Below are 56,707 nucleotides of genomic sequence, written 5' to 3'. Positions count from 1 at the left end.
AACCTCGAACGGGTGTTGTCGCAGGCGCTATCGACCGGACCGAACCCGGGCCTCGAACCGGGTCTCGCGAACACGCTGCTCACCGAAACGCAGAAAGCGATGACGCGTCAGCAGAACCTTGGCCTCGCTCCGGTGCTGCTGGTGCAGCACGCACTGCGGCCGATGCTCGCGCGCTTCCTGCGCCGCAGCCTGCCGCAGCTGAAGGTGCTCTCGTATGCGGAAGTGCCCGATACGCGCAACATCAAGGTGGTCAATCTGATCGGCGCGCACGGCTGACGAAGGTCGCTCCCTCGCGGCTGTCGATACAACGCAAACCGGCGCTCCAATGGGGCGCCGGTTTGCGTTGGCACGGCTCTCCCAGGCTCGTCGAACGATGCGTCTGCCGTGTGTCCATCGCGCGAATTACCCACCTTTAACGGTCTTTATCCATCGATCGTCGCCCGACGCCTTTCGCAATAATTGATCGCAATGGGAAGCGGTGTATTGCCGGTCCGTCAGTCCGTATACCTCATCGGGGGTCCAGCTTGAACATTCGTAAATTTGTCGGTGCTACCAGTCGCGATGCGTTGCGTCTCGTTCGCGAAGCACTTGGCCCCGATGCGGTCGTGCTGTCGAATCGCACGATGGACGACGGCAGCGTCGAAATCGTCGCGCTCGCCGATAGCGATCTCGCCGCGATCACGCCGAAAGCGCGCGAAGGCGCGCAGGCCGCGGCGCTCGGCACGGGCTCCGGTGCGGCATCGACGCTGGCCCCGCGCGGCTTGTTCGCGGCGCCGACGAATCCATACGCGAGCGCAATGCCGGACGTGTTTTCGTCGGTGTTCGGCGCGAGCCCGGAAGCGGGTGGTGAAGCGACGCCGGCGATCGAGCCGGCGAATGCGGCTGCGGATTTCATGGCCGGCTCGGTGAACAGGACGGCGCTCAATTCGGCGCTCAATTCGGCCGTCAGCCAGGCGCTCAGCATGTCCGCGAATCAAGCAGCGTCCGCCGCCGCGTGGCCCGGCAATTCGCCAATCGGCCCGGCGACGCTGGGCACGACCGGCGCGTCCGCGGCCATCGCGACAGGCCCCGCGCCCGCCGCAAGCCAGTCGGCGTCCAGCGCGGCCACATCGTTCAACGCACCGGCCACGCCCGCCGCTGCCGCCACGCCTTCAGGCGCGAGCGCCCGCGCCGCGGCCGCGCGCCTGTCGAAAGACATCCGCGCGGATTTGCTGAAAGCTGCCGGCGTGCCGGTACCGCCGGCAATCCCATCGAGCGAAGCCGCCGCGCCGCGCACGATGGCCGAGTCGAATCCGTGGCTCATCGATCACGCGCGCCGCCTCGCGGCCGAGCAGCAGCAACAGAGCGGCCAATACAGCGCGCGTCCCGCCGCGATGACGCCCGCCGTCGCGACCGCCAAAGGCCTCGGCAGCGCAGTCGACGCGCGGCCGGCCGCCATGCCGCCGGTGATCGACACGCCCGACTGGGCGCGCGAAGCCGCCGAAGCCGCTGCGCGCCGCGCCGCTCAGAAGATCGCGCCCGTGCCGTCCGCTACTGACGAAAGCCGCACGCCGTCCGCCGTCGCCGAAGCGATCAAGGGGCGCATGGAGCAGGTCGTCAAGGACACCGTGATGAACGAGCTGTCGTCGATGCGCGACATGATGGAAGAGCACTTCGCGGGTCTGCTGTGGGGCGATCGACAGCGCCGCAGTCCCGCACGCGCCGCGCTCACCAAGCACCTGTTCGCCGCCGGCTTTTCCGCGCAGCTCGTGCAGATGCTGGTCGACAACCTGCCCGAAGATGTCGACACGATGGATGGCGGCATGGACTGGGTGCGCTCGGTGCTCGAGTCGAACCTGCCGGTGATGGAGGACGAAGACGCGCTGATGGAGCGCGGCGGCGTGTTCGCGCTGATGGGGCCGACCGGCGTCGGCAAGACGACGACCACCGCGAAGCTCGCAGCGCGCTGCGTGATGCGCTTCGGCGCGAGCAAGGTGGCGCTGCTGACGACCGACAGCTACCGCATCGGCGGTCATGAACAGCTGCGCATCTTCGGCAAGATTCTCGGCGTTTCGGTGCATGCGGTGAAGGACAGCGCCGATCTGCAGCTCGCGCTCTCGGAGTTGCGCAACAAGCACATCGTGCTGATCGACACGATCGGTATGAGCCAGCGCGACCGGCTCGTGTCCGACCAGATCGCGATGCTAAGCCGCGCCGGCCAGCCGGTGCAGCGTCTGTTGCTGCTCAACGCGACGAGCCACGGCGACACGTTGAACGAAGTCGTGCAGGCGTATCAGCGCGCGCCGGACCAGCAGCCGCTCGCCGGCTGCATTCTGACCAAGCTCGACGAAGCGACCAACCTCGGCGGCGTGCTCGATACGGTGATCCGCTACAAGCTGCCGGTGCATTACGTATCGACCGGACAGAAGGTGCCGGAGAACCTTTACGTCGCGACGAAGAAATTCCTGATCAAGAGCACCTTCTGCATTCCGCGCGACAGCTCGCCGTTCGTGCCGCACGACGACGACATCCCCGCTTTGCTGTCCTCGCTGTCCGCACGTTCGACGGCCGAGCTGCACGAGGTTCGCTTTGGATAAATTCGTTTCGGATCAGGCCGAAGGGTTGCGGCGGCTGCTCGCGCGCGGCGGCGCGCGCGTGATCGCGTTGGCGGGTGCGTCGTCGGGCATCGGTAATACGACCGTGGCGGTCAACCTCGCCGCGGCGCTCGCACAGCAGGGCAAGGACGTGCTGGTGATCGACGAATGCGTCGGTGAGAAATCGGTGAGCGCGATGCTTGGCGGCTTGCGCGGCGCGGGCAACTTCGCGGCGGTGATGCGCGGCGAGAGCCCGGTCGATTTCGCCGCCGCGCGTCACGCGCTCGGCTTTTCGGTGCTGTCCGCCTCGCGCAACAACCGCGAGGGGCATACGGAGGCCGAACTCGGTGTGCTGCTCGGCGGCTCGGCCGATATCGTGCTGATCGACGCGCAGCTCGACGACGAAGGGCATCTGTCGCCGCTCGCCAGGCAGGCGCATGACGTGATGATCGTCGCGCGCATGTCGGGCGAGGCGATCACCGAGGCCTATGCGTGCATCAAGCGTTTGCATTACGCGCACGCGATCGCGCAGTTGCGCGTGCTCGCGAATCACGTGCAAAGCGCCAACGACGCGCAGGCCGCGTTCGCGAATCTCGCCGGCGTGGCCGGCCGTTACCTGACCGTCGCGTTGGAAAACGCCGGCTGCATTGCGGCCGACGTGCGCATCGCACGGGCACTCGAGCTGTCGCGCTGCGTGGTCGACGCGTTTCCGTCGACACCGGCCGCGCGCGACTTCCGCCATCTCGCCGCCGAATTGCAGTACTGGCCGATGCGGCCAGCGATGTCGTCGCAAACGCCCTGGCGGGCGCCTGCGACAGTTACAGCGGCGCACCACGCCGACCAACCGTCCGCGCATCACGCTTGAAAGGCGTGCACGAAGGACAAGGGGAGCACGATGTACAACGCTCAGGGAAAGATTTCTCAGGCCGAAGTTTTGACGAAGTACGCACCGCTCGTGCGTCGACTCGGCTTGCAGCTTGTCGCGAAAATGCCGGCGAGCGTCGATCTCGACGACCTGATCCAGGCCGGCATGATCGGTTTGCTGGATGCCGCCGGCCGCTACAAGGAAGACCAGGGCGCGCAGTTCGAGACCTATGCCAGCCAGCGGATTCGCGGCGCGATGCTCGACGAGTTGCGCAGCAACGACTGGCTGCCGCGCAGCCTGCGCCGCACCTCGCGCGAAGTGGAATCCGCGGTGCACAAGGTGGAGCAGAACCTCGGCCGCTCGGCGAGCGAGGCGGAGGTCGCCGAGCACCTGCAAATGCCGCTCGACGAATATCAGTCGATGCTGCAGGACCTGCATGGCAGCCAGCTGATCTACTACGAAGACTTCGACCGCTCCGCCGACGACGAACCTTTTCTGGACCGCTACTGCGTCGACCATTCCGATCCGCTCTCGGCGCTGCTCGACGACAGCCTACGCTCGGCGCTCATCGAAGCGATCGACCGCTTGCCGGAGCGCGAGAAGCTGCTGATGTCGCTGTACTACGAGCGCGGCATGAATCTGCGCGAGATCGGGGCGGTGATGGAAGTCAGCGAATCGCGCGTGTGCCAGTTGCATAGCCAGGCCGTGGCACGCCTGCGCGCCCGACTGCGCGAAATGGCCTGGGCGAACGCCGAAGCGAACTGACGCCACCGCGGCGCCGCACGCCGTTTTTCAAACGCCGCCTTCAGATGCGGCGGTGCGCCGATGCCAATGCGCGCCTGTGCCGCCTGCCGTTGCTCAGGCGTTCGCCATCTCATGCTCGGCGGCGAGCGCGAGAAACGCCGAGCGCGACATACCGCGCGCCTGCGCATACGCGTCGATCTCCTGCACCAGCACCTCGGGCAGCGAGATGTTGATGCGAACCGCCTTCTTCAACGCCGGAATATTGCGCGTCGTCACGAAACCCCATGTGAACCCCGCGAACTCGGGATTGCGCCGATGCTCACCTAGCGTGAGAGGCTCGGGCAGCGGCAGCCCTTCGTCGAGCAAGGTTTCGAGATGCGATTCGATTGCCTCTTTCGCGTTCACATACGCTTGTTCGAGCGTGTCGCCCGCGGAGTAGCAGCCTGGAATATCGGGCACCACGACGCCGAACGCGTGCGTGTTGTCTCCGGGTTCGATGGCGATCGGAAAGATCAGATGCTTCATTTGAGCCCCGCCTGTTTCAGAATGCTGTTCAGGGTGCCGGCCGGCAAATCTTTTTTCGGATGCGGGACGGTCACGAGCCCCCGTTTTCCCGCGTGCCTGAAATGATGGTGACTGCCCGCTATGCGGACGAGCTGCCAGCCATTCGCTTGAATCAATTTGACGACCTCGGCACTGTTCATACATCATATCCTCCATTATACACACGCCTACACAAACTAACGAGCAAGCAAGACTCCGCCCGTCGAATTGCGGCCGCGTCGAAGCCGCGGCGTTGGCGAAAGCTCGAACGAAGTCACCATTTCAACGTGACGAGGTGGACTAGCGCCAGCTAGCCGAACGGCTAACGCAGCGCGGAAGGACAGGGAAGTGGGTGGAAAAGCGGCGGCGGAAAACGAAAAAGCCCGTCGATGACGGGCTTTTTCATTCATTTCGTAGATTGCTCGATTGCAGGCCGGGCAGGCGGGCCGATCAAAGTCCCGAATAAGCCGGAACGCGTCCATCCGGCCCGTACAGATTCGTCTTGCGCGGCACGTTGACTTGCAGCACCTTTAGCGCGCGCTCGTTGTAGTCCATCCGCACGCGGATCAGCTCGCCGTTGTTGGTGTTGACGCGCCGCGCGCGATCCGCGGCTTTCTGCAGCAGTTTCCATTGCGTCGCGACGCGCGCGTCGGTGCTGGCCGCGAGCTCCATGCCGGACCAGCCGGTCGGAAAGCCGAGTTCGGCCAGATGCGAGTCGCGCGCGGCTTCGAGCCTCGCGAGCACGCCGATCAGCTCGGTTTTTTTCTCGACGATCGCCGGCAACTGCTCCAGCGGCGAGATCGCCGTCAGCGCTTTGGTTTCGAGAGTGAGGATCGAGGCGAATGCCTCGACGGTCGAATATTCTTCGATCAGGGTAGCAACGAGGGCGTCTTTCATATCAACAACTCGCTACGCACACTGGCTCGCGAACGGCGCGCGAACCGGGTTGGTCGGACGCCGCCCGGCAGATCACCGCGCGGCGAAATGCCGATCAGTTGCCGGTCGACGAGGTTTTGTTCTGCAACAGGTCGCGCGCCGTCTGCAGCACGCCGTCGGCGATCTTGCCGGAGTCGATCTGCAGCTTGCCGTCCTTGATCGCCTGTTTGATCGACTCGACGTGCGCGGTGTCGATGTCGGCCGAGCCGGAGGCCGCGAGGCTGTGCAGATGCTGCGACAGACCCGACAGGCTCACGCTTGTGTCGCCCGACGCGCTGCTCGCGGCCGGCGCGGCCGTGCTCGTCGCGCCCTGCGTGGTGCTGGCTGCCGGCGTGGCTTCGTCGCTCTGCTGCGAACGGGACAAAGCGTCTTTCAACGACGGCAGATTTGAAGAGGTGGTGGGATCGACTTTCACGATTGGCTTCCCTAACGATTTGATCCTGATAACGGCAACCGCTGATCAAAACTTTAGCGCAATCGCTCGACACCCGGCTCGCCGCCAGGTGGCCATCTACCCCTTTCAATCCCCGTCCGTCTGCCCTGGCCACCGGGGCGCCGGCCGTTTCGACGGTGCTCGTTGCCGCCAGTCCGCTCACATCGGGATCTCCACCGTGCCGCCGTCCTTGACGATGCCGGAGATGATCTGGCCGTTGGCGGTCTTCACGCGCACCTGCTGGCCCGGCGACGCGTTGTTCATCGCGCTGCCCTCGGACGAGATCGAGAAACCGTCGCCGGCCGCGATGACCCGCACGGTCTGGCCGAACACCACCGCCGACGCGCTCTTCAGCATGTCGCGGCGCAGCGGCATGCCGCCCGCGATCCGCACGAGCGAGACCGAGCCGACCGCCTGCGACGGGTCGGTGACGATCGCCTGCGGCAGGCCGGTCAGGTCGCCTTCGCGCGCGACGAGGTCGGCGGCCGTGAGCACTTCGCCCGGCGCCATCGCGCGGGCGGCGAGGTAGTAGGTCGCATGCAGCGAGATGCGCGCCTGCAGATAGATGGTCCACGGCCGCTCGCCCGCGCAGCGCACGCCGACCGTCAGCCGGCCCCACAGGCGCGCGCCGGTCGGCATGAACGGTTCGAGCGACGTGCACGCGGCGAGGCCGCGCGGAAACGCGGGCGCGACAGTGATGTCGGCCTTGCCGGGCAAGCCGACGGCCTGCTGTTGCAGGAACGCGAGCGCGCTCGCGTGAATCGCTTCCGGGTCCTGCTGGCCAGGCAGCGGCCCGGCTTGCGCAGCCGTCGCGGCGGTAGCGGTCTGCGGCGTTCTCTGTGCAATGACGGCCGCCGGCTGGCGCGAGCCAGGCGACGTCGCGGGTGTTCTCGCGATCCCGGGATGCGCCGGCTGCGCCGCAGCGGCCGCGATCGGCTTGCCATTCGCGCCGAACTCGGGTGGCTCGCCGCGCGCGGCGAGACTGTCGAAACCGTCGCCTTGCGGCGCACTGGCCGCGACCACGCGCTGATTCGCGACGCTGGCGGCCGGGCCCGCTTCGACATTGACGCGCGCGACGCCGGACGCCCCAGTGCTGGCCGCCGGCGGAATCGTCACGACGCCGTTGGCGTCCGGTTTGAAGTTGGTGCGGATGATGGCCGGCGCGGCGGCAGCGGGCTCGCCCGCGCCCGGAATGACGATCGCGCCGCTTGCGCGCGCGGCACGCCCGAACGTATCGGTGTCGCGCGACCCGCTCGCGTGGCCGAGCGACTGTGCGGTCGCCGCCGCGAGCGACGCTGCCGACGCGCTGCGCTGCGCCGGCGTCTGAATCCGTTGCGCGAGATCGTTTAGCGCGGCGGGATTTTTCTCGGCGGGCCCGGCAATCACGATCGGGCCGCCCGCATCCTGCGCCTGGGTCGTAGCCGGCAGCAACACGATGCCGCCCGCAACCCATACCGCGACGTTGACGGCCGCCCGCGTCAGGCAATGCGCAAGGCAACGCGAGAAAGAGCGCGGCACCGGCTGGGCGAGCGCGCCCTCCGAACCATCGCCCCGTTCATCGACCCGGCCACCCCCCACGCGACGCATCGTCGTGCCGCTCGCCGGCTGCGGCAAGGTGTTGGTGGGCTGGTCCATCGCGGGTCTCCATCGAATGCATCGGTACGCCTTGCATTCTAGTGAGCCCCGCTTTCGCGCAAACGTTGAATAGAAGCCCCCTTTCCCGGTTATTCGTCCGATTGCCGCTTGCGCGCGGCCCATAAGATGCATCACATGCAAAAAGGCCTTCGCACCCGCCGCGTGTCTCTCACGATGCGCACACGGGACGGCCTTGGAAACGTTCTCGGGAGATTCCGATGCTGGACAAGCTCGATGCCGAATTCGCATTCGGCCGGCAGGCGATGGATGTGCGCGCATACCGGCAGGAACTGCTGTCGTCGAATATCGCGAACGCCGACACGCCCGGCTACAAGGCGCGCGATATCGACTTCGCGTCGTCGCTCGCCGGCGCGCTGAAGAAGACGGGCGGCAGCACCGCCGGCCAAGGCGCATCGAACAGCTCGACGCTCGCGATGACGCAACCCGCGGGCGTGACGAGCGGCATGTCGATGAACACGACCGAGGCCGGCCACATGAGCGGCAAGGCCACGCTGACGGCGACGGGCGGCAGCCCCGACGATTACGGCAACCTGCAATACCGGATTCCGCTGCAGCCGGCGCTCGACGGCAACACGGTCGACGTCGACACCGAGCGCGTGCAGTTCGCCGACAACACGGTGCACTTCGAGTCGGGTATGACGGTCGTGTCGAACCAGATCAAGACGATGCTGTCGGCGATTACGTCGGGCTCGTCGTAAGCCCTGCACGCCGCACGGCACCCAGGCAGGGCGCATAGCAGCTGAATACAGGCAGCATGCACGCACGAACAGAAACGCTACGGGACTTAACGTAAAGCCGGTGCGAACCGGCAGGAGAGGTCAGGAAACATGCCATCCCTGATGAACATTTTTGGTGTCGCGGGTTCCGCGATGTCGGCGCAGTCGGAGCGGCTCAACGTGACGGCGTCGAACCTGGCCAACGCGGACAGCACGACGGGCCCCGACGGTCAGCCGTACAAGGCCAAGCAGGTCGTGTTCGCGGTGAGCCCGCTCGGCGGCGCGCGCACACGCTCCGGCCAGCAGGTCGGCGGCGTGCAGGTGACGGGCGTGGTCGACGATCCGTCGCCGATGAAGACCGCGTACGAGCCCGGCAATCCGGCCGCCGACGCGAACGGCTACGTGACGCTGCCCAACGTCGACCCGGTGCAGGAGATGGTCAACATGATCTCGGCCTCGCGCTCGTACCAGGCCAACGTCGAAACGCTGAACACGGCCAAAACCCTGATGCTGAAAACGCTCACGATCGGAACCTGAGGAGAGAGCCTTGACCACCAACACCACGATCGGCGGCAGCGGCACGACCGTTTCGCAGACGCTGCTCGACACGATGAACGGCACGAGCAGCAGCTCGAGCGCGACCAGCTCGACGAGCAGCACGTCGGGCACGTCGGCGGCGGACCTGCAGGACACCTTTCTGCAGCTGCTCGTCGCGCAAATGAAAAACCAGGACCCGACCAATCCGATGGACAGCTCGCAGATGACCTCGCAGCTCGCCCAGATCAGCACGGTGCAGGGCATCAGCCAGCTCAATACGTCGCTCACCTCGCTGTCGACGCAGCTGTCGGCGGGCCAGCAGTCGCAGGCCGCGCTGCTGATCGGTTCGACCGTGCTCGCACCGGGCAACTCGATCACCGTGTCGAGCGGCAAGACGAACGAGTTCGGCGTCACGCTCGCGAACTCCGTCAGCGACCTGCAGATCGTAGTGAAGAACTCGGCCGGCACGATCGTCAATACGCTCGATCTCGGCAAGCAGTCGGCCGGCACGATTCCGGTTGGCTGGACGCCGACCGATTCTGCGGGCAACACGCTCGCCGACGGCACCTACACGATCACCGCGACAGGCACGATCAACGGCCAGCAGGCAACGGCTACCACGCTCACCGGCGCGACGGTGGAAAGCGTCGTCCAGCAGAGCAGCGGCACGCCGGGCCTCGTGCTGTCGAACGGCTCGACGGTCGGCCTGACCAGCGTCGCAGCGATCCTGTAGTCCGGATCCATTCAGTTACGACTTTACAGATACGGAGTACGTCATGAGTTACCAAACAGGTTTGAGCGGTCTGTCGGCGTCGTCGAGTGATCTCGACGTGATCGGCAACAACATCGCCAACGCCAACACCGTCGGCTTCAAGAGCGGCACCGCGGAATTCGCCGACATGTACGCCAATTCGGTCGCGACCGCGACGAGCCAGCAGATCGGTATCGGTACGCAACTCTCCGAAGTGCAGCAGCAATTCTCGCAAGGCACGCTCACGACGACGAACCAGGCGCTGAACGTCGCGATCAACGGCAACGGCTTCTTCCAGATGTCGAACAACGGCACGCTGACCTATTCGCGCAACGGCGTGTTCCAGCTCGACAAGAACGGCTTTATCACGAACGCGCAGGGCCTCGATCTGATGGGCTACGCGGCCAATGGCTCGGGCATCATCAACACCGCGCAGACCGTGCCGCTGACGGTGCCGACCGCGAACATCGCGCCGCAGGCGACCACCTCGATCACCGCGGGCCTGAACCTGAACGCGCAGGACGACATCATGCTCGGCGCGCCGACCGCGACGCCGGGCGGCACCAACGCCGGCACGCTGAGTACGGCCGGCGCGACGATCACCAACGCGGCAGCGGGCACCAACACCGACCAGTACACGATCAACTTCACGAGCCCGACGACCTACACGGTCACGGACAACACGCTCGGCACGACCACGGCGTCGCAGCCCTACACGGCCGGCACCGCGATCACGCTCGGCAACGGCGAGAGCATCACGTTCAGCGGCACGCCGGTGGCCAGCGACAGCTACACGATCACGCAGAACCCGACCACCTTCAACCAGAGCAGCTCGTCGACCTACAACTACTCGACGAGCACGACCGTCTACGACACGCTCGGCGGCTCGCAGACCGTCAATATGTACTTCGCGAAGACGGGCTCGGGCACGTGGAACGTGTACGCGGGCCCGTCGACCGGCACCGCTTCCCTGATCGGCACGGCGAACTTCAATTCGTCGGGCACGCTGGTCAGCACGACCGACGCGACGACCGGCCTCGCGACCGCGACGCTCGGCGCGTTCACGATGTCGATCCCGACCACCGACGGTTCGGGCACGCCGCAGAACGTCACGCTGAACATGGCCGGCACCACGCAGTACGGCGGCAAGAACGGCGTCAACAGCCTGTCGACCGACGGCTATGCGGCGGGCACGCTGACGAGCTTCACGGTCGGCTCCGACGGCACGCTGACGGGCAACTACTCGAACGGCCAGACCGCGGCGCTCGGCCAGATCGTGCTCGCGAACTTCTCGAACCAGAACGGCCTCGTCGACCTCGGCAACAACGAGTACGGCCAGACGGCTGCCTCGGGCGTCGCGCAGATTTCGACGCCGGGCTCGACCAATCACGGCGTGCTGCAAGGCGGCGCGGTCGAGAACTCGAACGTCGATCTGACGAGCGAGCTGGTCAACCTGATCACCGCGCAACGCAACTATCAGGCGAACGCGCAGACGATCAAGACCCAGCAGGCCGTCGACCAGACCCTGATCAACCTGTAAGCGAACGGGACCTCTTCATGGATCGGCTGATCTACACCGCGATGTCGGGCAGCGCGCAGGCGCTCGAACAGCAGGCGATCGTCGCGAACAACCTCGCGAACGCGTCGACCACGGGCTTTCGCGCGCAGCTCGAAACCTACCGCGCCGTGCCGATGTCGTTCGGCGACGGCAGCACGATCAACGACGACACGACCCGCACCTTCGTGCTGTCGTCGACACCGGGCGCCGACTACACGCCGGGGCCGATCCAGCAGACGGGCAATCCGCTCGACGTCGCGATTCAGGGGCCGGGCTGGCTGTCGGTGCAGACCGCCGACGGCAACGAGGCCTACACGCGCGCGGGCAATCTGCACATCGACGAAAACGGCCAGCTCGTGAACGCGACCAATCAGGTCGTGCTCGGCAACGGCGGGCCGGTATCGGTGCCGCCGGGCGCGCAGATCACGATCGGCAAGGACGGCACAGTGTCGGCGCTGACGCCGGGCGATCCGCCCACCGCTGTGGTCACCGTCGATCAGCTGAAGCTGGTCAATCCCGATCCGCAGTCGCTCACGCGCGGCGATGACGGTCTGTTTCGCACCGCCGACGGCAATCCAGCCGACGCCGATCCGACCGTGACGCTCGCGCCGGCGTCGCTCGAAGGCAGCAACGTGAATCCGGTCAGCGCGATGGTCTCGATGATCACCAACGCGCGCCAGTTCCAGATGCAGACGCAGTTGCTGGAAAACGCCGACAAGAACGATCAGTCCGCCAACCAGCTGCTCAGCTTCAGCTAACGGATTGCCGCGGGGCGCCCTACGAGGCGCGCTCCGAGACAGCTTTGCATGGGTCCGGAGCAAGCGCTAAAGCGCCAACTCCGCCCGACATTGGAGAACCATAAGTGAACCGCTCACTGTATATCGCCGCCACCGGCATGAATGCGCAACAGGCGCAGATGGACGTGATCTCGAACAACCTCGCGAACGTCAGCACCAACGGCTTCAAGGGCTCGCGCGCGGTGTTCGAGGATCTGCTGTACCAGACCATCCGCCAGCCGGGCGCGAACTCGACGCAGCAAACCGAACTGCCGTCCGGCATCCAGCTCGGCACCGGCGTGCAACAGGTCGCGACCGAGCGTCTGTACACACAGGGCAACCTGCAGCAGACCGGCAACTCGAAGGACGTCGCGATCAACGGCGCGGGCTTCTTCCAGGTGCAGATGCCCGACGGCACGACCGCCTACACGCGCGACGGCTCGTTCCAGACCAACGCGCAGGGTCAGCTCGTCACGTCGAGCGGCTACCAGGTGATTCCGGCGATCACGATCCCGACCAATGCGACCTCGCTGACGATCGGCAGCGACGGCGCGGTGTCGATCACCGTGGCCGGCTCGAGCAATACGCAGCAGCTCGGCACGATGCAGCTCGCGACCTTCATCAACCCGGCCGGCCTCGACTCGAAGGGCGAGAATCTGTTCGCGGAGACCGCGTCGTCGGGTGCGCCGAACGTGTCGCAACCGGGTCTGAACGCCGCGGGCACGCTCAACCAGGGTTACGTGGAAGCGTCGAACGTGAACGTCGTGCAGGAACTGGTGAACATGATCCAGACGCAGCGCGCGTACGAAATCAACAGCAAGGCCGTGACGACCTCCGACCAGATGCTGCAGACCTTGAGCCAGATGCAGGTTTGAGGACTGGAAATTTAAGGCGGTAAACGATGATGTCGCACTCCACTCGCACTCCGGTTCATTCGCGCACGGCCGAGGCGCTCGTGCAGCTCACGCTGCTCGCCGCGCTCGGCGGCTGCGCCCAACTGCCGAGGGAACCGATCACCCAGCAGCCGATGAACGCGGTGCCGCCGCTGCCGCCGCAGGCGCAGGCGCCGGGCTCGATCTACAACCCGGGCTACGCGGGTCGGCCGCTGTTCGAAGACCAGCGGCCACGCAACGTAGGCGACATCATCACGATCGTGATCGCCGAGAACATCAACGCGACGAAGAACTCGGGCGCGAATGCGAGTCGCAACGGCAGCACGAACTTCAGCGTGCCGACCGCGGGCTTTCTCGGCGGCCTGTTCGCCAAGACCAACCTGAACGCGACCGGCGCCAACGGCTTTACCGGCACCGGCGGCGCGAACGCGTCGAATACGTTCAACGGCACGATCACCGTGACCGTGACCGGCGTGCAGGCGAACGGCAACCTGATCGTGAGCGGTGAGAAACAGATGCTGATCAATCAGGGCAATGAATTCGTGCGCTTTTCCGGTGTCGTGAATCCCAACACGATTTCGAGTCTGAACGCCGTGTATTCAACCCAGGTCGCCGACGCGAAAATCGAATACTCCGCGAAGGGTTACATCAACGAAGCGGAGACCATGGGCTGGCTGCAGCGGTTCTTCCTCAACGTGGCGCCGTGGTGATCATGGGTACCGTCTTCAACACGCTGTCGCGCGCGGGCCGCGCACTGATGTTCGTCGCGCTCGCCTGCGCGGCGCTGCCGGCCGTGACGCCGGCGCACGCGGAGCGCCTGAAGGACCTCGTGCAGATCCAGGGCGTGCGCGACAACCCGCTGATCGGCTACGGCCTCGTGGTCGGCCTCGACGGCACCGGCGACCAGACCACGCAGACACCGTTCACGACGCAGACGCTCGCGAACATGCTCGCGAACCTCGGCATCTCGATCAACAACCAGGCGGCGGGCTCCAGCAACTCGCAGTCGTCGCTGTCGAACATCCAGCTGAAGAACGTCGCCGCGGTGATGGTGACCGCGGTGCTGCCGCCGTTCGCGCGGCCGGGCGAAGCGATCGACATCACGGTGTCGTCGCTCGGCAATGCGAAAAGCCTGCGCGGCGGCACGCTGCTGCTCACGCCGCTCAAGGGCGCCGACGGCCAGGTGTATGCGCTCGGCCAGGGCAACGTCGCCGTGGGCGGCGCGGGCGCGAGCGCGAACGGCAGCAGGGTGCAGGTCAACCAGCTCGCCGCGGGGCGCATCACCAGCGGCGCGATCGTCGAGCGCTCGGTGCCGACGGCGGTGTCGCAGGCGGGCACCATGCAGCTCGACCTGAACGACATGGACTACGACACCACGCAGCGCGTCGTCGCGGCGATCGACAACGCGTTCGGCAGCGGCACCGCGACCGCGCTCGACGGCCGCACGATCCAGCTGCGCGCGCCGGCCGATCCGCAGCAGCAGGTCTCGTTCATGGCGCAATTGCAGAACCTCGAAGTGCGGCCCGGGCAGGCCGCCGCGAAGGTCATCCTGAACGCCCGCACCGGCTCGATCGTGATGAACCAGATGGTCACGCTGCAGAACTGCGCGGTCGCGCACGGCAATCTGTCGGTCGTGATCAATACGCAGCCGGTGGTGAGCCAGCCGGGCGCGTTCTCGAACGGCCGCACGGTGGTCGCGCAGCAGTCGCAGATCCAGATGAAGCAGGACAACGGCTCGCTGAAACTCGTGAACGCCGGTGCGAACCTCGCCGAAGTGGTGAAGGCGCTCAACGCGCTCGGCGCGACGCCTGCGGATCTGATGTCGATCCTGCAGGCCATGAAAGCAGCCGGTGCATTGCGCGCCGACCTTGAAATCATCTAAGGAGCACGCGAGATGAATTCCGATACGACCAATAGCGTCAACTCCGCCAACGATCTGACCAGCCGGTTCGCGCTCGACGTGCAAGGCTTCGGCGCACTCAGCGCGCAGGCGAAGGCCTCGCCGCAAGCCGGCATGAAGATGGCCGCGCAGCAGTTCGACGCCGTGTTCACGCAGATGATGTTGAAGAGCATGCGCGATGCAACGCCGCAGGACGGTCCGTTCGATTCGCACGACACGGCGACGTTCACGTCGATGATGGATCAGCAGATGGCGCAGCAGCTGTCGAAGAAGGGCATCGGCGTCGCCGACGCGATGCTCAAGCAGCTGATGCGCAACCAGGGCATGCAGGTGGGTGGCGCGAACGGCGCGGGCGCGGCGGGTGGTCTCGCCGGCATGGCCAACGCGCTCGGCGGCGGTAGCGGCGGCGACGAAGGCCAGAGCGCGGCGCTCAACGCGCTCGCGCGTGCCTACGGCAACGCCCAGGCCAACGGTCAGCTCGGGCTCGGCCGCGCCTACTCGGCCAATAGCGCGCTGACGCCGCCGGTGCGCGGCGACGGCAGCTCGTCGAAGGTCGACGCCTTCGTCGACAAGCTCGCCGCGCCGGCGCAGGCCGCGAGCGCAGCAACCGGCATTCCGGCGCGCTTCATCATCGGTCAGGCCGCGCTCGAATCGGGCTGGGGCAAGAGTGAGATCAAGAAGGCCGACGGCTCGACGAGCCACAACGTGTTCGGCATCAAGGCGGGCAACGACTGGACCGGCAAGACCGTGTCGACGGTCACGACCGAGTACGTGAACGGCAAGCCGCAGCGCACGGTCGAGAAATTCCGCGCGTACGACTCGTACCAGGAAGCGATGACCGATTACGCGAGCATGTTGAAGAACAATCCGCGTTACGCGCAGGTGATCAATTCGTCGCGCGACGTGAACGGTTTTGCGAACGGCATGCAGCGCGCCGGTTATGCAACCGATCCGCATTACGCGAAAAAGCTGCTGTCGATCATGCAGAAAATGGGCTGATTAAAAATAATGCACGCGACGGCATTAAAGCGGTTTTAAAGGTGTCGGTAAAAGCGGCGATAAAAGCAGCAAAAAAAGCGGCATCGGTAAAAAGCTCCGCGAGGTCCGGGGCGAGCAAGGTTGCGGAAAATAGGGCAGATACGCTTTTAACGTTTGCGCGAAATTTTCCGGCGAATATTTAAATTGAGCCCCTAAATTTTGGCTCGATGCTGCCGCTAACGAGTTAGACCCGATACCGGAATAGCGCTGTAAGGTCCGGTCGAACGCGTGTGTTGCGGCTTTGCATGAAGACCCTCAGAGTCCATGGCTAGGCCCTGGCACGTGCCCGCAAGAACATGCTTACCGGCAAGCCCATGGATATGAACCAGTCGAACGGCCTGACTGACACGAACGGTCAGCCGCACGTCCCGCAAAACGAGAGCGCTTCCGATTTCGGCCGCCGCAATCCGCTGGAAATCGGCGTGCAGCTGCGCAATATCGTCAATCGCGGCGATTTCCTCACCGTCGAATATGCGGGCGGGCAGATCGTCACGCGCCTGCTCGACGTCGACGTGCGCGAGCGCACCTTCACCTTCGATTGGGGCGCGCTTGCCGATCAGAACAAGGGGCTGCTCAACGCGCCGCGCTGCCAGTTCCACGCGTCGCCCGACGGCGTGCGCGTCGAGTTCACGACCCCGACGCCACGCGAGACGCGCTTCGAGGGAATGCCGGCGTTCGAGGCCGACTTCCCCGAGGTGCTGTTCTACGTGCAGCGCCGCGAGTACTTCCGCGTCGCCGCGCCGATTCTCGACCCGTTCATGTGTACGGGCCGCCTGCCCGAGGGCGACACGTTCCGCTTCGAGGTGCACGACCTGTCGCTCGGCGGCGTCGGGATGCGCACGACCGACCTGCGCGTCGCCGCGCTGCCGATGGGCGCGCGCCTGATGGACTGCGAGCTCACGCTCGGCGCGCTCGGCAGTCTGTCGCTCGATCTGCAGCTCGTGTCGCATCGCTCGCTCGCGCTGCCGAACGGCACGCAGCGCTATCAGCTCGGCTTCCGTTTCCTGTCGCTGCCGGGCAACGCGGAAAACACGCTGCAGCGGCTGATCACGCAGCTCGAAATGAAGCGCCGCTCGCTGGCGCGCTGAGCGGCGAGCCAACGCGCGGTGCCGTTCGCGCGACGCCCGGCACCGCGCGAACGCTTTGGCCGACGAAGCAAACGTTGCACTCGCGTCGGAGGCAACAGCGCGGCAACGTCGCGCAAACGAAGTGGAATGGCCCTCAATTTTTCGCAAGGTGGGCCGTTAAAGAGGATGTTCCACTAACGCGGTGGCATGTCTGCGATGCCGCCCTTCAGGATGACGCATGTCCAGCAATCTGTTGAATATCGGCCTTAGCGGACTCAACGCGGCCCAATGGGGTTTGACGACGACTGGTGAGAACATCAGCAACGCGTCGACACCCGGCTATACGATGGAAACCCCGGTGTATTCGGAGACGGGCGGCACGTATACCGGCTCCGGCTACCTGCCGATGGGCGTCTCCACCGACACCGTGACGCGCGCGTACAGCCAGTACCTGACGACCCAGCTGAACAACGCGCAGTCGTCGAGCAGCGCGCTCACCGCGTACAACACGATGATCACCCAGCTCAACAACCTCGTCGGCAGTCCGACCGCCGGGATTGCGAGCGCGATCAGCGGTTACTTCACGGGGCTGCAGAACGTCGCCAACAACGCGTCGAGCGTGTCGGCGCGGCAGACCGCGGTCAGCGACGCGCAGACGCTCGCGAACCAGATCAACGCGGCGGGCCAGCAGTACGACCAGTTGCGCTCGAGCGTCAACACGCAGCTGAGCAACTCTGTTACGCAGATCAACACCTACACCGCGCAGATCGCGTCGCTGAACACGCAGATCACGCAGGCGAGCAACCAGGGCCAGCCGCCGAACCAGCTGCTCGACGAACGCGACCAGGCGGTGTCGAACCTGTCCCAGCTGATCGGCGTGTCGGTCGTGCAGGACAACGGCAGCTATAGCCTGTTCATGTCGAGCGGACAGCCGCTCGTGCTGGCCGGCAACAGCTTCAATCTCGGCACGGCGACTTCGTCGGGTGATCCGAGCGAGCTGTCGGTCCAGTATCTCGGCCAGGCCGGGGCAAAGCCGACACCGACGCCGCAGACGCTGTCCGACACGAGCGTGTCCGGCGGCACGCTGGGCGGGCTGCTGCAATTCCGCTCGCAAACGCTCGATCCGGCCGAGGCGCAACTGGGCGCGATCGCGACCAGCTTCGCCGCGCAGGTCAATGCGCAGAACGAACTCGGCCTGACGCTGAACGGCACTGCGGGCGGCGCGCTGTTCACGGTCGGCTCGCCGACCGTGTACGCGAACTCGCAGAACACCGGCAACGCTACGCTCGGCGTCTCGTTCGCCGACGCGACCCAGCCGACCACGGGCGACTACACGCTGTCGTACGACGGCAGTAGCTACACGCTGACCGACAACCAGACCGGCAGCATCGTCGGTTCGGCGGCGAACCTGACCAACCCGATCGGCGGCCTGCAGTTCTCGGTCGCGAGCGGCACGATGAAGGCCGGCGACTCGTTCTCGGTCGAACCGACCCGCGGCGCGCTCGACGGCTTCGCGCTGACCACCACGTCGGCGTCGGCAATCGCGGCCGCGGCGCCGGTGCTCGCGTCGGCGTCGACGTCGAACACCGGCACCGGGACGATCACGCAAGGCACGGTATCTGCCGGCTACAGCGCGCCGACCAGCACCTCGACGATCACTTACACCGCGGGCACCGGCCTGACCGGCTTCCCGGTCGGCACGGTGGTGACAGTCGCCGGCTCGCCGTCCACGCAGTACACGATCAGCTCGGCGACGACCGCGGTGCCATACTCGCCGAGCTCGGGCGCGACGCTGACGATCACCAACCCGAGCAATTCGGCGAGCGCGGGCGTGATGAACAACGTGACGGTCACGATCAGCGGCACGCCCGCCAACGGCGACTCGTTCACGATCGGACCGAACACCGGCGCGACCAACGACGGCCGCAACGCGCAACTGCTGTCGAACCTGACTTCGGCGCAGGTGCTCGACGGCGGCACCTCGACGCTGACGGGCGCGTACGCGAGCTACGTCAACAACATCGGCAACCAGACCACGCAGATCCAGACCTCGGCGACCGCGCAAAGCACGCTCGTCACGCAGATCACGTCGGCGCAGCAGTCGGTGTCGGGCGTCAATATCAATGAGGAAGCGGCCAACCTGCTTCAGTACCAGCAGCTCTATCAGGCCAACAGCAAGGTCATCCAGACGGCGCAGACGCTGTTCCAGACTTTGCTTGGCATCTTCTCGTAAGGCGGAACCATGCGAATTTCGAGCCAGCAGTACTTCAGCATGAACGTCGCGAACATGAGCAATCAGCAGGCTCAGTTGTCGCAGATCTATCAGGAAATCTCGAGCGGCCAGAGCCTGACCACGCCCGCCGACAATCCGCTCGGCGCCGCGCAGGCCGTGCAGCTCAGCTCGACGGCGTCCGCGCTGTCGCAGTACACGACGAACCAGAACGCGGCGCTCACGTCGTTGCAGGCCGAGGACTCGACGCTCTCCAACGTCATCACGACGTTGCAAAGCGCGAACACGTTAGGCCTGCGCGCCGGCGACGGCAGTTTGAACGACGCCGACCGCACGGCGATCGCCGCGCAGCTGACCGCCCTGCGCGACCAGCTCGTCACCTACGCGAATGCGAACGACAGCTCGGGCAACGCGCTGTTCGCCGGTTTCCAGAATTCGACCCAGGCCTTCACGACCGATGCGGCCGGCAACGTCGCCTATACGGGCGACACGGGCACGCGCACCGTGCAGGTCACCGATAGCAACGCGGTCTCGACCGGTGACAATGGGCTGTCGGTGTTCATGAGCGTCGGCGCGACCAACGCGCAGCCGATCGCCTCGGGCGACCCGGCCAATACCGGCAGCGGCGTGATCGGCGCGGTGTCGGTCAAGGATCCGACCAACGCGGGGAACGCGGACTCGTACCAGATCCAGTTCAGCGGCAGCGGCAGCTCGCTCACCTACACGGTCACTGACACGACGACCAACGTCGCGGGTACGGCGCAGCCGTACACGGCGGGCTCGGACATCACGATCGCGGGCCAGACCGTCGAAATCACAGGCACGCCGGCGGCCAACGACAAATTCACGGTGCAGCCGGCCAACCAGGCGGGCACCAACGTGTTCGCGAACCTGAACGCGATGATCGCCGCGCTCCAGCAGCCGGTGAGCGGCGACCCCGCGGCCTCGGCGAAGCTGCAGAACGCGTTGAATACGGGCCTGTCGCAGCTTGGCAACACGCTGAACAACGTCACCGCGGTGCAGGCATCGGTCGGCGGCCGCGAGCAGGAAGTCAAGGCGCTGCAAACGGTTACGGAGACCAACTCACTGCAAACGCAAAGCGATCTCGCGGACCTGACCCAGACCGACATGGTCTCGACGATCAGCAAGTACACGATGCAGCAGGCGGCCTTGCAGGCTTCGCAGCAAGCGTTCGTGCAGATCCAGAACATGTCGCTGTTCCAGTACATCAACGGCTGATGCCGCTCCGGCGGCGCAATAAAGAAACCGGCGCGAGCCGGTTTTTTTATGTCCGCGATTTTCGGCGTTATCCCAGCGCCGCCGCGACCCGTCCCATCTCATCGATGCCGCTATCGAACAAGCGCACGAAGAACGGGATCATGTTCGGCAGCATCAGCTGCACGAGCAGCAGGCCGACCAGCATCGTCAGCGGAAAGCCGATCTGGAACACGCCGATCTGCGGCGCCGCGCGATTGAGAATGCCGAGCGCGAGGTTCGCGATCAGCAGTGCGACGACGACCGGCAACGCGAGCAGCAGCCCCGCCGAGAAGATCGAGCCGCCCCAGTTCGCGAGCGTCTGCCAACCGTGCGGCGCGAGCAGGTTCGCCGACACCGGCACCGACTGGAACGTCGTCACGAGCGCGGCGATCATCTGCAGATGACCGTCGACGGCGAGAAACACCAGCGTCGCGATCGTCGTCATGTAGCGTGAGATCACGACGCCCGAGCCGGTCGCCTGCTGGTCGAAGAAGGTCGCGAAGCCAAGGCCCATGCCGAGGCCGATGAAGTAGCCGGTCGCGTCGATCGCCTGGAACACGACCTGCATCGTCACGCCGAGCGCGATGCCGATCAGGAACTGGTTGACGAGAATCCACACGCCGGCCGCGGAAAACACGGTGACCTGCGGCAGCGCGCCGATCGTCGGGGCGACGATGATCGTCGCGAACGCGGCGAGACCGATTTTCACGCGCGAGGGCAGCGACATGTTGCCGAACACCGGCGCGGTCGCGATCAGCGCGGCGATGCGCGCGAACGGCCACAGGAACGCGGTCAGCCAGACGTTCAGTTGCGCGTAGGTGACCGTGAACATGGAGTGGGGAGGGCAGGCGTGCCAGCGGCGCTCAGTTGACGAGCGTCGGAATGCTGGTGATCGTGTGGCGCAGATAGTCGAGCATCGTGGTCAGCATCCATGGTCCGGCGATCACCAGCGTGAGCGCGATCGCGAGCAGCTTCGGGATGAACGACAGCGTGCTTTCGTTGATCTGCGTGGCAGCCTGGAACAGGCTCACGACCAGACCGACGACGAGCGCGACGAGCAGCAGCGGGGCGGCCAGCACGAGGCCGACGTACATGGCCTGGTGGGCCAGCGTCATGACTGCTTCGGGTGTCATCGTGAGTGCCTGAGGAACAAGGAGTCGAAAAAATATCAGACGAAGCTCTGCGCGAGCGAGCCGAGTAGCAACTGCCAGCCGTCGACGAGCACGAACAGCATCAGCTTGAACGGCAGCGAAATCGTCGCCGGCGACACCATCATCATGCCCATCGACATCAGCACGCTCGCGACCACCATGTCGATGATCAGGAACGGAATGAAGATCGTGAAGCCGATCGTGAAGCCGGTCTTCAACTCGCTCGTCACGAACGACGGCACCAGCAGCGACAGCGGCACGTCTTCGGGCCCCTGCATCGGCGCCGCGTGGGAGATGCGCGCGAACAGCGCAAGGTCGCTTTCGCGGGTCTGACGCAGCATGAAGGTCTTGAACGGCGCGACGCCGCGCGCCACCGCCTGATCCATCGGCATCGTGCCTTCGGAGAACGGCTTGTAACCTTCGTTATAGGCCTTATCGAGCACCGGCGACATCACGAACAGCGTCAGAAACAGCGCGAGACCGACGACCACCTGGTTCGGCGGCGTCGTGGTCGTGCCGAGCGCCTGGCGCAGCAGCGACAACACGATCACGATGCGCGTGAAGCTCGTCATCATCAGCACCATCGCGGGCAGGAACGACAGCATCGTGAGCAGCAGCATCGTCTGCACGCTCAGCGAGTAGGTCGTGCCGCCGTTGGGGCCGGGGCTCGTCGTGAACGCCGGCAGGCCGGCGGTTTGCGCGAAAGACAGCGTCGGCAGCGCGAACAGCAGTGCCGGCAGCGCGAGTTGAAGCGCTGCGGGGAGCGCCCGCCCCGCACGGCGCGTAAGCGTGAAGAACCAGGCTGACTGCCCGAAACTGACCTGCATTACCGATCCCCGCCGCGGTGCGCGTTGAAACGTTTGCCCACTTCGCCTTTCAGGGCGTCGCGAAAGCGTTGACCAAAAGTACCGGAAAGCGGTGCTGGCGAAGCGGCAACCGTATCGGCCGCTGCGGAACCCGCCGGCATCGTATGCAGCAGCCGCACGTTGCCGGGCGCGGCGCCGAGCACGAGCCACGTATCGCCGATCTCGACGACCGCGACGCGTTCCTTGCCACCGAGCGAAGCGCCGCCGACCGTCTTCACAAGACCGCCGCGCTGGCCCGGTTGCAGGCCGAAGCGTCGCGCGAGCCACGCGCAGCCGAACACGAGGCCGATCACGACCGCGAGCCCGACGAAGGTTTGCAGGACCGCGCCGACGCCGAGCGCCGGCACCGCGCTACCCGCGCCGACACCGGAGGCGATCTTCGCGGCGTTGTTGACCGCGTTCATGTCGGCGGCGTGCGCGACGGTGGACGCGAAAAACGACGCGAGCAGCACGCCGCGACCTGCCAAACGTTTCATCGATTGAGTTTCCGGATGCGTTCGGACGGCGTGATGATGTCGGTCAGCCGGATACCGAACTTGTCGTTGACGACCACCACCTCGCCCTGCGCGATCAGGCAGCCGTTGACGAGCACGTCCATCGGTTCGCCGGCCATGCCGTCGAGTTCGACGACCGAGCCCTGCGCGAGCTGCAGCAGATTGCGGATCGCGATCTTGGTGCGGCCGAGTTCGACCGTCATCTGGACGGGAATGTCCAGGATCATGTCGATGTCGTTGTGCGTCGAGGTCGGCGCGGCCTTCGACAGCGGCTGGAACACGGCGCCCGCGGCCGGGTTGATTTCGTCGTTGCCGTTCTGCTCGGCGAGCGCGCTTGCCCAGTCGGCCATCGCCGCGTCGTCTTCCACGGCGGACAGCTCACCGGCGGCGAGTTGCTCGGCTGCCGCGAGATCGGTCTCGGGCTTTGCGTTCAGGTCACTCATATCCACCTTCCTTCATCGTGTCGGCTGCGCTGACCATCTTCTGGACCCGCAACGCGTACTGACCATTGAAAATTCCGTAGCCGCATTCCATCACCGGCACGCCGTCTACTTTCGCGGTGATGTGCTCGGGGATGTTGATTGGCAGAACATCGCCTTTGCGCATGTTCAGGATCTGTTCGAACGTGACCGGCACCTGCGCGAGATCGGCGCTCAGCTGCACTTCGGCGGCCTGCACCTGCTGCGACAGCACGCGCACCCAGCGTCGGTCGACGTCCACCGCCTCGCCCTGGATCGGCGACGAGAGCACGTCGCGGATCGGCTCGATCATCGAGTAGGGCATGCAGATGTGCAGCGTGCCGCCCGTCGAGCCGAACTCGATCGAGAACTGCGTGACGATGACGATTTCGTTCGGCGTCGCGACGTTGGCGAACTGCGTGTGCATTTCCGAGCGCACGTATTCGAACTGCAGCGGACGCACGCTCTTCCATGACGCCGCGTAGTGCTCGAACGTCAGATTGAGCAGCTTCGTGATGATGCGCTGCTCGGTCTGCGTGAAATCGCGTCCTTCGACGCGCGTATGGAAACGGCCGTCGCCGCCGAACAGGTTGTCGACCACGAAGAACACGAGGTTCGGATCGAACACGAACAGCGACGTGCCGCGCAGCGGCTTCACGTGGACCAGGTTCAGGTTGGTCGGGATCGGCAGGTTGCGCGTGAACTCGCTGTACTTCTGCACCTTCACCGGGCCGACGGAAATTTCCGCCGAGCGCCGCATGAAGTTGAAAATGCCGACGCGCAACAGGCGCGCGAAGCGGTCGTTGATGATTTCGAGGCCCGGCATTCGGCCACGGACGATACGTTCCTGCGTGGCGATGTTGTACGGCCGCACGCCCGTGCGGTCGTTTTGCTCGGATTCCGTGTCGGATTCGCCGGTGACGCCCTTCAGAAGGGCATCGACCTCCTCCTGGGACATGAACTCTTCGTGGCCCATTGCTTATTCCTCGTGCGTCCCTTGGCGATTGATGATGGCAGCGCTTGACAACGTCACGTCACTGCACGACGAATTCGGTGAACAGCACGTCCTGCACGCGGATCGGTGCGACGCTCTTGTCGGTCGGCTCGGTGATCAGCGTCTTCAGCTCTTCGGCGAGCGCGCGCTTGCCTTCGAGCGGCGCGAGTTCTTCGGGGTGCTTGTTCGACAGCGCGAGCAGGATGCGGCTGCGCACTTCCGGCATGTGATCGGTGAGCGCCTGCTGGGTGGCGGCATCGCCGAGCTTGAGCGTGAGGCCGATGCGCAGGAAGTGTTGCTGGCCGTCGTCCGATTGCAGGTTGACGGTCATCGATTCGAGCGGGAAGAACAGCGGCACGGCGGATTGCGCCGGCGCGGCTTCGGCCGATACGGCGACGGGTACGCGCTTCGACATGAAGAACCACACGCCGGCACCGGCAGCGCCCGCGGCGATCAGCGCAATGAGGACGATCAGGATGATGCGCTTCATGGGGCCCGGCGAGGCGGGCGCGGCTTGTTGCGGGGCGGTCGTGGTTGCCATTTGGTTTGCCAGCTTGTTGCTGGCCTAGTAAGGGTTAGGGTGATTGTTGTTGATTTGCCTGCGGCGCTATGGGTCGAAAAGAAGGGCTATTTCTGGCTATTTCTGGCCGTTTCTGGTTTTTGGCTTTTTTTTTGTCGTTGTTCTGGCTTTGTTGGCCTTTCCTTGCTGACTTATCGGTCTATTGGCGTTGCCCCTTGCAGGGCGGGGCTTTTTTCGTTGTTCTGGCTTTGTTGGCCTTTCCTTGTTGTCTTGTCGGTCTATTAGCGTTGCCCCTGTGCGGGGCGGCACCTACTTTCTTTGCTGCTGCAAAGAAAGTAGGCAAAGAAGACAGCTCAAACCGCCAACTCTTAAGCGGGTCCCTCGGTCTGCATGAGGTAGTGGTGCATCTGGAATCCGTGCTCCCGCACATTCCGCGCCAGTGACAAGGCAGTCATTCTTCCGGCGGCGCTACGCGCGCCGAAACCCCGTTCAAAACCCACTGGTGGTTTCAGCGCATCGCCGAGGCACAGCCGAGGGCCCCCGCTGCGCGGGCCAAACCATTGGTTTCCCAGGCAGACCCGTCCGCGACGCACGTAGTGCGGAGTGGGAGGGATGACGGCTTTGTCACGAACGGGGAATGTGCGGGGGCACGGATTCCAGATGCACCACTACCCCTTCCAAGCCAGGGGACCCGCTTATGAGCTTGCGGTTTGAGCTGTCTTCTTTGCCTACTTTCTTTGCAGCAGCAAAGAAAGTAGGTGCCGCCCCGCACAGGGGCAACGCTAATAGACCGACAAGAAAGCAAGGAAAGGCCAACACCACCAGAACAACGACAAAAAAGCGCCCCGCCTCGCTTCAGGCAAACGTATCGACCAATCCAACCTGCTGCCGCACGGCAACATTCCCGATGGCATCGCTGGAGCTGTCCCCTGCAAGGGCGCCCCCACCACCACTACCCCTCTTCCCATTCCCCCCACCCGCGCCAGCGCTCTGCTGCTGTTGCCCGCTCTGCCGGGCAAACCCATCACTCACACTCGCACTGCCAAGCCCAATCCCATTCGACTCCATCGCCTCGCGAAGCTTCGGCAACGCCGCCTCGACCGCCTCCCGCACCGACTGGTGCTGCGAAACGAACAGCGCATGCGCATGGTTATCCGCCACCTGCAACACGACCTGCAACGGCCCCAGATCCTTCGGATTGAGCGTCAGCTCAGCACTCTGCGAATGCGCATTCGACAAAAACACCACCTTCTGGCTCAGCGCGTCTTCCCAGTCGCTCGTGCCGACCTGCGGCGTCAACGCATTCGCGGCGGCGGCCGCGCTCGCATTGCCCGTACTCTGCGCTGCCGCCGTCGTGCTCGCGGCGTTCGCTGCCGCCTGCGTCGCGGCCAGCGCGGCGTTCGCCGCCTCGGACGCGCTGCGTGCCGATGCGAGGTTGTCCGCCTGGCCGCTCGTCGCGGCCGCGGCGCTCAACGCATCGGCGGCCGACTTCGCTGCCGACGGATCGGCCAGCGCGGTCGCGGCGGCCGTCGCCGTCGACGTCGCGTGGGTCGTCGAGGCGCCCTTGCCGTTGCCGAACAGGCCGCCCGCGAGCGTCTTGTCGTCCGACGTGCCGTTCAGGCCGTTTTTCGTGCTGCCCAAGCCGCCCGCCGCGCTCGACACGCTCGCGGCTTTCGCGGCCGCGCCGGCAGCAAGCGCGGCCGCGGGCACCGCGCCCTGGCCGCTCGACAGCGCGGACAGCGCACTCTGCAACGCTTCCTGCAGCGACTTCGGATCGACCGCGCCTTTCCTGCTTGCCGCGGTGGCCGCGAGCGCGCTCGTGGCCGTGCCGGCCAGCGCGCTCACCGCATCGGCGGCCGAGCTCGCGGCATCGGTCGTGGTGGTGGCGTTCGAGTCGGCGTTGTTGGCGACGACCTGTGCCTGCGCTTGCGCCTGAGCCTGGGCGGCAGCCGCAGCCGCGGCGAGCGCGCCAGCGTCGGTTTGCGCCTTGGTGTCTTTCTGCCTGGCTTGCGTCGCGCTCGCCTGGCTGTTCGATGCCTGCTGCGTTGGTGTCGCCGACGGCGTGGACGACGGCGATGACGCGCTGCTGCTGGCCGCGTTGCTCGCTGTGCCGTTGCCGTTCTGGCTGCCGCTCGCGCTCTGCTGCGAGGAAGCGGGAGCAGACGCGGAAGCGGGCGGCGGCGCACTGGGCGCGCTCGGCGCCGAGGCTTGCGACGCCGTCGCTGAACTGGTCTGCTGTTGATTCGCGCTGTTCTGCTGGTCGATGCTTTGCTGCAAGGTCTGCGCGAACGGGCTCCCCGCGGCGTTCGCGGACGCGCTGCTCGACCCATTGCCGCTCGTGTCGAGCAGCGTGCTCAGTTGGGAGCCGATCTGTGAAAGAAGCGACATAAAGAATCCTGTGAATCGGTCGAACGGGTGTGCCGAAGGGCGTTAGCCGCGAGGCAAGGCCTCACGCGCCGTCGGCTCGCATGCGCAGACTCCGCGCCGCATATTCGTCGGCGTCGCGCTGTTCGCGCCGCGCCGCAACCTTCGCCTCGGCCGCCTCGCCGCGCGCCTGCAGCACTTCGTACGAGCCGAGCTTCTGCTTGTGGCGCTGCCAGTCGGGCTTCGCCGCCTCGAGGCGCGCGCTCGCCGCCGCCAGCAGGCTGCGCTGCTGCTCGATCGCGGCATCGAGCGTGTCGATGAACGCCTGGAAGTTGCGCATGTTGCCGGCCGGCATGCCCGACTGCGCGCTCTCCATGAAGCGTGCGTAGTATTCGTCGCGGTACTGCACGAGTGCATCGAGTTGCGCCTGTACGTCGTTGCGCTCGCGCTGCGCGCGGCCGAGCCGCTGCGCGGCGGCGTCCACGTCGTCCTGCGCGAGACCGATCAGCGTCTTGATCGGAAAATGTTTCGACATCGTCAGCCTCCTCGGCCCTAAGCAAACAGCGCGTTCAGCATGTCGATGCTCGGCTGGAAGTTCGCGCACTCGCGAAAGCCTTGCTGCAGGAACGCTTCCATCCGCGGATACAGCGCGATCGCGCGATCGAGCACCGCGTCGCGCCCGCTCGAATACGCGCCGACGTTGATCAGATCGCGGTTGCGCTGATAGCGCGACAGCATCTGCTTGAACATACGCGTTTTATTCAGATGGTTATCGTCGATCAGCGCGGTCATTGCCCGGCTAATCGACGCTTCGATATCGATCGCAGGGTAGTGGCCGGCTTCGGCGAGCGAGCGCGACAGCACGATGTGGCCGTCGAGAATCGCGCGCGCCGAGTCGGCGATCGGGTCCTGCTGGTCGTCGCCTTCGGTGAGCACCGTGTAGAACGCGGTGATCGAGCCGCCGCCCGCCGGTCCGTTGCCGGTGCGCTCGACGAGCGCCGGCAGCTTTGCGAACACCGACGGCGGATAACCCTTGGTCGCGGGCGGCTCGCCGATCGCGAGCGCGATCTCGCGCTGCGCCATCGCGTAACGGGTCAGCGAATCCATTAGCAGCAGCACGTGCTTGCCCTGGTCGCGGAAGTATTCGGCGAGCGAGGTCGAGTACGCGGCGGCCTGCATCCGTAACAGCGGCGACACGTCGGCCGGCGCGGCGATCACGACCGAGCGCGCCAACCCTTCCTCGCCGAGAATCTGTTCGATGAACTCCTTCACTTCGCGGCCACGTTCGCCGATCAGGCCGATCACGATCACCTCGGCGCTGGTGTAGCGCGCCATCGTGCCGAGCAGCACAGATTTACCGACGCCCGAACCCGCGAACAGCCCCATCCGTTGACCACGACCGACGGTCAACAGCGAGTTGATCGCGCGCACGCCGACGTCGAGCACCTTGTGAATCGGCTCGCGATTGAGCGGATTGATGACCGGCGCGGACAGCGGCGCGTCCTTTTGCGTGCCGAGCGGGCCGAGCCCGTCGAGCGGACGGCCGGATGCGTCGAGCACGCGGCCGAGCAATTCCCAGCCGACCGGTAGACGCTTCGCGCCCGCGAGCGGGTCGGCGATCGGCGCGCTTTCGAGCGGAAAGACCCGCGCGCCGGGCAACAGCCCGATCACTTCGGTGATCGGCATCAGGAACAGCTTGTCGCCGGAGAAGCCGACCACTTCGGCTTCGGCCATCGGCAGCGAACTGCCGGGCGGCAACTCGATCATCACTTCGGCGCCGACCGACAGACGCAGGCCGACCGCTTCGAGCACGAGACCGGCCGCGCGTGTCAGACGCCCGCACGCGCGCAGCGGCTTCGCGATCGCGTTGCGCGCGCGCAGCGCGTCGAGCTGGCCGCGCCATGCCTGCATGTGGGGATTGATGTCGAGCGCGGGATCGTAGGACGGCGCGTGCGGAGCGTGCGCGGCGCAAGCACTGCGCGCGGCGTGGTCCGTCGCGGCGGACTCGCGGCTCGCCGCCGCGCCTGTCGCCGGATGTGCGCTCGCAGGAGCGTGCCATGCCGCATCCGGGGGCTCCGGAATACCGGCCGACTCGACATCGGCCAGCGCCTCGGCGCCGAACGACGCCAACGCGAGCTCGCGTTCGAGCGGCGTCAGATCGCTCGCGCGGATCTCGTCGAGCGTCGGCTTCACCACGTGCTCACCTTGCCGAGCGCGGCGGCGACGCGCTGCCAGCGCGTCTCGATGCCCGCGTCGACCTCGCCGGTGCCGGCTTGCGCGCGGCAACCGCCACGCTCCACCGATGCGTCGGTGCGCACGGTCCAGCCGCGCGTTTGCAATTCATCGAGCAGATACGCCTCGACGACCGGCAGATCGGCGGGACTCACGATCAGCGCCGGTGCGCCGGCGAGCGCGGGCTCGGCCGCGAGTACCTCGCGCGCGGCCGCGATCAGTGCGGTCGGGTCGTGCTGCACGTGCTGGCGCACGACCTGCTGCGCGATGTCGAGCGCGAGTGCGATCAGCGTTTCCGAGATCGCGTGCTGCGCGCCATCGAGCGCGCTCTTGAAGGTTTCGGCGAGCGCGGCGAGCCGCATCGCTTCCTCGCGCGCCTCGGTCTGGCCTTGCGCGAAACCCTGCGCGTGCCCCTGGTCATAGCCCGCCTGATAGCCGAGCGCCTGGCCGGCCACATGACCGGACGCGACGCCCTGTGCATGCGCGGCTTCGCGGCGGTGCTCGAGTTCGGCTTCGAACGCGCGCTCGTCGAACTCGGGTTCGGCCGGCGGCGGCGCCGGCGGAGCCGGGTCGAACGACGCCATCTCCCAGCGCTGGTAGGCCGAGAGGCTTTCCTTTGCCGGGGCGTTCGGATCAGACATAGGCATCTTCCGCCTTGCCGCCTAGAACGATCTGTCCGCTCTCGGCCAGGTTGCGCACGATCTGCAGGATGCGGCGCTGCTGCGTCTCGACTTCGGACACGCGTACCGGGCCGCGCGCGTCGAGGTCTTCGGCGAGCAACTCGGCCGCGCGCTGCGACATGTTCGACAGGAACTTCTGACGCAGCGCGGGCGCCGCGCCCTTCAGCGAGATGATCAGCGCTTCGGATTCGACTTCCTTCAGCAGCAGCTGGATCGCGCGGTCTTCGAGGTCGAGCAGGTTCTCGAACACGAACATCTGGTCGATGATCTTCTGCGCGAGCTCGGCGTCGTACTGGCGCACGTTTTCGATGACGCCTTCCTCGTGGTTGCTCGACATGAAGTTCAGAATCTCGGCCGCCGTGCGGATACCGCCCATCGGGCTGCGCTTCAGGTTGTCGCTGCCGGACAGGAGGCCGGTCAGCACGTCGTCGAGCTCGCGCAGCGCGGCCGGCTGGATGCCGTCGAGCGTCGCGATCCGCAGCAGCACGTCGTTGCGCAGCCGGTCCGTGAAACAGCCGACGATCTCCGAAGCCTGATCGCGGTCCAGATGCACGAGGATCGTCGCGATGATCTGCGGATGCTCGTTCTTGATCAGTTCCGCGACCGCCGCCGAGTCCATCCACTTCAGGCCTTCGATGCCGCTCGTGTCGCTGCCCTGCAGGATCCGGTCGATGATCGCGCCGGCCTTGTCGTCGCCGAGCGCCTTGGTCAGCACGGAGCGGATGTAATCGCTCGAATCGAGCGACATGCCGGTGTGCTGCTCGGCCTCGCGCACGAACTCCTGCAGCACCTCGTCGACCTGTTCGCGGGTGACGTTCTTCAGCGCGGCCATCGCGACGCCGATTTTCTGAACCTCACGGGGGCCCAGAAACTTGAACACCTGCGCCGCCTCTTCCTCGCCGATCGACATCAGCAGCAGCGCGCTCTTCACTACGCCTTCAGCGCTCATCGGACACCCAGTTCTTGACGACGGTTGCTACGATCTTCGGATCCTGACGCGCGATGCTGCGCGCGAACTCCAGGTTCCGCTCGTATTTGTGCTTCGCGTTTTCGAGCGCGAGCTGCTCGCTATCCGCTTCGATTTCGACCACCGCGCCATCGCGCTCCTCGGCCGGAATGCCGTCGAGCAGCACCGGTTCGTCGGGCGCCATCAGCGCGGCAACCGGCTCGGGCGGCGGCGGGAAGGCGCGGCGCAACGCCGGCTTCACCATCACGAAGTAGAGGAACAGGGCCACCGCGCCGATGCCGAGGTACGTCGCGATCTGCTTGTACAGCGCGAGCATGTCGGGCGTGCGCCACCACGGCAGGTCGGCGTTCGGGTCGAGCTCGGTGGTAAACGCGCTGTTGACCACGTTGACCGAGTCGCCGCGCGACGCGTCGAAGCCCATCGCGTCCTTCACGAGCTGGGTGATCTGCGCGAGCTTGTCGGCGCTGACCGGCTGCATCGTCACGTGACCCTTCGGATCGACGACCCGCAGATAATTGACGACCACCGCGACCGACAGCCGGCGGATGCCGCCCATCGGCTGGTCGACGTGGCGCACGGTCTTGTCGAGCTCGTAGTTGGTGGTCGAATCCTTGCGGTCGCTGACCGGCGTCGTGGTGACCGAGCTCGCGCCGTTGCCCGCCACGATCGGCGCGGAGGCCGGCTGCGGCGGCTGGTTCGACAGCGCGCCCGGCACCCCCGAGGCGCCGCCTTGCGACATTTCGGTGGCGCTGCTCGACTGCCGGCTGCGGATCGCGGCCTGCTGCGGATTGCCGTTCGGGCCGTAGTTCTCGGAGGTCTGCTCGCTGTGCGAGAAGTCGATGTCGGCGCTGACCTGCGAGCGCGCGTTGCCGGCGCCGAACAGCGGCGCGAGGATCGAGTCGATGCGCTGCTGGGTGTTGCGCTCGATCTGCTGGCGGAACTTCAGCTGGGTCGCATCGAGTCCGCTGCCATTGGTGGGCTGCGTGAGCAGGTTGCCGTCCTGGTCGAGGATCGTCACGCCGCGCACCGGCATTTCCGGCACCGCCGACGCCACCATGTGCGTAATCGCGACGACCTGCCCTTCGTCGAGCACGCGGCCCGGGTACAGGTTCACGAGCACCGCCGCCGACGGCGCTTCCTTGTCGCGCACGAACACGCTCGGCTTCGGAATCGCGAGATGCACGCGCGCCGATTTGACGCTCGAGATCGCTTCGATCGTGCGTTCGAGTTCGCCTTCGAGCGCGCGCTGATAGTTGATCTGCTCGTCGAACTGGCTGATGCCGAATTTCTGGTTGTCCATCAGTTCGAAGCCGACCGAGCCACTCTTCGGCAGCCCCTGCGATGCGAGGCGCAGGCGCATCTCGTGGACCTGCTCGGCCGGCACGAGGATCGCGCTGCCGCTTTCGGACAGCTTGTACGGAATATTGGCCTGCTGCAGCGCGGTGATGATCGAGCCGCCGTCGCGGTCGGACAGATTGCTGTAGAGCACCTTGTAGCTGGGCGCGCGCGACCACAGGAACAGGCCGGCGACGACCGCCACCAGCAGCGCGACCGCGAACACGAGCGGCGCGCGCGGGTTGCCGCGCATCTGCGCGAGTCCGGACAGACGCTGGCCGAAATTGCCGCCGATACCTCCCAGGCCGCCGAGGCCACCGAGGTCGGCAGTGCCGCCGGCCTGGCCGCTACCGGCCTGACCGGCAGCGGGCTGCGCGCCGGCGAGCCCCATACGGGCGTCGGGGTTGATCAAAGAGTTGGCTGACGAATCCATGCGTCGGGTTTCTCCGGGGAATGCCTTGGCGTTCTGTCGTGATGCCGCGCCGGGGCTGGGCGGACGGACAGAGACTTTCACCTTTGAAATTATCCGCAGCGCCGCTCAACCCGATTGCTTGAATAGAGCCGGGTTTCCCCTCTAGTTTCGGGACTTTCCGCGAGGAGCCGCTGCTATGCTTTCGTCCAGATCGGTACACCGTCCGGCGGTCCGATCGCACATCCAACGGAGAAAACATGACCATGCCCGTGAACGCGCTATCGTCGGCGCTGCAACAGATGCAGGCGATGGCGGCGCAGGCGGCCGGCGACGCGAGCCCGGCGGCGGATCAATCCGGCGCGGCGACGCCCACCAGCTTCGCGGCGGCGCTGAAGGCTTCGCTCGACAAGATCAGCGACGACCAGCAGAAGGCGGTCGGCGAGTCGCAGGCGTTCGAGCTCGGTGCGTCGAACGTGTCGCTGAACGACGTGATGGTCGACATGCAGAAGGCCAACATCGGTTTCCAGTTCGGCCTGCAGGTGCGCAACAAGCTGGTCTCCGCCTACAACGACATCGCGCAGATGTCGATCTGAGCGGGATCGCGCGTGTCCGCCTGAAGGACTGCCTGAAGGACCGCCTGAAGGTCCACACGAGTCCCGTCCGACGATCCCGTGCCCGCCCAGCGGCGCTTTCGATCCTCCTTACACCGGACTAAAGCTTTGTCGTCGCGCATCCGATAACCCAATTACAGGTCAGCGACCGGCGCGTCGACGCGCCGCGCGGCCACGCCACGACTTAACCGCAGCCAGTATCAGAGGAGGAGCGCCGATGTTTTCCCAAGGGCACGCTGGAGCCAACGCGTATGCGCGTGTCGGTATCGAAACATCCGTGATGGGCGCAAGTCCGCATCGTCTGATCGTGTTGCTGTACCAGGGCGCACGCCAGGCGATCGCGCAAAGCCGCATGCATTTGCAGCAGGGCAACGTGGCCGAGCGTGGCATGGCGATCAGCAAGGCGATCCGGATCATCGAAAGCGGGCTGCAGCAGTCGCTCAACCTCGAGGTGGGCGGCGAAATCGCCGAACGGCTCAATGCTTTGTACGACTATATGGCGCGTCGACTGTTGCAAGCCAATATCAATCAGAGCGAGGCGATGCTCGTGGAGGTGGACCGTCTGCTCGCGACGCTCGAAGAGGCATGGATCGGGATAGCCCCGGAGATCGCGCGGATGGCAGCACAGCCAGCCGCGGAAAGCCTGAGATGACATCGAACGCAGAATATTTTGCCCGCTACGAGGCGATCGCGGCGCTGTCCTGCCGCATGCTGATGGCGGCCCGTCGTGCACTGTGGAACGACCTGGTGCACTTGCAGGAAGAGTATCGGCAGCTGGTCGAAGCGCTGCGCGAAGCCGACGTGGGCGTCAAGCTCGACGAGGCCGAACGCCTGCGCAAGTACGCGCTGATCCGCCAGATCCTCGCCGACGACGCCGCGATCCGCGACCTCGCGAATCCGTGCATGGCGCATCTGTCGGCGCTGTTCGCCGGCCAGTCGACGCGCGTGCTGAAGGAGTTGTACGGGGCGCGCTGAGCGCGAGCGGGCGCGCGCGTGAGCTGGCGCCACGCCGCATGCGTCTGAAGGATCGGAGCAATCAGAGCATCGCGCGCGTTGCCGCGGATGCGACCAAGGAACCGGCATGAACGGAATCGATTCGGCCCTCGCTTCGGTGCTGTCGAGCCGGATCGACAGCCTGCTCAGCATCGCGCCGGGAACCGCGACCACCTCGCAGACCGGCGCGGCCGGCGTCGATACCGCGGTTCCCGCGGCGCCTGCGAACGTGACGCCCGCGCCCCAGCCGTCCGCGCAAACCGCGCTGTCGGCCGTCGCGCTGACGCTGAATGCGATTGCGCACTCAGGCGGCGAGGCCACACCGGCGGTGCTCGGCCGCGCGCCGATCTGGGCGGCCGCGCCGGCGCTCGACGTCGCCATCGAAAGCTTGCCGCTGACCGATGCGGCGGGCGCCGCGACAGTCAATTTCGCTGCCGGCGATTCCGCCGCTGCTGCCAGCACCAATACCAATCCCAACGCCGCCGCCAGCGCAACCGCGACCGCCACCGCGAGCGTGGCGGCGACCGAAGTGCCGGTCGCGGCGCTCGCGGCCGCGCTGCAACAGACGCTCGCCGACAGCGGCCTGTTCTACGAGGCGCATCTCGCGGCGTGGCTGGTCGGCCAGCGCTCGCCGGCCCAACTGGCGAACGAGGCGCAGAACCAGCTCGTCGCAGATTCTCAATTGCCTCCCGACTGGAGCGCCGACGCTGGCGACGCGAGCGCGCGGACCGCTGCGGCGAACGGAGCCGCCGAGGCAACGCCACGCGGCACGGCGAACGTTGCCGAGAACAACCCTGCCATGCACGCGATGCCGTCGATCCTGACCGCGCAGGCCGCGCGACTCGTCGCGGGCGAGCTGCTGGCCAGCTCGGTGTCCGACCTGAATGGCCAGTCCACACACGCGGGGCTGCACAGCGCGGTGTCTCAGGCGGCCGATGCCGGCTCGTCGCAGAGCGCGCAGGCGATGGCGGCGGCGGTGCATCCGGCGACGGTGCCGCTCGTGCGCCAGCAGCTCGATCTGCTTGCGACCGGACAGTTCCGCTGGACCGGCGAGGCGTGGCCCGGCGCGCGTCTGGACTGGACGATCGAGCAGGATGGCGACGAATGGGACCGCAGCGGCGGCGGCCTCGCGAGCGAGGACGACCGGCCGTGGCGCACGCGCCTGACGCTGTCGCTGCCGACGCTCGGCACCGTCGATGCCGAACTGACGCTGACCGGCACCCGGCTGAGCGCGCGCGTGCAGGCGAGTCCGCGGGGCGCCGCGCGGCTCGCGATGCAGGGGGACGGTTTCCGTCAGCGGCTCGCGGCGGCGGGGCTCGAGCTGCAGGGTTTGACGATTCGCGAGATCGGCGGCGGTGTGCCTGGTACTACCGCGGCGGGCACCTCGGCGGCGGGTGCGCAGGCCGCGAGCGCGTATGCACGGTCGGCGTCGGCGGCTGTGGCCACGTCGACGGCGTCGGCGTCGGGCGCCGCATCGCGCGACGACCTCGAATGGGATATCTGATGAGCCGCACCCATCGTCGCAGCGCGGCTGCGCTTGTTTATGACGCTCATGGCGGCGAGCCCGCTCCGCGTGTGGTCGCCAAGGGGTATGGGCTGCTCGCTGAGATGATCGTGCAGCGCGCGAAGGAGGCAGGGCTCTATGTGCATGAGGCGCCCGAGATGGTGTCGCTGCTGATGCAAGTCGATCTGGATGCGCGGATTCCACCGCAGCTTTATCAGGCTGTCGCCGAGTTGCTGGCCTGGTTGCATCGGCTCGAGAGTGGGGTTGATGCTGAGACGGGCAATGGCGCTGGCGCGCCGGATGTGGTTGATGTTGTTGCTACTGATGTGCCTGGCGGCGCTAGTACTGTGGATCACTGAAGGTGTGTGTTTGCCCTTCTGCAGGGCGGGCGCTTTTTTGTCGTTGTTCTTTGCGGTGTTGGCCTTTCCTTGCTTTGTTATCGGTCTATTAGCGTTGCCCCTGTGCGGGGCGGCACCTACTTTCTTTGCTGCTGCAAAGAAAGTAGGCAAAGAAGACAGCTCAAACCGCCAACTCTTAAGCGGGTCCCTCGGTCTGCATGAGGTAGTGGTGCATCTGGAATCCGTGCTCCCGCACATTCGGCGCCAGTGACAAAGCAGTCATTCTTCCGTCGGCGCTACGCGCGCCGAAACCCCGCTCAAAAACCACTGGTTGTTTCGGCGCATCGCCGAGGCGCAGCCGAGGGCCCCCGCTGCGCGGGCCGAACCATTGGTTTCCCTGGCAGACCCGTCCGCGACGCACGTAGTGCGGAGTGGGAGGGATGATGGCTTTGTCACGAACGGGGGAATGTGCGGGGGCCCGGATTCCAGATGCACCACTACCCCTTCCAAGCCAGGGGACCCGCTTAAGAGTTGGCGGTTTTAGCTGTCTTCTTTGCCTACTTTCTTTGCAGCAGCAAAGAAAGTAGGTGCCGCCCCGCACAGGGGCAACGCTAATAGACCGATAAGTCAGCAAGGAAAGGCCAAAAAAGCCAGAACAACGACAAAAAAGGCCTCACCCCGCCCAGGGGCAAAATCAAAACCTCATCATCAACTTCAACACCGCGTTCACGCGCCTCCCGTACGGTGGCGAAATCAACCCGCGCGCATTCAACCGCGCCTGCATGAGCACGGGCTTCATCTTGGAAAAAGTAACGAACCCCTCGTACCCGTGGTACGCCCCCATCCCACTCGCCCCGACCCCGCCGAACGGCAAACTCTCACATGCCAGATGCATCAGCGTCTCGTTAACCGCCATGCCGCCGGCGATCGTTTCATGCGTGACACGCTCAACCGTCCGCGCATCGTCGGCATAGAGATAAAGCGCCAGCGGCCGCGGCCGAGCATTGATCCACGCGATCGCGTCGTCGAGCGTGTCGTACGGCACGAGCGGCAACAGCGGCCCGAAAATCTCCTCCTGCATCAGCGCGCATTCGTCCGGCGCGCCAGTCACGGCGATCAGCGGAAAGCGCCGGCTCCCGGCATCGGGCGTCGCGTTGGTCAGCGCATGCAATTGCGCGCCCGCAGCCCGCGCTTCGTCGGCGAGACGTTCGAGCCGCTCGAAGTGCCGCGAAGAAATGATCGACGTGTAATCCGGGTTCTGCGCGAAGTCCGGATACATCCTCGCCATCCGCACGCGCGCCCGTTCGATGAACGCCTGCTCCTTGCCGCGCGGCACCAGCACGTAGTCGGGCGCCACACAGGTCTGCCCCGCGTTCAGCGTCTTGCCGGCGATCAGATTGTCGACCGCGTTGTCGAAACGCGCATGCGCGCCGATCAGCGCCGGCGACTTGCCGCCGAGTTCGAGCGTGACCGGCGTCAGATGCTCGGCCGCCGCGCGCATCACTTCGTGACCGACCTTCGTCGAGCCGGTGAACAGCAGATGATCGAACGGCAGCGCGCTGAACGCGGCCGCGAGCGCCGCATCGCCGTTGACGACCGCGACGTGAGTGCGCGCGAACGTCTGACCGATCAGCAGCTCGAATAGCGCCGAGGTGCGCGGCGTCAGCTCGGACATCTTGATGATCGCGCGATTGCCGGCCGTCAGCGCGCTGATCAACGGCCCGACCGCGAGCAGCACCGGATAATTCCACGGCACGATGATGCCGACCACGCCGAGCGGCTGCGGCACCACCTTCGCGCGCGCCGGCAGCAGCCACTTGTTGGTGCGGCGGCGCTGCGCTTTCATCCAGCGCTTGCCGTGACGCAGCGCGGCATCGATTTCTTCCTTCACGAGCAGGAATTCGGCGAGCAGCACTTCTTCCTTCGCGCGATTGCCGAAGTCCGCGTGCATCGCGTCGGCGAGCGCGTCGCGATTGTCGAGCATCAGCTTGCGCAGCGCACGCAGATGCGTCGCGCGCGTGTCCCACGACGGATACGGCGCGCGCAGATACGCGTGACGTTGATCACGCAACAGTGCTTGGAGCGCGGCGACCTCCGGCACATCGTTCTTCATGTGAGTCCACTCCCAGACGGATGACCGTGCGCCTCGAGCGCACTTATATTGGTTTGAGGTTGAGTCGGAGTTGCGAGCGGCGCGCTCGGGGTTAGCGCGCCCGCCGCGGTTACGCGGGAAAGGCGCGCTCGACGATCGCCGCGTGATCGAACGTGGCCGGCAGCGTGCCGTACACGCGGCCGCTTTCGCCGCAGCCGTCGGCGAGACGCGTCGCGATGAACGCGTCGGCGACCCCGGCGGGCGCGTGCTGCGCGAGCAGCGTCGCCTGCGCGATCAGCACGATCTGCTGCGCGATACGTCGCGCCGACGCCTCGCGCGGTTCGGCCGGTCCGTTCAGCGTCGCGGCGAGACGCGCGAGCGCCGCGCCCAGCGCCGGATGCGCGCGCGCGACGTCCTGCCAGGCGGCGAACAGCGCTTGCGCGGCCTGCGGCTCGCGCTCCATCGCGCGCAGCACGTCGAGGCACATCACGTTGCCCGAGCCTTCCCAGATCGAATTGACCGGCGCCTCGCGATAGAAGCGCGCCATCGGCCCGGTTTCGACGTAGCCGTTGCCGCCCCAGACTTCCATCGCCTCGCCGGTGAATTCGAGCGCGCGCTTGCAGACCCAGTACTTCGCGGCAGGCGTAACGATGCGCCGCCAGGCGCGTTCGGCCGATGAAGCCGACGACGCGTCGGCGGATTCCTCGAACGCGCGCGCGAGGCGCATGAACAGCACCGTAGCCGCTTCGGATTCGAGCGCGAGATCGGCGAGCACGTTGCGCATCAGCGGCTGCTCGGCAAGGTGCCGGCCGAACGCGCTGCGATGCCGCGCATGATGGACCGCCTGCACGAGCGCGGCACGCATCAGCGCGGCGCTGCCGATCACGCAGTCGAGCCGCGTGTAGCTCGCCATTTCGATGATGGTCGGCACGCCGCGTCCTTCGTCGCCGATCATCACACCGTACGCGTCGAGAAATTCGACTTCGCTGCTTGCGTTGGAGCGATTGCCGAGCTTGTCCTTCAGACGCTGGATCTGCACCGCGTTCTTGCTGCCGTCCGGCGCGAAGCGCGGCACGAAAAAGCACGACAGCCCCTCGTGCGTGTCGGTGCGCGCGAGCACCAGATGGGCGTCGCACTGCGGCGCCGAGAAGAACCACTTATGACCGACGAGCCGGTAGGCGCCGCCGTGTCCGCCGGCACCGTCGAACGCATGGGCGCGCGTCCGGTTGCTGCGCACGTCGGAGCCGCCCTGTTTCTCGGTCATGCCCATGCCGATCATCGCCGAGCGCTTTTGCGTGAGCGGCACGTCGCGCGGATCGTGCTCGCGTGTGTACAACTGGTCGCGCAGCGTATCGAACAACGTGGATTCGCGCCGCAACACCGGAATGCTCGCGAATGTCATCGTCAGTGGGCACAGCGAGCCGGATTCGATCTGTGCATGCATGAAGTAGCCGGCGCAGCGCGCGGCCATCGCGCCGCTTCGCGGCTCGGCGAACGGCAGCGCGTGTAGCCCTTCGCGGCGCAGCAGCGCGAGCAGTTCATGCCACGCGGGATGGAACTCGAGCGCGTCGATGCGCTCGCCGCGCGGACTATGCGTGACCAGCTCCGGCGTATGGCGGTTGGCGAGCTCCGCGAGCGCGAGCGTGTCGGGCGTCGTCAGCGTCGCGCCGTGTCGCAGCAGCGCCTCGCGATGCCAGCTCGCGCCGTCGCGATCGACGGCCGCGCTCAAAGCGGCGTCGCTCGCGAACAGGTTGTAGTCCGCGAGCGGCGGTGCCTGATTCGTCACCTCATGAGTCTGGCCGAAGCCGTGCCGTTCCATCTGCTGTCTCCGTGCTTTCGCTATTGTGCGCCGCTTTGCCGACGGCATCCGCGATGCGCTTTGTCGCATCTGTTCGAGCGCCGCGCGTGATGCCGCATGCCGGAAGGAGGGCGCGCGTCGCGCCATGTTTGGAAGGCGCGCGCGGGCCGTACGCGCCTTTCATCATAGGGGCGTGTTGCCGCCGGCGTTTAGAGGAATCGTTCTGTCAGGGAGCCGCCGCAGCCCCAATACGCTCCCTACAATGCGCAGAAAACACACGTAGACAAGTGTGCACGAGACAGGGTCCGCGAGCAACGCGGCCCATCAGGAGGAGCGCATGCAATACGACTACATCGTCGTCGGTGCGGGCTCGGGCGGCTGCACGCTCGCGAGCCGTCTCGCGGATAGCTGTCCCGACGCGACCATCGCGCTGATCGAGGCCGGTCCGCATACCGGGCGCAATCTGTTGGTGAACATGCCGGTCGGCGTCGCGGTCGTGGTGCCGAATAGACTGAAGACCAACTACGGCTACCTGACCACGCCGCAGCCGGGGCTCGCCGGTCGCCAGGGCTATCAGCCGCGCGGACGCGGTTTCGGCGGATCGAGCGCGATCAACGCGATGATCTACACGCGCGGCCATCCGCTCGATTACGACGAGTGGGCGCGGCTCGGCTGCGACGGCTGGTCGTGGGCCGAGGTGCTGCCGTATTTTCGCCGCGCCGAAGACAACGAGCGCGGCGCCGATGCGTGGCATGGCGAGGCCGGTCCGCTGACCGTGTCCGATCTGCGCTTCAGGAATCCGTTTTCCAGGCGCTTCGTGCAGGCCGCGCTCGAAGCGGGCTACAAAGCGAACGACGACTTCAACGGCGCGGACCAGGAAGGCATCGGCTTCTATCAGGTCACGCAACGTGACGGGCGCCGTTGCAGCGTCGCGCGCGCGTACATCTACGACCGGCCGCGCGCGAATCTGCACACGATGGCCGACGCGACCGTGCTGCGCGTCGTGTTCGACCGCAAGCGCGCGAGCGGCGTCGAAATCGTGCGCGGCGGCCGCGCCGAAACGCTCGCGGCGCGCGCCGAGGTCGTGCTCGCCGCTGGGGCGTTCAACTCGCCGCAACTGTTGATGTGCTCGGGCATCGGGCCGGCCGCGCATCTGCGCTCGCTCGGCATCGACGTGCTTCACGATGCGCCCGAGGTCGGCCAGAACCTGATCGATCACATCGATTTCACGATCAACAAGCGCGTGAGGTCGATCGAGCCCACCGGCTTCTCGGTGCGCGGCATCGCGCGGATGCTGCCGCAATTCGTGACCTTCATGCGACACGGGCGCGGCATGCTGACGAGCAACGTCGCCGAGGCGGGCGGTTTTCTGAAGAGCCGGCCGACGCTCGCGCGGCCCGATCTGCAACTGCATTTCTGCGCGGCGATCGTCGACGATCACAACCGCCATATGCACTGGGGCCACGGCTATTCGCTGCATGTATGCGTGCTGCGTCCGCATAGCCGCGGCACCGTGACGCTCGCAAGCGCCGATGCGCGTGTCGCGCCGCTGATCGATCCGCGCTTTCTGAGCGATGCGCGCGATCTCGATCTGCTCGTCGAGGGCGCGAAGATGGCGCGGCGCATTCTCGGCGCGCCGTCGCTCGCGCTGCACGGCGGCGAGGAGTTATACACGCGGCCAGGGCAATCGGATGCGGAACTGCGCCAGACGATCGCCGAGCGCGCGGACACGATCTATCACCCGGTCGCGACCTGCCGGATGGGCGGCGACGCGCGCTCGGTCGTCGATCCGCAATTGCGCGTGCGCGGCGTGACGGGGTTGAGGATCGTCGATGCGTCGGTCATGCCGACCCTGATCGGCGGCAACACCAATTCGCCGACGGTGATGATCGGTGAACGGGCGGCGGAGTTGATCGCGACGAGCCGGCGAGACGGAGCGGGGAGGTCGGCGACGGTGACGCCCCCGAACCCAGGTGACATGCCGGCGCAGGCGGTTTGATCGCCGTTTGCAAGGAGGTCGGCAAACGCGAGCGGCGTAACGCGGCCGGCGGCCGGACGCCGCCCGTCACTCGCCTGAGGGTGGCAGAGCGCCTTGCGGCGCTGTGATTCCGTTAAAGCCGATCCCCGGTCCGAGTATGAAATCGTCGCTGACGTGTGTCGGCAGCGTTTCGCGCGCGACGTCGAGCCACGCGCGCGCCGCGTGCGACAGATAGCCGTTGCGGCGCCAGCCGATCGCCATCTCCCACGGGATCTCCGGTTCGACGACCGGGCGGCAGGTGAACTGCGCGGGATCGAGCCGCCGGCAATAGGGCGCGGGCAGCAGCGCGATGCCGACGCCGGCCAGCACCAGCGCCGCCATGAAGTCCCAATGCGCGCTGCGTCCGACGATCGCGGGCGCAAATCCCGCCGCGCGACACGCGTTCAACACGACGTCATTCAGCGCGAGGCTTTCGCCGTAAAACACGAACGGCTCATCGGCGAGTTGGGCGAGCGGCACCTCGTTCAACGCATCCCAGCGCGAGCCGGCGCGCGCGACGAGCCACAACAGCTGGCGCGACATCGGCAGCACGTCGATGTTGTCGGGGTCGACCGGCTGCAGCACACCGCCCAGTTCCAGTTCACCGTTGATCAGCGCGGCTTCGATCGCGCGCGAGCCCTGCTCGAACAGCTTCAGCTCGATCTTCGGATAGCGCTGGCGGAACGCGGCGATTGCGGGTGTGAAGAGCGCACCGCCCATCGGCGGAATGCCGATTGCCAGTTCACCGCGCCCGAGCGTGTCGAGATCGTTCAGCTCGGCCTGCAGTTGCGCGTGCGCGGCGAGCACGTCCTGGCCGCGCTGATAGACGATCCGGCCCACGTCGGTGAGAACCATCTGGCGGCCGTCGCGCAGCAGCAGCGGCGAGCCGATTTCGTCTTCCAGCGACTTGACCATCTTGCTGACGGTCGGCTGCGTGACGAACATCTGCTCAGCGGCGACGGTGAAGCTTTGCTGACGGACCACTTCGACGAAATAGCGCAGCGCGCGGAGTTCCATGAGCGTGGTCTCCAGAATTCCAGTTTGGAATGATTTCGATGATTGTAAGTCATTTTGTTTATGGCGCGGCGAGCCCCATACTAAGTGCCTTCCACGCCAGCCAGGGGATGTCGTGTCCGCGCCAGTTTTCGCCCGTTCCGCGCGTCCCGCCGGTGGCGGCTCAAGTGGGGACGCGGGCGGCTTCGGCCGTGTCGCACGCATCGCCGTGCAAAGCGCCGCGATCGCGGCGCTGTGGATTGGCGCCGATTTCATCGTGCGGCGGCTGCATCTGCCGGTGCCGGGCGGCGTGGTCGGCCTCGTCGTGCTGCTCGCGCTGCTGTTCTGTGGCGGTATCGCGCCGCGCTGGGTCAAGGCCGGCGCGGACTGGCTGCTGTCCGACATGCTGCTGTTCTTCATTCCGGCGGCAGTCGCCGCCGTGCAATACGGTGGCCTGTTCCGCGCGGACGGCTGGCGCCTCGCGCTGGTGGTGATCGCCGGCACCCTGATGGTGATGGTCGCGGTGGCGTTCGCTGTCGATCAGGCCGCGCGCGTCGAACGGCGTTTCGCGCTGCGCCGCGTGCGGGTTGCGCGTAAGGCAGGCAGTCTGTCGCGCGAGCGCCGATGAACCCGCTCCCGTTCGCTTCGCTGTTGGCCGACGACGCCTCGCGCCTGATCGCGGCCGGCTGCCTCGTGCTGACGATCGCGCTGTACTTCGCGTCGAAGGCGCTGTATGCGCGCGTGCGCTCGCCGTGGCTCACGCCGATGCTGACGGTGCCGGCCGCGCTCGTCGCGATCGTCGTACTCGCGCACATTCCGTATTCGCTTTACTTCGAGGACACGCGCTGGCCGATGTGGCTGCTCGGCCCCGCGACGGTCGCGTTCGCCGTGCCGATCTACGAGTACCGCGCACTCTTGAGGCGCCACTGGATCTCGCTGTCCGTCGGCGTGACGGTGGGCATTCTGGTCGGCGTCGGCGGCTCGCTGATGCTCGCGAAGCTGCTGCACCTGTCGCCGGACTTGCAGCGCAGCCTGATGACGCGTTCGGTGTCGACGCCATTCGCGCTCGCCGTGTCCGACAGGATTCACGCGCCGAAGGACCTGACCGCGCTGTTCGTGATCGCGACCGGCGTCTGCGGCATGCTGTTCGGCGAAATCGTGCTCGCGTTCGTGCCGCTGCGCACGCGGCTCGCGCGCGGCGCGCTGTTCGGCGCGGCCGCGCACGGCGTCGGCACCGCGAAGGCACGCGAGCTCGGCAGCGAGGAGGGCGTAGTGTCCAGCCTGACGATGATGATCGCCGGCGTCGCCATGGTGCTGCTCGCGCCGATGCTGGGGCTGTTGCCGATCTGAACCAGCGCGCTGCCGCACCATCCGGCGCACGCCGAAGTCATCTCGATTTGCTACAATCGCCGTTCGTCTTCGAGGAGCGTTGCGACGGGTACCGCGAATCCGCATTCGCCGGCCGCCCGCCAGGCTCGAAGGCTTCAATTGGCAGCATGGAATGCGCATCGCGCGAATCCGAACGCTGCCTCAAACCGCGCTCACGTCACATTTCTAGTCAATTTCTTAGAAAGGAGGGCGTGATGAACGCCGCAGTCATCGATTCCCAGAAGCAGGATTACGTTGTCGCCGACATGTCGCTCGCCGCTTGGGGCCGCAAGGAACTCACGATCGCCGAGACCGAAATGCCCGGCCTCATGCAGACCCGTGATGAGTACAAGGCGCAGCAGCCGCTGAAGGGCGCGCGCGTCGCCGGCTCGCTGCACATGACGATCCAGACCGGCGTGCTGATCGAGACGCTGACCGCGCTCGGCGCGGACGTACGCTGGGCCTCGTGCAACATCTTCTCGACTCAGGACCATGCCGCCGCCGCGATCGCGCAGGCCGGCACGCCGGTGTTCGCGTTCAAGGGCGAATCGCTCGATGAATACTGGGAGTTCTCGCACCGCATTTTCGAATGGCCGAACGGCGAGCTCGCCAACATGATCCTCGACGACGGCGGCGACGCGACGCTGCTGCTGATCCTCGGTTCGAAGGCCGAAAAAGACCGCTCGGTGATCGCCAGGCCGACCAACGAAGAAGAAGTCGCGCTGTACAAGTCGATCGCCGCGCACCTCGAAATCGACCCGACGTGGTACTCGAAGCGCCTCGCGGCGATCAAGGGCGTCACCGAAGAAACCACCACCGGCGTGCACCGTCTGTACCAGATGGAAAAGGAAGGCCGCCTGCCGTTCCCGGCCATCAACGTCAACGACTCGGTCACGAAGTCGAAGTTCGACAACCTGTATGGCTGCCGCGAGTCGCTCGTCGACGGCATCAAGCGCGCGACCGACGTGATGATCGCGGGCAAGATCGCGGTCGTGGCCGGCTACGGCGACGTGGGCAAGGGCTGCGCGCAATCGCTGCGCGGTCTGGGCGCGACCGTGTGGGTCACCGAAATCGATCCGATCTGCGCGCTGCAAGCGGCGATGGAAGGCTACCGCGTCGTGACGATGGAATACGCGGCCGACAAGGCCGACATCTTCGTGACCGCGACCGGCAACTACCACGTGATCAACCACGATCACATGAAGGCGATGCGTCATAACGCGATCGTCTGCAACATCGGCCACTTCGACTCGGAAATCGACGTCGCGTCGACCCGTCAGTACCAGTGGGAAAACATCAAACCGCAAGTCGACCACATCATTTTCCCGGACGGCAAGCGCGTGATCCTGCTGGCCGAAGGCCGCCTCGTGAACCTCGGCTGCGCGACGGGCCACCCGTCGTTCGTGATGTCGAACTCGTTCACGAACCAGACGCTCGCGCAGATCGAACTGTTCACGCAGGGCGCGAAGTACGAAAACAAGGTGTACGTGCTGCCGAAGCATCTCGACGAGAAGGTCGCTCGTCTGCATCTGGCGCGCATCGGCGCGAACCTGACCGTGCTGTCCGACGCGCAGGCCGGCTACATCGGCGTCGACAAGAACGGTCCGTTCAAGCCGAACCACTACCGCTATTAAGCACGCGGCCGTCCGCGGCTCGATGCGCGCGTTCGCGCGCCCGGCCACGCGGGCGGCGGTAAAAGCTTGACGGTCCGATCCCGGGGCGGCGCGCAATGCGCCGCTTTGTTCGCCAGCGCCGCTTTCCGTTTGCTGGACATCTTCTCCGCACAGGTGCTTACAAGGAGTTCTACATGACCGTGCTGCTGACCTGGCTCATCAACGCGCTCGCGCTGCTGATCATCACCTACATCGTTCCGTCGATCCATATCCGTAGCTTCGGTACCGCGCTGATCGTCGCGATCGTGCTCGGCCTCATCAATACGCTGCTGCGGCCGCTGCTGATCCTGCTGACGCTGCCCGTCACGATCCTCACGCTCGGACTCTTCATTCTGGTCGTCAATGCGCTGTGCTTCTGGCTGTGCGCGTCGCTGCTGAAGGGCTTCGAGGTGTCGGGCTTCTGGTCGGCGTTCTTCGGCTCGATCCTGTACAGCATCGTGTCGTGGCTACTGTCCGCGCTCATTTTCGGCAACCGCAGTCTCGGTTGACCTTTTTGACTATGAATCCGATCGAACTCTCATTCGAATTCTTCCCGCCGAAAACGCAGGAAGGCATCGACAAACTGCGCGCGACGCGCGCGGAACTCGTGTCGCTCAAACCGAAGTTCGTGTCCGTCACGTTCGGCGCCGGCGGCTCGACCCAGCAAGGCACGCTCGATACCGTCGTCGACATGGCGAAGGAAGGGCTCGAGGCGGCGCCGCATCTGTCGTGCATCGGCTCGTCGAAGGACAGCCTGCGTGCGATCCTCAACGAGTACCGCGCGTACGGCATCCGCCATATCGTCGCGCTGCGCGGCGATCTGCCCTCGGGCATGGGCGCGGTCGGCGAGCTGCGCTATGCGTCGGAGCTCGTCAGCTTCATCCGTGCCGAGTTCGGCGACTGGTTCTGGATCGAGGTGGCGGGTTATCCGGAATACCATCCGCAGTCGCGCTCGCCGCGTCACGATCTCGAAAACTTCGCGCGCAAGGTGAAAGCCGGCGCAAACTCGGCGATCACGCAGTACTTCTTCAACGCGGACGCGTACTTCCGTTTCGTCGACGATGCGCGCCAGCTCGGGGTCGACGTGCCGATCGTGCCCGGCATCATGCCGATCACGAACTTCTCGCAGCTGATGCGCTTCTCCGAAATGTGCGGCGCCGAAGTGCCGCGCTGGATCGCGCGCCGGCTAGAGAGCTTCGGCGACGACCGCGAGTCGATCCGCGCGTTCGGGCTCGACGTGGTGACGGCTCTGTGTCAACGGCTCCTCGACGCGAAAGTGCCGGGTCTGCACTTCTATACGCTGAACGCGGCCGCGTCGACCAAGGCGATCTGCGAACGGCTCGCCGTGTAATTGCGATGCCCGCGCGGCTGCAACGGCCGCGCGGTCCCCGCCAGTCTGGCATGGGTCGCAAATTTGTCCCAAATAGCGTGGTAAGTCCCTGTTGAAGCTCATTTTTGGGCTGTCTATCATCGAAACGCAGCCAACCCGGCTGCTGTGCGGAGGACGATATGACAGTGACAAGAAAGACTGCGGCACACCGGCTGTTCGCGCTTCACCAGTTCTGCCTGCCGGCTCTCGCCGCGCTCGCGGTCGCCACGAGCGGCCTCGCGCCCGCCGCGTCGCAGGCGGCCACGCTGCCCGACAAGACGCTGGTGTTCTGCTCCGAAGGCAGCCCGGCGGGTTTCGATACCGCGCAATACACGACCAGCGTCGAATTCAGCGCCGGCTCGTACACGGTCTATAACCGGCTCGTCGAATTTGCGCACGGCAGCACGGACATCGAGCCAGGACTCGCCGAAAAGTGGGACGTGTCGCCCGACGGCCTCACCTATACGTTCCATCTGCGCCACGGCGTCAAATTCCAGACCACGTCGTACTTCAAGCCGACCCGCGAATTCAACGCGGACGACGTCGTGTTCACCTACGAGCGCATGCTCGATCCCGAGAACCCGTTCCGCAAGGCGTATCCAGTCAATTTCCCGTATTTCAACGACCTCGGTCTCGCGAAGAACATCGCCAAAATCGAGAAGGTCGATCCGTACACGGTGCGCTTCACGCTGAAGGAAGTCGACGCGCCGTTCCTGCAGCAGATCGCGATGCCGTTCGCGTCGATCCTGTCGGCTGAATACACGGATCAGCTGCTGAAGGCGGGCAAGGCGTCCGACATCAACCAGTACCCGGTCGGCACCGGTCCGTTCATCTTCCGCAGCTATACGAAGGACGACACGATCCGCTTCGACGGCAATCCCGACTACTGGAAGCCGGGCGTCGCGAAGCTCGGCAAGCTGATCTTCGCGATCACGGTCGATCCGGCCGTGCGCCTGCAAAAGTTGAAGCGCGGCGAATGCCAGGTGATGTCCTATCCGCGCCCGGCCGACATCCCCACCGTGAAGGCCGATGCGTCGCTCGCGATGCCAAGCGAAGTGGGCTTCAACCTCGGCTATATCGCGTACAACACGACCAAAAAGCCGCTCGACAACGTGCTCGTGCGCCGCGCGCTCGACATGTCGGTCAACAAGAAGGCGATCATCGAAGCGGTCTACCAGGGCGCGGGCCAGGCAGCGACGAACCCGATGCCGCCGACGCAATGGGGTTACGACAAGAACCTGAAGGACGCGCCCTACGACGTCGACAAAGCGAAAGCGCTGCTGAAGCAGGCGGGCTACCCCGACGGCTTCGAGCTGACGCTGTGGGCGATGCCGGTACAGCGCCCGTATAACCCGAACGCGCGCCTGATGGCCGAAATGCTGCAGGCGGACTGGGCGAAGATCGGCGTCAAGGTCAACATCGCCACGTACGAGTGGGGCGAGTACATTCGCCGCGCGCACGCCGGCGAGCATCAGGCGATGCTGATCGGCTGGACGGGTGACTACGGCGACCCTGACAACTGGCTCGGCGTGTTGCTCGGCTGCGACGCGGTCAACGGCAGCAACTTCTCGAAGTGGTGCTACAAGCCTTATGACGATCTGATCAAGCAGGGCCGCAGCACCACCAACATGGCCGATCGCACCAAGGCTTATACGCAGGCGCAGGAGATCTTCAAGGACCAGGTGCCGTTCACGCCGATCGCGCATTCGACCGTCTATCAGCCGATCAGCAAGAACGTGACGGGCTTCAAGATCGATCCGTTCGGGCCGACGCAATTCCTGGAAGTTGGGGTGAAATAAGCGGGCGCGGCGCGCTTTTTTGCGCCGCTTTCGTCGCCGGGCGGCTCGGATTGGCCCGCCCGGCCCGTGACAAAACCGTGGCAAAACGTTTGCACGAAGTGTTTCCTGTCGTCAACAGAGGGATTTTGCTCCGCTTGGTAGCCGGCCCAAGCTCAAGTAATATCCCGCTACGCCGGCGCAAGCCGGCCCTGAACCTGGAGGAAACATGAAGCAAAACAATCTGTTGCGCGTCGCGCGTAGGTCCACGCTCGTCGCTGCCGCAGCGGCATCCCTGCTTGGCGTCACGAGCGCGCAGGCCGCTGGGATCCCGAACAAAACCCTCGTTTACTGCTCGGAAGGCAGTCCCGCGGGTTTCGATCCGGCCCAATACACGACGGGCGTCGACTTCACGGCCAACACGTTCACCGTCTATAACCGCCTCGTCGAGTTCGAACGCGGCGGCACCAAGGTCGAGCCCGGCCTCGCGGAGAAGTGGGACGTGTCGCCCGATGGCAAGACCTACACGTTCCATCTGCGTCATGGCGTGAAGTTCCAGACCACCTCGTTCTTCAAGCCGACGCGCGAATTCAACGCGGACGACGTGGTCTTCTCGTTCCAGCGCATGCTCGACCCGAACCAGCCGTTCCGCAAGGCGTATCCGGTGCAGTTCCCGTACTTCACCGACATGGGCCTCGACAAGCTGATCACGAGCGTCGAGAAAGTCGACCCGTACACGGTCAAGTTCACGCTGAAGGAAGTCAACGCGCCGTTCATCCAGAATCTGGCGATGGAATACGCGTCGATCCTGTCGGCTGAATATGCGGATCAGCTGCTCAAGGCAGGCAAGGCCGCCGACATCAATCAGTTCCCGGTGGGCACCGGTCCGTTCATCTTCCGCAGCTACACCAAGGACGCGACGATCCGCTTCGACGGCAATCCCGACTACTGGAAGCCGGGCGCGGTGAAGATCTCGAAGCTGATCTTCTCGATCACGCCGGATGCCGGCGTGCGCGTGCAGAAGATCAAGCGCGACGAATGCCAGGTGATGAGCTATCCGCGCCCGGCCGACATCGCGCCGCTGAAGGCCGAGCCGAACATCGACATGCCGTCGCAACCGGGCTTCAACCTCGGCTATCTCGCGTACAACGTGACGCACAAGCCGGTCGACAAGCTCGAAGTGCGCCAGGCGCTCGACATGGCGATCAACAAGAAGGCGATCATCGACTCGGTCTACCAGGGCGCGGGCCAGTTGGCCACGAACCCGATGCCGCCGACGCAATGGTCGTTCGTCAAGAACCTGCCGGCCGCCTCGTACGATCCGGCCAAGGCGAAGGATCTGCTCGCGAAGGCGGGCTACCCGAACGGTTTCGACCTCACGCTGTGGGCGATGCCGGTGCAGCGCGCGTACAACCCGAACGCGCGTCTGATGGCGGAAATGATCCAGGCGGACTGGGCGAAGATCGGCGTGAAGGCGAAGATCGTCACATACGAATGGGGTGAGTACATCAAGCGCGCGCACGCGGGCGAAGACGACACGATGCTGATCGGCTGGACCGGCGACAACGGCGATCCGGACAACTGGCTCGGCACGCTGCTCGGCTGCGAGGCGATCAACGGCAACAACTTCTCGAAGTGGTGCTACAAGCCGTTCGACGATCTGATCCAGAAGGGTCGCACGACGTCGGACGTGGCGACGCGCACGAAGATCTACGGCGACGCGCAGCATATTTTCGCGCAGCAACTGCCGTTCTCGCCGATCGCGCACTCGACCGTCTATCAGCCGGTCAGCAAGAAGGTAGTCGACATGCGCATCGAACCGCTCGGCTACGCGCGCTTCGACGGCGTCAGCGTCAAGTAATCGTAAAGTTCGCGCAGTAGGCCGCAATACAGTACGCCGCAACACAGTACACTTTTCGCACGGTTAGAAAACTGGTCGAAATGGTCCGGCGACCGGGGTCACGAGCCCTCGTCGCCGGTTGCGTTTTTTCATCACCAGTACCATGGGAGCGAACCATGTTCCGCTTCGTTTTGCGCCGCATCGGCATGGTGATACCGACGTTCATCGGCATCACGATCCTCGCGTTCGCGCTGATTCACCTGATCCCGGGCGACCCCATCGAAGTGATGATGGGCGAGCGCGGCGTCGATCCGGCCATGCATGCGGCCGCGATGCACCGCCTCGGGCTCGACGAGCCCTTGCCACTGCAGTACTTCCACTACATCATGCGTGCCGTGCACGGCGACCTCGGCACTTCGATCATCACCAACACGAGCGTGATGGGCGAATTCCTCGCGCGCTTTCCCGCGACCGTCGAACTGTCGTTCTGCGCGATGCTGTTCGCGCTGATCGTCGGCCTGCCGGCGGGCGTGTTCGCGGCGCTGAGGCGCGGCACGGTGGTCGATCACGGCGTGATGGGCACCGCCCTGACCGGCTACTCGATGCCGATCTTCTGGTGGGGCTTGATCCTCATCATGGTGTTCTCGGTCAAGCTCGGCTTGACGCCGGTGTCGGGCCGCATCGCGGTCGAATACGACATTCCGCACGTGACCGGCTTCATGCTGATCGACTCGCTGATGTCCACCGACGAAGGCGCGTTCAAATCCGCACTCAGTCACCTGATCCTGCCCGCGATCGTGCTCGGCACGATTCCGCTCGCGGTCGTCGCGCGCATGACGCGCTCGTCGATGCTCGAAGTGCTGCGCGAGGACTACATCCGCACCGCGCGCGCGAAGGGGCTGTCGCCGGGACGCGTGATCGTCGTGCATGCGCTGCGCAATGCGCTGATTCCGGTCGTCACCGTGATCGGCCTGCAGGTCGGCACACTGCTTGCGGGCGCGGTGCTGACCGAAACGCTGTTTTCATGGCCGGGCATCGGCAAGTGGCTGATCGACGCGATCGGCCGGCGCGATTATCCGGTCGTGCAGGGCGGTATCCTGTTGATCGCCACGCTGGTGATCGTCGTGAACCTCGTCGTCGATCTGCTGTACGGCGTGCTCAACCCGCGCATTCGCCATACGAGGTAAATCACGATGGCTGACATTCAAAACACCGTCCCCCAAGCGGTTACCCCGCCGAGCGGCCGCGGCATCGCGGCACGCGAATTCTGGGCGAACTTCTCGCGCAACCGCGGTGCGGTCGGCGCGGGCATCATCGTGCTGGTGCTGGTCTTCATCGCGATCTTCGCGCCGCTGATCGCGCCGCACAGCCCGATCGAGCAATACCGCGACTCCGTGAAGATCCCGCCGGCGTGGCTCGACGGCGGCAACTGGAAGTTCATTCTCGGCACCGACGAAGCGGGCCGCGACATCCTTTCGCGTCTGATGTACGGCGCGCGGCTGTCGTTCTGGATCGGCTTCGTCTCGGTGGTCCTCGCGCTGATTCCGGGCGTCGTGCTCGGCCTCGTCGCCGCGTTCTTCGAGAAATGGGCCGACACGCCGATCATGCGCATCATGGACGTGCTGCTCGCGCTGCCGTCGCTGCTGCTTGCGGTCGCAGTGGTCGCGATCATCGGTCCGGGTCTCGTCAACACGATGCTGGCGATCGCGATCGTCGCGCTGCCGGGCTATGTGCGTCTGACGCGCGCGTCCGCCCAGGGCGAGTTGCAGAAGGAGTATGTGACCGCTTCACGCGTCGCGGGTGCGAGCACGTTGCGGCTGATGTTCTCGCAGGTGCTGCCGAACTGCACGGCGCCGCTGATCGTGCAGGCAACCCTTGGCTTTTCGTCGGCGATTCTCGATGCCGCCGCGCTCGGCTTCCTCGGCCTCGGCGTGCAGCCGCCGTCGGCGGAGTGGGGCGCGATGCTCGCGTCGGCGCGCGACTACATCGACAGCGCATGGTGGATCGTCACGATGCCCGGCCTGTCCATCCTCATCTCGGTGCTTGCGATCAACCTGCTCGGCGACGGGCTGCGTGACGCGCTCGACCCCAAACTGAAACGGATGGCCTGATCATGAGCAATCTACTGACCATCCGCAATCTCGCGGTCAACTTCGGTGGCCTGCCCGCGGTCGACCGCATCAATCTCGACGTCGCGCCGGGCGAAGTGGTCGGCGTGGTGGGCGAATCGGGCTCGGGCAAGAGCGTGACGATGATGGCGCTGATGGGCCTGATCGACGCGCCCGGCAAGGTCTCCGCCGACGAAATCACGTTCGACGGCAAGAACCTGCTGAAGGCCTCCGCGAGGGAACGCCGCAAGATCATCGGCAAGGACATCGCGATGGTGTTCCAGGACGCGCTGACGAGCCTGAACCCGAGCTACACGGTCGGCTATCAGATCAAGGAAGTGCTGAAGCTGCACGAGGGCCTGCGCGGCAGCGCGCTAGACAAACGTGCGCTCGAACTGCTCGATCAGGTCGGCATTCCCGATGCAAAGAACCGCATTGGCTCGTTTCCGCATCAGATGTCGGGCGGCATGAACCAGCGCGTGATGATCGCGATGGCGATCGCCTGCAACCCGAAGCTGCTGATCGCCGACGAGCCGACCACCGCGCTCGACGTGACGATCCAGGCGCAGATCATGGAATTGCTGATGCGCCTGCAGAAGGAACGCGGCATGGCGCTCGTGCTGATTTCGCACGATCTGGCCGTGGTGTCCGAGGTCGCGCAGCGCGTCGCCGTGATGTATGCGGGCGAGGTGATCGAGACGAACAAGGTGCCGGACATCTTCGCCGCGCCTCATCATCCGTACACGGAAGCGCTGCTGGCCGCGATTCCCGAGCACAACGTCGGCGCGGTGCGGCTCGCGGCGCTGCCGGGCATGGTGCCGGGCCGCGACGACCGGCCCAAGGGGTGCCTGTTCGCGCCGCGCTGCAAGTACGTGGTCGACGACTGCATGAAGGCGCGCCCCGCGCTCGCGCCGCTGCCCGCGCACGCCGAGCTCACGCGCGTGCGTTGCATCAAGCCGCTGAACCTCGAGAAGGACGCCAACGTTCACACGCAAGGAGGCGCCCGATGAGCGCAGTACCCGAAACCCGTCGCCAGTCGCATCGTACTGGCGATCACGTGCTCGTCGCCGACCAGCTCGCGCGCTACTACACGGTCAAGCGCGGCATGTTCGCGCACGGCACGGTGAAGGCGCTGAACGGCGTGTCGTTCGCGCTCGACCGCGGCAAGACGCTGGCGGTAGTCGGCGAGTCCGGCTGCGGCAAGTCGACGCTGGCGCGTCAGCTGACGATGATCGAAACGCCGAGCGCGGGCCGCCTGCTGATCGACGGCGAGGACGTGGCCGGCGCGAATCACGAGAAGATCGCGGCGCTCAGGCGCCGCGTGCAGATGGTGTTCCAGAACCCGTTTGCGTCGCTCAATCCGCGCAAGACCGTCGAGCAGACGCTCGGCGAACCGCTCGCGATCAACACGCAGATGAGCGCGACCGAGCGCGCCGAGCGCATCGCGCAGATGATGCGCACGGTCGGCCTGCGGCCCGAGCACGCGAAGCGCTATCCGCACATGTTCTCCGGCGGCCAGCGTCAGCGTGTCGCGATCGCGCGCGCGATGATCCTCGATCCGCAGATCGTGGTCGCCGACGAACCGGTCTCGGCGCTCGACGTCTCGATCCAGGCGCAGATCCTGAACCTGTTCATGGACCTGCAGGACGAGTTCAAGACGAGCTACGTGTTCATCTCGCACAACCTGTCGGTGGTCGAGCATATCGCCGACGACGTGATGGTCATGTACTTCGGCGGCGTCGCTGAACTCGGCGACAAGCAGCGCATCTTCTCGAAGCCGCGCCATCCGTACACGCGCGCGCTGATGTCGGCGACCCCGTCGATCTTCGAGGCCGACCGCACGATCAAGATCAAGCTGCAAGGCGAAATGCCGTCGCCGCTGAATCCGCCGTCGGGCTGCACGTTCCATCAGCGCTGCCCGTACGTGATCGACCGCTGCCGCAGCGAGGAGCCGAAGCTGCGAGAAGTGGATGGCCGCCTGGTCTCCTGTCACCGCGCTGAAGAGGTGGGGGACGTGGATGCCTGATGTGGTGGCGGCGCGTCGTCTTGCGCGCCGCTTGTGTGAGGGCGGCTGGATAGCCGCCTTCGCGCGGCGCCGCGGGGCGCGTGCGCTGGGAGGCGCCGCGCCCTGTGGCGCATTTGCTGGAAGGTTCGCCGGCAAGTTTTTTCGCACGTTTCTCTGCGCGTTCGTTCATGCGCTCGCACGCGCCTTTTTCTCCGTATTTCTTCTTGCGTCGCTGTCCGCTTTGTTTCGCGTAGGCTGCGCGCTGTCGGTCGGCGCGGTCGTACCCTGCATCGCTCACGCGGCCGGCGCGGCGGCCAGGGCGCCAGCCCAGGCGGCCCGTCCTGCCGTCACGGTGCCAAGCCCGCCACCGCCGTCCATTGCGCCGCCCCCGGTCCCCGGCACCACGGCGAGCGGCCCGGTGCGCCAGCAACCGGCGCGCATGCCGTTCTATGTCGCGACGCGCGGCAGTACGACGATCTACGTGCTCGGCACGCTGCACGTCGGCGATCCCGCCGACTATCCGGCGGGGCAGCCGTTCCGCGCGCCGATCCTCGCGGCGCTCGCCGCGTCGCCGACGCTCGCGCTCGAACTGTCGCCCGATGAGCTGCTGGTGTCGCAGGACGACGTGTCGAAGTACGGCGTGTGCAAGCACGACTGCCTGCCGGGTCTGCTGCCCGAGCCGCTGTGGCACAAGCTCGCGTTGCGGCTGCGCGGCAACCCGGCCGCGCTCGATGCGATCAAAAAGATGCGGCCGTGGCTCGCGTCGCTGGTGGTCGAGACCTACGACTCGCTGTCCGCGGGGCTGCAAACGGAATACGGCACCGAAGCGCAATTGCAGAACGTCTATCTGAAGACGCGCGGCAAGATCGTTGGACTCGAAACGCTCGCGCAACAGATGCGCGCGTTCACCGGACTGTCGGCCGCGCAGCAGCGGGAGATGCTCGCGCAGGATCTGGTGCAGACGCCCGCGCAGAACGTCGAGGACGTGCGCACGCTGCACCGGCTGTGGCGGGTCGGCGATGCCGATGCGATCGCCGCGTGGCAGGCTGCCAAATCGGAGAAGCTCGCGCGCGACCCGCGCGTCTCCAATTCGATCGACAACCGGATCGTCTACGAGCGCAATCGCCGCTTCGTCGCGAGAATGTTGCAGCTCGCCGCGCCGAACAAGCCGCTGTTCGTCGCGATCGGCGCGCTGCATCTGGGTGGGCCGAAGGGCGTGCTGCAGCTGTTGCGGCAGCACGGCTTCGTGGTTGAGGCGGGTTGAGTCGGTTCGAGACTGCGGCCGTAGCGGCGGGATC

General features: G+C 65.8%; 56 protein-coding genes and 1 riboswitch (1 of these 57 only partly in view). Of the genes, 35 read left to right on the top strand and 21 right to left on the bottom strand.

The features are described 5' to 3' along the window. The 4 genes from flhA to HDG33_RS25040 form a co-directional block, all read left to right on the top strand. Positions 1–276, top strand: the 3' portion of a protein-coding gene (flhA, locus tag HDG33_RS25055; protein WP_184034951.1) for a flagellar biosynthesis protein FlhA. Its footprint begins 1,827 nt before the window's first position; only the last 276 of its 2,103 coding nucleotides appear in the window; its start codon lies off the left edge, out of view; it ends in the stop codon at positions 274–276. Between the two features lie 248 nt (positions 277–524). Further along, positions 525–2,576: a flagellar biosynthesis protein FlhF gene (gene flhF, locus HDG33_RS25050; RefSeq protein ID WP_184034948.1), complete on the top strand. Its 2,052-nt coding sequence runs from the start codon at positions 525–527 to the stop codon at positions 2,574–2,576. After that, positions 2,569–3,438 (top strand): AAA family ATPase, encoded by an 870-nt coding sequence (locus tag HDG33_RS25045; RefSeq protein WP_184034945.1) that lies wholly within the window; start codon positions 2,569–2,571, stop codon positions 3,436–3,438. Before flhF ends, HDG33_RS25045 begins: the two co-directional genes overlap by 8 nt. 30 nt (positions 3,439–3,468) lie before the next feature. Further along, the gene (locus HDG33_RS25040; protein WP_090802497.1) at positions 3,469–4,203 is read left to right on the top strand and encodes an RNA polymerase sigma factor FliA; all 735 of its coding nucleotides are present in this window, start codon (positions 3,469–3,471) and stop codon (positions 4,201–4,203) included. A gap of 93 nt (positions 4,204–4,296) precedes the next feature. Here HDG33_RS25040 and HDG33_RS25035 read toward each other — a convergent pair whose 3' ends face one another. From HDG33_RS25035 to flgA, 5 genes are all read right to left on the bottom strand, one after another. Further along, positions 4,297–4,707, bottom strand: coding sequence for a type II toxin-antitoxin system HicB family antitoxin (locus tag HDG33_RS25035; RefSeq protein WP_090802498.1), 411 nt, complete (start codon positions 4,705–4,707; stop codon positions 4,297–4,299). Continuing rightward, positions 4,704–4,886 (bottom strand): type II toxin-antitoxin system HicA family toxin, encoded by a 183-nt coding sequence (locus HDG33_RS25030; RefSeq protein WP_013090886.1) that lies wholly within the window; start codon positions 4,884–4,886, stop codon positions 4,704–4,706. Before HDG33_RS25030 ends, HDG33_RS25035 begins: the two co-directional genes overlap by 4 nt. A gap of 289 nt (positions 4,887–5,175) precedes the next feature. Next, a complete protein-coding gene (locus HDG33_RS25025) occupies positions 5,176–5,622 on the bottom strand; it encodes a flagella synthesis protein FlgN (RefSeq protein WP_184034942.1) in 447 nt (148 codons plus the stop codon). 94 nt (positions 5,623–5,716) lie between these two features. Next, complete coding sequence (gene flgM / locus HDG33_RS25020; RefSeq protein WP_184034939.1) at positions 5,717–6,076, bottom strand: flagellar biosynthesis anti-sigma factor FlgM; 360 nt, start codon at positions 6,074–6,076, stop codon at positions 5,717–5,719. Between the two features lie 177 nt (positions 6,077–6,253). Further along, positions 6,254–7,729: a flagellar basal body P-ring formation chaperone FlgA gene (flgA, locus tag HDG33_RS25015; RefSeq protein WP_184034936.1), complete on the bottom strand. Its 1,476-nt coding sequence runs from the start codon at positions 7,727–7,729 to the stop codon at positions 6,254–6,256. Positions 7,730–7,947: 218 nt separating this feature from the next. On the opposite strand from flgA, the gene flgB reads away from it, so the two are divergent. The 12 genes from flgB (at position 7,948) to flgL (ending at position 20,455) form a co-directional block, all read left to right on the top strand. Continuing rightward, positions 7,948–8,448 (top strand): flagellar basal body rod protein FlgB, encoded by a 501-nt coding sequence (flgB, locus tag HDG33_RS25010; RefSeq protein ID WP_090802505.1) that lies wholly within the window; start codon positions 7,948–7,950, stop codon positions 8,446–8,448. A gap of 129 nt (positions 8,449–8,577) precedes the next feature. Beyond that, positions 8,578–9,003, top strand: a complete 426-nt coding sequence (gene flgC, locus HDG33_RS25005) for a flagellar basal body rod protein FlgC (protein ID WP_026225509.1) — start codon at positions 8,578–8,580, stop codon at positions 9,001–9,003. Positions 9,004–9,013: 10 nt separating this feature from the next. Beyond that, entirely contained in the window at positions 9,014–9,736 is a 723-nt protein-coding gene (locus HDG33_RS25000; protein ID WP_184034933.1) for a flagellar hook assembly protein FlgD, read from the top strand. A 43-nt stretch (positions 9,737–9,779) separates the two neighbouring features. Then, positions 9,780–11,294: a flagellar hook protein FlgE gene (locus HDG33_RS24995; protein WP_184034930.1), complete on the top strand. Its 1,515-nt coding sequence runs from the start codon at positions 9,780–9,782 to the stop codon at positions 11,292–11,294. Between the two features lie 17 nt (positions 11,295–11,311). Continuing rightward, positions 11,312–12,070, top strand: a complete 759-nt coding sequence (gene flgF / locus HDG33_RS24990; RefSeq protein ID WP_184034927.1) for a flagellar basal-body rod protein FlgF — start codon at positions 11,312–11,314, stop codon at positions 12,068–12,070. A 104-nt stretch (positions 12,071–12,174) separates the two neighbouring features. Further along, positions 12,175–12,963 carry a flagellar basal-body rod protein FlgG gene (gene flgG / locus HDG33_RS24985; protein ID WP_018418763.1) on the top strand — a complete coding sequence of 263 codons (789 nt, stop codon included), beginning with the start codon at positions 12,175–12,177 and terminating at the stop codon, positions 12,961–12,963. Between the two features lie 29 nt (positions 12,964–12,992). Next, the gene (flgH, locus tag HDG33_RS24980) at positions 12,993–13,691 is read left to right on the top strand and encodes a flagellar basal body L-ring protein FlgH (protein WP_184035104.1); all 699 of its coding nucleotides are present in this window, start codon (positions 12,993–12,995) and stop codon (positions 13,689–13,691) included. A 2-nt stretch (positions 13,692–13,693) separates the two neighbouring features. Next, on the top strand, positions 13,694–14,863 hold the full coding sequence (locus HDG33_RS24975; protein ID WP_311548380.1) for a flagellar basal body P-ring protein FlgI: 1,170 nt from the start codon (positions 13,694–13,696) through the stop codon (positions 14,861–14,863). A 12-nt stretch (positions 14,864–14,875) separates the two neighbouring features. Further along, positions 14,876–15,880: a flagellar assembly peptidoglycan hydrolase FlgJ gene (gene flgJ / locus HDG33_RS24970; protein ID WP_184034924.1), complete on the top strand. Its 1,005-nt coding sequence runs from the start codon at positions 14,876–14,878 to the stop codon at positions 15,878–15,880. 353 nt (positions 15,881–16,233) lie between these two features. Then, positions 16,234–17,007: a flagellar brake protein gene (locus tag HDG33_RS24965; protein ID WP_184034893.1), complete on the top strand. Its 774-nt coding sequence runs from the start codon at positions 16,234–16,236 to the stop codon at positions 17,005–17,007. Between the two features lie 217 nt (positions 17,008–17,224). Then, positions 17,225–19,219, top strand: a complete 1,995-nt coding sequence (flgK, locus tag HDG33_RS24960) for a flagellar hook-associated protein FlgK (RefSeq protein ID WP_184034880.1) — start codon at positions 17,225–17,227, stop codon at positions 19,217–19,219. A gap of 9 nt (positions 19,220–19,228) precedes the next feature. After that, the gene (flgL, locus tag HDG33_RS24955; RefSeq protein WP_184034877.1) at positions 19,229–20,455 is read left to right on the top strand and encodes a flagellar hook-associated protein FlgL; all 1,227 of its coding nucleotides are present in this window, start codon (positions 19,229–19,231) and stop codon (positions 20,453–20,455) included. 67 nt (positions 20,456–20,522) lie between these two features. On the opposite strand, the gene fliR is transcribed toward flgL, so the two are convergent. The 7 genes from fliR to fliL are packed head-to-tail and all read right to left on the bottom strand — an operon-like array spanning position 20,523 to position 24,977. Beyond that, on the bottom strand, positions 20,523–21,305 hold the full coding sequence (fliR, locus tag HDG33_RS24950; RefSeq protein WP_184034875.1) for a flagellar biosynthetic protein FliR: 783 nt from the start codon (positions 21,303–21,305) through the stop codon (positions 20,523–20,525). Positions 21,306–21,336: 31 nt separating this feature from the next. Next, positions 21,337–21,606, bottom strand: coding sequence for a flagellar biosynthesis protein FliQ (fliQ, locus tag HDG33_RS24945; protein WP_090802525.1), 270 nt, complete (start codon positions 21,604–21,606; stop codon positions 21,337–21,339). Between the two features lie 35 nt (positions 21,607–21,641). Then, positions 21,642–22,451 carry a flagellar type III secretion system pore protein FliP gene (gene fliP, locus HDG33_RS24940; protein WP_184034872.1) on the bottom strand — a complete coding sequence of 270 codons (810 nt, stop codon included), beginning with the start codon at positions 22,449–22,451 and terminating at the stop codon, positions 21,642–21,644. After that, positions 22,451–22,966: a flagellar biosynthetic protein FliO gene (gene fliO, locus HDG33_RS24935; protein WP_184034867.1), complete on the bottom strand. Its 516-nt coding sequence runs from the start codon at positions 22,964–22,966 to the stop codon at positions 22,451–22,453. The genes fliP and fliO overlap by 1 nt, the downstream gene beginning before the upstream one ends. Continuing rightward, positions 22,963–23,427, bottom strand: coding sequence for a flagellar motor switch protein FliN (gene fliN, locus HDG33_RS24930; protein WP_090802529.1), 465 nt, complete (start codon positions 23,425–23,427; stop codon positions 22,963–22,965). The genes fliO and fliN overlap by 4 nt, the downstream gene beginning before the upstream one ends. Continuing rightward, positions 23,420–24,418 carry a flagellar motor switch protein FliM gene (fliM, locus tag HDG33_RS24925; protein ID WP_184034863.1) on the bottom strand — a complete coding sequence of 333 codons (999 nt, stop codon included), beginning with the start codon at positions 24,416–24,418 and terminating at the stop codon, positions 23,420–23,422. Before fliM ends, fliN begins: the two co-directional genes overlap by 8 nt. A 58-nt stretch (positions 24,419–24,476) precedes the next feature. Further along, positions 24,477–24,977 carry a flagellar basal body-associated protein FliL gene (fliL, locus tag HDG33_RS24920; RefSeq protein WP_184034860.1) on the bottom strand — a complete coding sequence of 167 codons (501 nt, stop codon included), beginning with the start codon at positions 24,975–24,977 and terminating at the stop codon, positions 24,477–24,479. A 68-nt stretch (positions 24,978–25,045) separates the two neighbouring features. Between fliL and HDG33_RS24915 the strand changes: the two genes are divergently transcribed. Continuing rightward, positions 25,046–25,399, top strand: coding sequence for a hypothetical protein (locus tag HDG33_RS24915; RefSeq protein WP_184034857.1), 354 nt, complete (start codon positions 25,046–25,048; stop codon positions 25,397–25,399). A 412-nt stretch (positions 25,400–25,811) separates the two neighbouring features. On the opposite strand, the gene HDG33_RS24910 is transcribed toward HDG33_RS24915, so the two are convergent. The 6 genes from HDG33_RS24910 to fliF form a co-directional block, all read right to left on the bottom strand. After that, positions 25,812–27,344 carry a flagellar hook-length control protein FliK gene (locus tag HDG33_RS24910; RefSeq protein ID WP_184034854.1) on the bottom strand — a complete coding sequence of 511 codons (1,533 nt, stop codon included), beginning with the start codon at positions 27,342–27,344 and terminating at the stop codon, positions 25,812–25,814. A gap of 61 nt (positions 27,345–27,405) precedes the next feature. Then, the gene (gene fliJ / locus HDG33_RS24905) at positions 27,406–27,855 is read right to left on the bottom strand and encodes a flagellar export protein FliJ (protein ID WP_018418748.1); all 450 of its coding nucleotides are present in this window, start codon (positions 27,853–27,855) and stop codon (positions 27,406–27,408) included. A gap of 17 nt (positions 27,856–27,872) precedes the next feature. After that, positions 27,873–29,516, bottom strand: a complete 1,644-nt coding sequence (fliI, locus tag HDG33_RS24900; protein ID WP_184034851.1) for a flagellar protein export ATPase FliI — start codon at positions 29,514–29,516, stop codon at positions 27,873–27,875. Further along, on the bottom strand, positions 29,510–30,199 hold the full coding sequence (gene fliH / locus HDG33_RS24895; protein WP_184034848.1) for a flagellar assembly protein FliH: 690 nt from the start codon (positions 30,197–30,199) through the stop codon (positions 29,510–29,512). The genes fliI and fliH overlap by 7 nt, the downstream gene beginning before the upstream one ends. Further along, positions 30,186–31,181: a flagellar motor switch protein FliG gene (fliG, locus tag HDG33_RS24890; protein WP_018418745.1), complete on the bottom strand. Its 996-nt coding sequence runs from the start codon at positions 31,179–31,181 to the stop codon at positions 30,186–30,188. Before fliG ends, fliH begins: the two co-directional genes overlap by 14 nt. Continuing rightward, positions 31,171–32,967 (bottom strand): flagellar basal-body MS-ring/collar protein FliF, encoded by a 1,797-nt coding sequence (gene fliF, locus HDG33_RS24885; protein ID WP_184034845.1) that lies wholly within the window; start codon positions 32,965–32,967, stop codon positions 31,171–31,173. Before fliF ends, fliG begins: the two co-directional genes overlap by 11 nt. Before the next feature lie 236 nt (positions 32,968–33,203). Here fliF and fliE point away from each other — a divergent pair, with 236 nt between their 5' ends. From fliE to HDG33_RS24860, 5 genes are all read left to right on the top strand, one after another. After that, positions 33,204–33,539, top strand: a complete 336-nt coding sequence (fliE, locus tag HDG33_RS24880) for a flagellar hook-basal body complex protein FliE (protein WP_184034842.1) — start codon at positions 33,204–33,206, stop codon at positions 33,537–33,539. A gap of 235 nt (positions 33,540–33,774) precedes the next feature. Further along, positions 33,775–34,209, top strand: coding sequence for a flagellar export chaperone FliS (gene fliS / locus HDG33_RS24875; protein ID WP_090802543.1), 435 nt, complete (start codon positions 33,775–33,777; stop codon positions 34,207–34,209). Further along, positions 34,206–34,532, top strand: a complete 327-nt coding sequence (locus HDG33_RS24870) for a flagellar protein FliT (RefSeq protein ID WP_184034839.1) — start codon at positions 34,206–34,208, stop codon at positions 34,530–34,532. The genes fliS and HDG33_RS24870 overlap by 4 nt, the downstream gene beginning before the upstream one ends. 106 nt (positions 34,533–34,638) lie before the next feature. Continuing rightward, on the top strand, positions 34,639–36,054 hold the full coding sequence (locus HDG33_RS24865) for a flagellar hook-length control protein FliK (protein ID WP_184034836.1): 1,416 nt from the start codon (positions 34,639–34,641) through the stop codon (positions 36,052–36,054). Then, positions 36,054–36,413: an EscU/YscU/HrcU family type III secretion system export apparatus switch protein gene (locus HDG33_RS24860; RefSeq protein WP_184034833.1), complete on the top strand. Its 360-nt coding sequence runs from the start codon at positions 36,054–36,056 to the stop codon at positions 36,411–36,413. Before HDG33_RS24865 ends, HDG33_RS24860 begins: the two co-directional genes overlap by 1 nt. Before the next feature lie 673 nt (positions 36,414–37,086). Here HDG33_RS24860 and HDG33_RS24855 read toward each other — a convergent pair. Together HDG33_RS24855 and HDG33_RS24850 are read right to left on the bottom strand one after the other, a co-directional pair. After that, entirely contained in the window at positions 37,087–38,505 is a 1,419-nt protein-coding gene (locus tag HDG33_RS24855) for a coniferyl aldehyde dehydrogenase (RefSeq protein ID WP_184034830.1), read from the bottom strand. Positions 38,506–38,614: 109 nt separating this feature from the next. Beyond that, on the bottom strand, positions 38,615–40,303 hold the full coding sequence (locus HDG33_RS24850; protein WP_184034827.1) for an isovaleryl-CoA dehydrogenase: 1,689 nt from the start codon (positions 40,301–40,303) through the stop codon (positions 38,615–38,617). 316 nt (positions 40,304–40,619) lie between these two features. Between HDG33_RS24850 and HDG33_RS24845 the strand changes: the two genes are divergently transcribed. Then, complete coding sequence (locus tag HDG33_RS24845) at positions 40,620–42,281, top strand: GMC family oxidoreductase (RefSeq protein ID WP_184034824.1); 1,662 nt, start codon at positions 40,620–40,622, stop codon at positions 42,279–42,281. Between the two features lie 66 nt (positions 42,282–42,347). Here the strand turns inward: HDG33_RS24845 and HDG33_RS24840 are convergent, their stop codons facing one another. Next, the gene (locus tag HDG33_RS24840; RefSeq protein WP_184034821.1) at positions 42,348–43,316 is read right to left on the bottom strand and encodes a LysR family transcriptional regulator; all 969 of its coding nucleotides are present in this window, start codon (positions 43,314–43,316) and stop codon (positions 42,348–42,350) included. Between the two features lie 112 nt (positions 43,317–43,428). Between HDG33_RS24840 and HDG33_RS24835 the strand changes: the two genes are divergently transcribed. The 12 genes from HDG33_RS24835 (at position 43,429) to HDG33_RS24780 (ending at position 56,673) form a co-directional block, all read left to right on the top strand. Continuing rightward, positions 43,429–43,920: a CidA/LrgA family protein gene (locus tag HDG33_RS24835; RefSeq protein ID WP_184034818.1), complete on the top strand. Its 492-nt coding sequence runs from the start codon at positions 43,429–43,431 to the stop codon at positions 43,918–43,920. Then, on the top strand, positions 43,917–44,642 hold the full coding sequence (locus HDG33_RS24830; RefSeq protein ID WP_184034815.1) for an LrgB family protein: 726 nt from the start codon (positions 43,917–43,919) through the stop codon (positions 44,640–44,642). The genes HDG33_RS24835 and HDG33_RS24830 overlap by 4 nt, the downstream gene beginning before the upstream one ends. 65 nt (positions 44,643–44,707) lie before the next feature. Continuing rightward, positions 44,708–44,842, top strand: a riboswitch (S-adenosyl-L-homocysteine riboswitch). Positions 44,843–44,875: 33 nt separating this feature from the next. Further along, positions 44,876–46,294 (top strand): adenosylhomocysteinase, encoded by a 1,419-nt coding sequence (gene ahcY, locus HDG33_RS24825; RefSeq protein WP_184034812.1) that lies wholly within the window; start codon positions 44,876–44,878, stop codon positions 46,292–46,294. 173 nt (positions 46,295–46,467) lie between these two features. Then, the gene (locus HDG33_RS24820; protein WP_090805530.1) at positions 46,468–46,821 is read left to right on the top strand and encodes a phage holin family protein; all 354 of its coding nucleotides are present in this window, start codon (positions 46,468–46,470) and stop codon (positions 46,819–46,821) included. A gap of 11 nt (positions 46,822–46,832) precedes the next feature. After that, on the top strand, positions 46,833–47,663 hold the full coding sequence (gene metF / locus HDG33_RS24815) for a methylenetetrahydrofolate reductase [NAD(P)H] (RefSeq protein WP_184035098.1): 831 nt from the start codon (positions 46,833–46,835) through the stop codon (positions 47,661–47,663). Between the two features lie 158 nt (positions 47,664–47,821). Then, positions 47,822–49,480, top strand: coding sequence for an ABC transporter substrate-binding protein (locus HDG33_RS24810; protein WP_260330583.1), 1,659 nt, complete (start codon positions 47,822–47,824; stop codon positions 49,478–49,480). A 205-nt stretch (positions 49,481–49,685) separates the two neighbouring features. After that, on the top strand, positions 49,686–51,317 hold the full coding sequence (locus HDG33_RS24805) for an ABC transporter substrate-binding protein (RefSeq protein WP_184034809.1): 1,632 nt from the start codon (positions 49,686–49,688) through the stop codon (positions 51,315–51,317). A gap of 155 nt (positions 51,318–51,472) precedes the next feature. Further along, a complete protein-coding gene (locus HDG33_RS24800; RefSeq protein ID WP_184034807.1) occupies positions 51,473–52,483 on the top strand; it encodes an ABC transporter permease subunit in 1,011 nt (336 codons plus the stop codon). A gap of 6 nt (positions 52,484–52,489) precedes the next feature. Beyond that, the gene (locus tag HDG33_RS24795) at positions 52,490–53,407 is read left to right on the top strand and encodes an ABC transporter permease subunit (RefSeq protein ID WP_090802566.1); all 918 of its coding nucleotides are present in this window, start codon (positions 52,490–52,492) and stop codon (positions 53,405–53,407) included. Positions 53,408–53,409: 2 nt separating this feature from the next. Continuing rightward, a complete protein-coding gene (locus HDG33_RS24790; protein ID WP_184034804.1) occupies positions 53,410–54,414 on the top strand; it encodes an ABC transporter ATP-binding protein in 1,005 nt (334 codons plus the stop codon). Next, a complete protein-coding gene (locus tag HDG33_RS24785) occupies positions 54,411–55,430 on the top strand; it encodes a peptide ABC transporter ATP-binding protein (RefSeq protein WP_184034801.1) in 1,020 nt (339 codons plus the stop codon). Before HDG33_RS24790 ends, HDG33_RS24785 begins: the two co-directional genes overlap by 4 nt. After that, complete coding sequence (locus HDG33_RS24780; RefSeq protein ID WP_184035093.1) at positions 55,423–56,673, top strand: TraB/GumN family protein; 1,251 nt, start codon at positions 55,423–55,425, stop codon at positions 56,671–56,673. The genes HDG33_RS24785 and HDG33_RS24780 overlap by 8 nt, the downstream gene beginning before the upstream one ends. Positions 56,674–56,707: the final 34 nt, after the last annotated feature.

The organism is Paraburkholderia sp. Cpub6, assembly GCF_014201065.1.
Taxonomy (GTDB): Bacteria; Pseudomonadota; Gammaproteobacteria; order Burkholderiales; family Burkholderiaceae; genus Paraburkholderia; species Paraburkholderia tuberum.
This window is presented reverse-complemented; position numbering and strand designations above follow the sequence as displayed.

Bases quoted from the DNA above. Each gene is read 5' to 3' on its own strand.
- HDG33_RS24855 (WP_184034830.1), bottom strand. From the start codon at position 38,505: ATGAAGAACGATGTGCCGGAGGTCGCCGCGCTCCAAGCACTGTTGCGT.
- HDG33_RS24820 (WP_090805530.1), top strand. From the start codon at position 46,468: ATGACCGTGCTGCTGACCTGGCTCATCAACGCGCTCGCGCTGCTGATC.
- fliP (WP_184034872.1), bottom strand. From the start codon at position 22,451: ATGCAGGTCAGTTTCGGGCAGTCAGCCTGGTTCTTCACGCTTACGCGC.
- HDG33_RS24810 (WP_260330583.1), top strand. From the start codon at position 47,822: ATGACAGTGACAAGAAAGACTGCGGCACACCGGCTGTTCGCGCTTCAC.
- HDG33_RS24975 (WP_311548380.1), top strand. From the start codon at position 13,694: ATGGGTACCGTCTTCAACACGCTGTCGCGCGCGGGCCGCGCACTGATG.
- flgJ (WP_184034924.1), top strand. From the start codon at position 14,876: ATGAATTCCGATACGACCAATAGCGTCAACTCCGCCAACGATCTGACC.
- fliS (WP_090802543.1), top strand. From the start codon at position 33,775: ATGTTTTCCCAAGGGCACGCTGGAGCCAACGCGTATGCGCGTGTCGGT.
- HDG33_RS24845 (WP_184034824.1), top strand. From the start codon at position 40,620: ATGCAATACGACTACATCGTCGTCGGTGCGGGCTCGGGCGGCTGCACG.
- HDG33_RS24785 (WP_184034801.1), top strand. From the start codon at position 54,411: ATGAGCGCAGTACCCGAAACCCGTCGCCAGTCGCATCGTACTGGCGAT.
- fliL (WP_184034860.1), bottom strand. From the start codon at position 24,977: ATGGCAACCACGACCGCCCCGCAACAAGCCGCGCCCGCCTCGCCGGGC.
- HDG33_RS24795 (WP_090802566.1), top strand. From the start codon at position 52,490: ATGGCTGACATTCAAAACACCGTCCCCCAAGCGGTTACCCCGCCGAGC.
- HDG33_RS24870 (WP_184034839.1), top strand. From the start codon at position 34,206: ATGACATCGAACGCAGAATATTTTGCCCGCTACGAGGCGATCGCGGCG.
- ahcY (WP_184034812.1), top strand. From the start codon at position 44,876: ATGAACGCCGCAGTCATCGATTCCCAGAAGCAGGATTACGTTGTCGCC.
- fliM (WP_184034863.1), bottom strand. From the start codon at position 24,418: ATGGGCCACGAAGAGTTCATGTCCCAGGAGGAGGTCGATGCCCTTCTG.
- HDG33_RS25030 (WP_013090886.1), bottom strand. From the start codon at position 4,886: ATGAACAGTGCCGAGGTCGTCAAATTGATTCAAGCGAATGGCTGGCAG.
- HDG33_RS24800 (WP_184034807.1), top strand. From the start codon at position 51,473: ATGTTCCGCTTCGTTTTGCGCCGCATCGGCATGGTGATACCGACGTTC.
- HDG33_RS24995 (WP_184034930.1), top strand. From the start codon at position 9,780: ATGAGTTACCAAACAGGTTTGAGCGGTCTGTCGGCGTCGTCGAGTGAT.
- flgA (WP_184034936.1), bottom strand. From the start codon at position 7,729: ATGGACCAGCCCACCAACACCTTGCCGCAGCCGGCGAGCGGCACGACG.
- fliG (WP_018418745.1), bottom strand. From the start codon at position 31,181: ATGAGCGCTGAAGGCGTAGTGAAGAGCGCGCTGCTGCTGATGTCGATC.
- HDG33_RS24965 (WP_184034893.1), top strand. From the start codon at position 16,234: ATGGATATGAACCAGTCGAACGGCCTGACTGACACGAACGGTCAGCCG.
- fliE (WP_184034842.1), top strand. From the start codon at position 33,204: ATGACCATGCCCGTGAACGCGCTATCGTCGGCGCTGCAACAGATGCAG.
- HDG33_RS25040 (WP_090802497.1), top strand. From the start codon at position 3,469: ATGTACAACGCTCAGGGAAAGATTTCTCAGGCCGAAGTTTTGACGAAG.
- metF (WP_184035098.1), top strand. From the start codon at position 46,833: ATGAATCCGATCGAACTCTCATTCGAATTCTTCCCGCCGAAAACGCAG.
- HDG33_RS24865 (WP_184034836.1), top strand. From the start codon at position 34,639: ATGAACGGAATCGATTCGGCCCTCGCTTCGGTGCTGTCGAGCCGGATC.
- HDG33_RS24850 (WP_184034827.1), bottom strand. From the start codon at position 40,303: ATGGAACGGCACGGCTTCGGCCAGACTCATGAGGTGACGAATCAGGCA.
- HDG33_RS24840 (WP_184034821.1), bottom strand. From the start codon at position 43,316: ATGGAACTCCGCGCGCTGCGCTATTTCGTCGAAGTGGTCCGTCAGCAA.
- HDG33_RS24780 (WP_184035093.1), top strand. From the start codon at position 55,423: ATGCCTGATGTGGTGGCGGCGCGTCGTCTTGCGCGCCGCTTGTGTGAG.
- fliN (WP_090802529.1), bottom strand. From the start codon at position 23,427: ATGAGTGACCTGAACGCAAAGCCCGAGACCGATCTCGCGGCAGCCGAG.
- flgK (WP_184034880.1), top strand. From the start codon at position 17,225: ATGTCCAGCAATCTGTTGAATATCGGCCTTAGCGGACTCAACGCGGCC.
- fliF (WP_184034845.1), bottom strand. From the start codon at position 32,967: ATGGATTCGTCAGCCAACTCTTTGATCAACCCCGACGCCCGTATGGGG.
- fliO (WP_184034867.1), bottom strand. From the start codon at position 22,966: ATGAAACGTTTGGCAGGTCGCGGCGTGCTGCTCGCGTCGTTTTTCGCG.
- fliJ (WP_018418748.1), bottom strand. From the start codon at position 27,855: ATGTCGAAACATTTTCCGATCAAGACGCTGATCGGTCTCGCGCAGGAC.
- fliQ (WP_090802525.1), bottom strand. From the start codon at position 21,606: ATGACACCCGAAGCAGTCATGACGCTGGCCCACCAGGCCATGTACGTC.
- HDG33_RS24805 (WP_184034809.1), top strand. From the start codon at position 49,686: ATGAAGCAAAACAATCTGTTGCGCGTCGCGCGTAGGTCCACGCTCGTC.
- HDG33_RS24790 (WP_184034804.1), top strand. From the start codon at position 53,410: ATGAGCAATCTACTGACCATCCGCAATCTCGCGGTCAACTTCGGTGGC.
- flgL (WP_184034877.1), top strand. From the start codon at position 19,229: ATGCGAATTTCGAGCCAGCAGTACTTCAGCATGAACGTCGCGAACATG.
- HDG33_RS25035 (WP_090802498.1), bottom strand. From the start codon at position 4,707: ATGAAGCATCTGATCTTTCCGATCGCCATCGAACCCGGAGACAACACG.
- HDG33_RS25025 (WP_184034942.1), bottom strand. From the start codon at position 5,622: ATGAAAGACGCCCTCGTTGCTACCCTGATCGAAGAATATTCGACCGTC.
- HDG33_RS24910 (WP_184034854.1), bottom strand. From the start codon at position 27,344: ATGTCGCTTCTTTCACAGATCGGCTCCCAACTGAGCACGCTGCTCGAC.
- flgH (WP_184035104.1), top strand. From the start codon at position 12,993: ATGTCGCACTCCACTCGCACTCCGGTTCATTCGCGCACGGCCGAGGCG.
- fliR (WP_184034875.1), bottom strand. From the start codon at position 21,305: ATGTTCACGGTCACCTACGCGCAACTGAACGTCTGGCTGACCGCGTTC.
- fliH (WP_184034848.1), bottom strand. From the start codon at position 30,199: ATGCCTATGTCTGATCCGAACGCCCCGGCAAAGGAAAGCCTCTCGGCC.
- HDG33_RS24915 (WP_184034857.1), top strand. From the start codon at position 25,046: ATGGGTCGAAAAGAAGGGCTATTTCTGGCTATTTCTGGCCGTTTCTGG.
- flgF (WP_184034927.1), top strand. From the start codon at position 11,312: ATGGATCGGCTGATCTACACCGCGATGTCGGGCAGCGCGCAGGCGCTC.
- flgC (WP_026225509.1), top strand. From the start codon at position 8,578: ATGCCATCCCTGATGAACATTTTTGGTGTCGCGGGTTCCGCGATGTCG.
- HDG33_RS24830 (WP_184034815.1), top strand. From the start codon at position 43,917: ATGAACCCGCTCCCGTTCGCTTCGCTGTTGGCCGACGACGCCTCGCGC.
- flgB (WP_090802505.1), top strand. From the start codon at position 7,948: ATGCTGGACAAGCTCGATGCCGAATTCGCATTCGGCCGGCAGGCGATG.
- HDG33_RS24860 (WP_184034833.1), top strand. From the start codon at position 36,054: ATGAGCCGCACCCATCGTCGCAGCGCGGCTGCGCTTGTTTATGACGCT.